Below are 57,671 nucleotides of genomic sequence, written 5' to 3' on the forward strand. Positions count from 1 at the left end.
GGCAAAAAATCTCAAGTGGGTTCGATCTAAGATACCGGAATCGCTATACAGCCAGCGTCCCTCATTTATCAAGAGCCCAAGCACCGACCAGTTCCTTACATTAGGTACACTCAAAAGAAGGTAACCGTCCGGTCGGAGGAACCGCTTTAGATATAGTAAGGTGTCCCAAGGGTTAAACAAATGCTCCAGCACCCCCAAAAGGATAAGGCAGTCAAAGTAGCCTACAGGGAAGTCGAAGGTCGCCTTCTCCACATCAGCCACGATTACATAATCCAGCCGCCGCATGGCAGCCGCAGCCGCCATGCGGTTGGCTTCTACCCCCACGACCTCCCTGGTAGGATCCTCCCTTTTAAGGAGGTGACCTAAAATTCCCTGACCACAACCTATCTCCAAGATCCTTTTGGCGCCAGGAGGTACCAGTTTAGCTACCTCCGGCGGGACAAACTGGTGGTATTTAATGGGCTTTATGAAAAGTCCAGGGGCGATCTCTTCCCGGTTTCTTGGGGTCCACTGAGCTAGACAAATCCCTGCTTCTTGAGATTTAGAAGGATCAAGGTACTTAAAGCTCTTTAAGCACAAATCCATTTTACGCCCCTTCCCTCCCAAAAGGTCTAAAGGTACAGGCTGGCCAGGGGCGGGAAATAGCTCCCACCGTGCTAAGGTAGGAAGGTAAAACAACCGTGGTTCCCAGGCATCGCCAAAGGCGCTGTCCTCACAGCGATAAAGTTCGGGATCTGCCCAGAAATAAAGGAGGCGGAGGTAAAAAAAGGTATAAATAGGATCGCGAGGATCCAGCCGGGATATCTCCTGATGGATGGTATCTGCCGCCCCTTCCTCCAGCACTTCGCAGCTTTCCAAAAGGAGGAGCCAATCCGCCTCCCTTTCCCTGGCCCATCGAACAGCCAGATCAGTTGCCTTCTCCTCTCCCCCTTCGGATATACCTTGAAGAAGCTGGTAGTTCACCCCAGGGAAGGAAGGGGAGACTTGGGGATCCCAGCCGGTAGAAGTTCTGTCTAAAACCAGAATATCCGGCGTTACCCGAACGACCTCCCGCAGGCAAGGAGCTAGCCATCGTCCATGATCTCGTACAAGGATTGCGCAGGCGATCTTGTAATCAGGCAAATCTACTTGGCCTCCTTTTTATTGGATACCAATATTGAACATCTCCCCCTGGGCCACTCCTTCTAGCAACGCAGAGATTTTATCCCAAACTGTCTTTAAGGCCGGAGAAAAACCGCCGCTTTTAAGACCCTGGATACAACACTGGCCGGCCAATCCTAGCTGGAGGCCAGCGAGCTTAAGGAATAGGGATTTTAGAGGAGACTGCTCGAGGAACTCTTTGGCTTTCTGAAGAAAGATTTGACCTAGGTCTGGCCTATCCAGACGATAAAAGACTTCAGCTAAGAGCAGGCTTTCTCGGAAGCAAGAAGGTAAAGAAAGGCTATACAACCTGAACAGGCAACTTACCGTATCATACCTTTGTACCAGCAGGCGGCAAAAAGGCAACAGCAGCGTGGAAAGGCCTTGTCTTTTCTTTAGGAAAGCCTCTAATAACTCCTCGGCTTCCTCTAGCCATCCCATTTTTTCTAGCCCTTCAGCCAGGGCAGCGGCCGTACGGAAACTGCCGATCCCATAGGGAAAGGTATAGCGATACCAAGGGGGATCTCCCATTTGCAGGGCCTTCTCCCAGGCTTGCCTAGCTCCTGGCCAGTTACCAAGATGAAATTCTAGCATCCCTTCTAAGTACCACAGACTAGTAAAGTCGGGGAAAGCTTCTTGCCCCTGCCGAACTATCTTGAGCCCCTGCTGGAATTCCTTAAGCTCTAGGCAGCAAACAGCCATCTTAAAATAGAGATCAGCAAGGATACCGCTCCCCTTTAACGCAGTAAAAGCTTTATAAAACTCTTCCAAAGCACCCCGGAAATCACTTTGCTGGAATAGTTCTACTCCCAGGGCATAGCGAGCATAACCATCACCAGGTTGGAAGTTAAGCCAGGAAGTAAGAAGAGCAGTGTTCCTATAACTTTTCTTTTGTAGCCCAGCCCTTTTAAGGTAACCCCAGTGGTCGATATGGATCTCTACCGGGGCTAGGCTACTAGGTCCACTGTAGCTAATTATGGACTGGCTTATTTCTTCATGTAGGGTTCCCGAAAAGTTAAACTCCGGTTTGTTTCTAAACAGCCTACAGATGGCATCTACCACGAAGTCCTCTGGATCCCCCCATCCGAAATAATTGACCACTTTAAGATAAAAGCCCTGTAGCTCCCCGGCAGTAGCTATTAACTGGCGTAGGCGTTTATGCTCTTCAGTACGCAAGGTCTCGTCCGCATCCAGGACCAAAATCCACTCATACCTGGCTAACCTCAAAGCGAAATTGCGGGCTAGAGCAAAATCGTTCATCCAGGGAAAGGTATAAACTTGAGCGCCATAGCTCTGAGCGATCTCCCGGGTCCTGTCCTCTGAACCTGTATCCACTACCACAATCTCATCTACTACCTGGGCTGCGCTATCTAAGCACCTGGCTAAATTTCTTTCTTCGTCCCGCACGATCATACACAAGCTTATCCCTGGTAAAAGGTGGTGGCATAGCCTTTCCCGCTCTAGAAGGGCTAAAGCTTCCCGAACTCCGACTTCGGCTTTAAAGGTTCCCACCCCTTTCTCGGAAACGTATTGATAAGGAGCCTCTCCCAAGGCCAAGCAAGCCCGGTACAACTCTAAGGCTTCCGTAAAGCGCCCCAGGGAGTAAAAGAGAGTAGCTTTAAGGAAAACCAGGTCCGTATAATCTGGGTATAGCTTGAGGTAGCGATCTATGGTCTCCAATGCTTCCTGGTATTGGTTTAAAAGCATCAAGGTTTGGATCTTTTTCTTGCCCAGGAGGGGTGCGAAGCTTAACGCTGGCGAAGTTAACCTTTCAGCCTCATTAAAGTATCTTAAGGCCTGAGGGAACTCTCCACTTCGTAAGTATTCGGTGGCTAGATTAAAAAGGAGAAAACCGGTCTTGGGCCCCCGCTCATATTCTGCCTTAAGGATAGCTAGATTGCGTTTAGTTTTTTCTTTCTGGGCCACCATTTTGCCCTGGTAACCGAAATGTTTAATCTTTATATCTAGGACACCGAATTTAGCCTGGGGATTCTGCTCCAGGATGGAATCTATAATCTGCTCATGAATGGCTCCTTTAAACCGGTGGCGGGGATGGTTCCGGAATAGCCGTAAAGAGGGCTGTTTTATACAGTTGCCCTGGTCATCGAAGTTCAAAATATGGAGGAAAAATCCATCCATATCTGTATGGGCTAGGTAAGCCAAGCAGGATAGGTTCTCATGCAAAACTTCCTCGTCGGCATCCAAAAAGAGTATCCATTCACCCCGAGCGCGCTCCAAGCCCGCATTACGCGCCAGGCTAAAATCATCCCGCCAAGGTTCCTCCAAAACTAAAGCGCCATATTCTTTAGCGATTTCCCTAGTCCGGTCCTGGGAGCCGGTATCCACAATAATTATCTCGTCCACCCAGTCCTTGATGCTTTCTAGACATTTGGGAAGGTTAGCTTCTTCATCCTTGACGATCATACATAGGCTGATGGTGGCTTTCTTCAACCGGAACCCCCCTTCTGGCTCTAAGTTGAAGTTGGCAATCCTTAACCCGGGTTAGGATATCTTTTACCTCGGGGCTATCGGGGAAATGGGCAAGAGTTTCCTTAAGAGTTTGGCAGGTTTGCTTAAGGAGTACTTCTACTAGCTCTTCATAATACTCCTTTTTCTCCGGGTTTAAACGAATGGCCTGGTGTAAAAGTTGCTCGGCTTCCCACAGCGCCTGGCGCTGGGCACAGATAAACCCTAACATATAAAAGAGATCATCCCGGGATAGGCCGGCCTCCAGGGCTCGTAAAAGCTCGTCGGCCGCCTCTAAGTAAAACTTATGGTTAAAAAGAGCCCGGCCCAAGAGGTAACATAACTCGGCCTCCTGTTCGGTACCCCCTTCCGTCGAAGTTTCCTTCGGCGCTGAGCTCGCTTCCGTACTTGCTTCCTTAAAAGAGGTTTCAGCTCTAGTCTGGGGCAGGATCAGGGTCGCAGCCATCCTGGCGAGATCCCAGTTGTTCACCTGTACCAGCTTGACTATCAGGCCCTCTAGGGTGACAACATCCAATTCATCAGCCGGTTCTTCACCCCACATTATTTTCCTGTTAAGAACTTCCAAAATGGAATAAAGCTTATCATCCCGGCCCCGAAGTTTGGTGATCCAGGGCAAGGAATTCTTTCGGGGCCTGGTGGACCAATTGCAAATGCAAATGTATAAGAGGGCGTCAAGGTAATAAGGGCTTTCCGGTCCGATCTCTACGCACTGGTATTTCGCCTCCTCCCATCGGTTTAGTTGCATCAAAGCTTTGGCCTTAAGTAGGCGGATCTCATCTGTCTTGGTACCCGTGCGGAGAAGATATTCGTTGAGATAGAGCAAGCATCCATAGTAATCTCCACTGGAATAAAGAAGGTCCACTACCTGGAGCAATTGTGGGAAGCTTGTTATTTTAATGTGGTCCTGGATATAGGCCCTCACTTGTAACGGCTCGTGTAACACCCTTTTCAAAACCCTGCCCAGGCTGGAAAGGAGCCCTGGGAGCTCGGGCTGGAGGTGAAAAGCTTTTTGATAGTAATTAATAGCTAATTCATAGTAGCCACATTTTTCCATTAATTCTCCTAACTTATATAGGGCGAGGTAGCTTCCTACACCTATACTAGTAACGTACCGGGCAGGAGCCTCCCCTAACTCTAGACAACGTAGGAATGCATCTTGGGACTGGGTATAGCGTTCCAACTGTTCCAGAGCCTGGCCCCGAAGGTAATGGAGATCAGTATAATCTGGAAAATAACTTAGCCCTCTCTCTGCTACTTCCAGGGCGCGTAAGGGTTGGTTATCTTTTAATAATGCTATAGCATAATTACGGAAAAAGGTTGGGGCATATCCAGCCCTTATATCTATCTTCTGCTCTACATTTTCCCATTCCCGCAGCGCACCAGCTAAATCGCCAGCCTCATATAGGGCCACGCCCAGATTGTAACGTAGATAGCTATCTTGGGGAGCTTTTTCCATTTGCTTTTGTAAAATATCCAGGTTACGGGAGACTTTATTTCGTGAGCCTACCACCTCCTGTTTGTAACCATGGTGGTAAATGTAAAGGCCAGAATCCCAGAGCTGGGCAGAGGGATTAGTGGCCAATATAGATGGTACTATCTGCTCATGTAGAGCACCCTGGAACCTGTACCCAGGTCGGTTGCGAAAAAGCCGCAAGCTAAGGTGGCGTAACCCTTGATCCCCGGTTTCGCCTGCCGTAGGGCTTATGATACGGAAATAGTATCCCTCCACTTTAGGATCTTTAAGTAGCTGCAAGAAGGCTTCCTTATCCACCTCTACCAACTCTTCATCGGCATCTAGATACAAAATCCAGTCTCCAGTGGCCTGCTCAAGGGATAAGTTTCTAGCCGCGCTAAAGTCCTGACCCCATTCGAAGGTTATTACTTTCGCACCGTATTGCCTGGCTATATCTATAGTGCGATCAGTGGAACCTGTATCCACCACGATTATCTCATCCACCACATTCCTTGCGCTGCTCAGACACTTTTCCAAGTAAGCCTCTTCATTTTTTACGATCATACACAAGCTTACAGTGGGCTCCTTTTTCAAACTTGGTCACTCCTTAATTCATGGGCGGGCTGCTGGCCCAAGAAAGTGCCAACAGCCCCAGATCAATAGATTATTAGCTATATTAAATAGATTTAGCTCGCCTGCTTCTGGAAGAAGACATCCAGAGTAGTAGGTTGGCCAGCGGTAGTAGATTTATAAGCTAAGCGGGTGTAGCGCAAAAAGGTTTTGGCTACAAAGGTATCGGTAGCACCGCTAGCAATGGTACGGGCTGCTACATCTGTAAAGAAAGTGATCTGGTCCGGGCTCACATCTAACCTGACATCGGCTGAGTTAGGCCCTTTATTGTATACATAAAAGGTATACATAGTTTGGGTGGAAGTATCTACATAGCTTAAGCCGGTAAAGGTGTCTCCGGTAATTACATTAAGGAAATTCGTTTCGCTAAAGGTGGGTGTGGTATTAACATTCCCGCTGACAGTTACAGAGTCCGAAATGCTCCTTATTTCTAACCTGCCTGCGGCATCAGTGCGGATGGCCTGATTAGTAGTACCGTCGAAGCCGTAAATGGCGATGGAGTCTGTGGCCTGGCTTAAGGCCCGGATATCTAAATCGGTAGCCGCCACAGTTACTATATCTGAGATGCCCCGGATCTGCAAGTTGCCAGCAGCATCTGTACGGATGGGTCGATTGGTTGTACCATCAAAGCCGTAAATAGCTATAGAATCGGTGGCATTGGTTAGGTCGCGGATGTCGAGGTCAGTAGCCGTTATGGTGATGGTATCCGAAATCCCCCGAATCTGCAGGTTACCGTCGGCATCGGTACGTATGGGTACGTCCTGGGAACCGAAGATTCTTGTACGTAAAGTTGCGGGATCGTAGTTGAATACTACATTGTTGGGCACGGTGTCTCACTCCCTTTTTATGGTTTAAGCTTTCACCTCCTAGTCCCTTAAGAATTGTTCGCATGTATGTAAAATTATCATTTAGCTCTATCCCATATATATGACATCAAGGAAAAAGTTGTTAACGGATTATCTAGATCCCAAAAGCTCCCGCAGGCGAGCCAGGGCCTGGCGCTCTATACGCGAGATCTGTACCTGGGAGAGGCCTAGCCTTTCCGCTACCTCAGTCTGGGTTTTGTCCTGGAAAAAGCGCATAACTATTACCTTCCGGTGTTTTTCCGGCAGTTTGAGCAGTACCTCCTTTAGAGCTATCTTGTCCAGCCAGACGGGCTCCTGCTCGTTCTCATCTTGGAGCTGATCTAAGACGTAGATGGGATCTCCATCATCCTGATAGATGGTCTCATGGATAGAGCCCGGTGATTGGATGGCTTCCAAGGCAGCCACGATTTCCTCCCGGGAAAGATCTAGAGCTTGGGCGATTTCATTTATGCCAGGTTCCCGCCCCAGTTTTTTGGCTAACTCTTCCCGGGTACGATTGACCTTGAAAGCCGTCTCCTTTAGAGAGCGGCTTACCTTTACCGAATTATCATCCCGGAGGAAACGTTTTATTTCCCCCAAGATCATGGGTACCGCGTAGGTAGAGAATTTAACTTGGTAGCTTAAATCGAACTTATCGATGGCTTTAATTAACCCTATGGTACCAATCTGGAAGAGATCTTCTAGTTCGTAGCCCCGGTTTTCAAAACGCTGGACTATGTTAAACACAAGCTTTAAATTACAGTTGATCAAGCGCTCCCTGGCCTCTTGGTCCCCCTCCTTGGCGCGGCGTAAAAGCTCTAATGTCTCTTCCTCTGATAACAGAGGAAACCGGGGCAGGTTCATCTCTGATAAGCGCAATTTTCCCGCCCCCTACCCCTTAGGCGGTAGTAACCGACGGGTTCAACTTTTTCCTCATGACTACCCGGGTGCCCCGTCCCTCTTCTGAAGTAACTTCTAGCTCGTCCATGAAAGATTGCATAAAGGCAAAGCCCAGACCCATCCTTTCGGGATCGGTAGAATAGGCTGGTTGCATAGCCTGGGCAATATCCGGTATCCCTTTACCATCATCCTCTACAATGATCTCTAATCCATCCTGTAGCCGGTTAACAGTTACACGTACCCATCCTCGCGGTTCCCCACCGTAACCGTGGATGATGGCGTTAGCTACTGCTTCCGAAACGGCTACTTTTATTTCTTCCATCTCGTTTAAAGTTATATCAGCCTGGGCGGCAAGGGCTGCTACAGCCACCCGGGCCAGGCCCACGTTTTCCGGCAGGCTTAAAAATTCTAAGCGCATGGTATTTAATACTTCTCCATTCCCTCGAGTCATACTTCCATCCCTCCCCCTACTATTCTAGATTTGCCTATACTCCTTTCTGGATTAATGGGTATCGTGTTACCCCCTCCCGCCCTTTTGGAGATATTCCTCCGGTTCTTCTCCTACTATATCTATGATTTTACTTAAGCCTGAAAGATCCAAAAGGCGACGCACCTGAGGCTGAGGTCGGCATATCACCACCTTACCCCCTTTTTGGCTTAGACGCCGATAGCGCCCTAGGATCACCCCCAGGCCCGAGCTATCCATAAAGGAAACTCCCTCCAGATCCAGGTAAAGTAGGTGGGCTCTGGCATGATCCAGGCTAGCCTCTAGTTCCTGCCGTAGCCTCTCTGCTGTGCTTAGGTCCACCTCACCTTTAATCCTAGCTATAAGGACTGGGCCCTCTTGGCTAAAAAATACCTGCAAAATAAAAACCCCCCCGAATAGATTTACGGGGAGGTATTTTTCGCCATAAGCCATCTTTTTTCCTGCAAAAATATGGTAAATTAGGGGTGAAAAGTGAACACTGCTCGTATAACCCGCTGGATCTCTTGTTTTAAGGTAGCCCGGGATACAGCCTGGCTAGCTAAAAGATCTACACGGTTTATTTCCTGGCCATCTTCCAAGACTACTACCTCACCCAGTTTCTGCCCTTCCTTTACCGGCGCCCTTATAAACCCCGGCAGTTCCAACCGGGTAGTGATGCGATCTTCTTGCTTGCCTACCCTGGGTACTACTGCTCCTACTTTGCTAGAAGCCACGACCGGGATCCTTTCTATGCGTCCCTTATCTACACCTATTTCAGCCACCGTTTCTCCAGGGTTGTAAATTTTATGCCATTTCCACTGGCGAAAGGCCCAGTTATACAACTTCATGGATTCCGTAAAGTGACCACGGGGCGTCTCCACACCCATGACTACAGCAATAAGTCTTAATCCTTCCCTTTCCACCGTAGAAACCAAGTTAAGGCCGGCTGCCTCAGTATATCCTGTTTTAAAACCGTCGGTCCCCGGGTACCAGTATAACATTTTGTTGGTAGTATCTAAGATGGTTAACGGATCCTGGCGGAAGGTGTAACGCTTTATAGAGGTCCATTCTAATATCTTAGGGTATTTTAAGGCGTACCGGGCAATCAAAGCCATATCATAAGGAGTTGTATAATGGTTAGGATCGTGGAGGCCGTGGCAATTGGTAAAGTGGGTATTTTTAAGACCCAACTCTTTAGCCTTCTTATTCATTAACTCTACAAAGGCTTCCTCCGAGCCAGCAATATGCTCAGCTACCGCTACACTAGCATCGTTGGCTGAAGCTACTGCGATAGCTATGAGGAGTTTCTCCAAAGGGAAGACTTCGCCCTCGGCCAGGAACACCTCCGCACCTCCAAAACTTTCGGCCCTCTCACTAGTCCGTACAGGGTCATCCAGGCTGACCTGGCCACTAGCTACAGCGTCCATGGCCACCACCATGGTCATAAGCTTGGTCATACTGGCAGGATAGCCCTTAAAATGGGCGTTTTGTTCCCATAAGACCTTACCCGTCTGGGGGTCCATAAGAATAGCACCCTTGGCATTAAGCTTTAGGGTGGGAGCTCCCTGGGGTGTTACAGCAGCCGGAGAGGAGGTATCTACTTTAGAGGTATCAAGGGAGCTTTCCGCAGACGAGGACGCAGAGCTCGTAGGTGAGTTTACCCTACCAGCCTCCGTCTCACCTACTGCTTGCCAGGATAATGCTCCCAGGCTAAAGAAAAAAGTTAACGCCAGGGCAAAAGCCACCAACCTCCGCAACTCTTCTCCCCCCTATTTCTCTAAAAATACATATTCAAGACCGGGGGTGGGTATGATTGTAAACTTCTCTAATTTTTTTCTGAGTCAAGTGGGTATATATTTGGGTGGTACTTATATCAGCATGGCCTAACAGTTCTTGGACCGCGCGTAGGTCAGCACCGTTTTCCAGGAGGTGGGTGGCAAAGGAGTGGCGTAAGGTATGTGGAGTAATATTAGAGGAAAGACCCGCTGCCTTGGCATAGGCTTTGATGATTTTCCAGCAGCCCTGGCGGGAAAGCCTTTTGCCCTGATGGTTTAAAAATAAAGCCTTCTCGCGCTTATCTTTAAGGAGCCTACCTCGGCCGTGCTGGAGATAATTCTGCAAATGAAAACAGGCGATGGAACCTATGGGGATAACCCTTTCCCGGGACCCCTTACCCATACAACGCACGTATTTTTCTTTTAGGTTTACTTGGTCTACATTTAGGGCTACCAGCTCTGAAACCCGGAGCCCACTAGCGTAGAGGAGCTCTAACATGGCCTTATCCCGGAGGCCGGAGGGAGTTTTAGGCTGGGGCTGACAGAGAAGAAGTTCTACTTCTTGTACGCTTAAAACTTGAGGTAGCCTTTTAACCTGGCGAGGGGATTCTAGGGTGGCGGTAGGATCAGCCCCCAAGATACCTTCCCGAAGTAAAAACTGGTAAAAAGATCGGATGGCGGCCAGGTGCTGGCTGACAGTGGCCGGGGAACGCCCTTGTTTTTTTAGATGCATTAAATAAGCTACAATGAGACCGCGATTGGAATCCTTAAGGGAAGTTACCCCAGCTTTAGATAGGTAATTAAGGAATTGCTCCAAGTCGCTATGGTAAGAGGCTAATGTATTTTCGGCCAGCCCCCGCTCTATAGCCAAGTAATACAAGAAATCGTCCAAAAGTTCCCGCACAACCCTTCACCGTTCCCTATAGTTTACCATTTTATTTCCACATCTCCTGGTAAACTCCTCCATCACTACGCAAAAAAATAACCCCGCTCACGGGAAATTGGAGTTTTAAGGGGTCTGGCGGGGCTGTTGACCTTGATAATATTCTTTAAGCTTAACTAATAAGCCTTCCCAAAAACTAGATCTCTCCTGGCCCTGACTAGTAAATACCTTCTCTTTAGTACTTACAGGCGGGAGGTTATCCCGCGCAGCTTGTCGGGAAAAAATCTCGCCTAAAAAAATTACAGAGATAACTAGTAATCCTGCTAATACCCATACGAGTTTGCGCCGCCAGTTAGTGATAGTTACTACTAGCACTCCCCTTCCCCCTCCCTAAAGATTTAAGACAACCCTTATTACCGGAGGTATTAAGTAGGCTTCCACGAGCCCACCAAGGGTGGACATTATAGCCAGAGCAACCATGGCTAAAGAGTACGCAATTAATTGCCGGGCAAAACTACTACCAGAGGCGCGTCCTTTCCAAAGACCCAGGGAAAAGGATAAAGATAAAATCCCAGACCAAAATAAGGCGGGCAACCGCAAAAGATTGGGGGGCAAGACAGATACTAGGGCGAGGATCACACCTGCTAACGCTTTTTCCTGGACCAAAAAGGCTACCGTAAAACCTAATATAAACCCCTTGCTAAAGATAGTCACTAGCACAAAGGGTGCTCCTATAACCGTCAAACCTAAAAAATAAAGGAAGCCAATCTCTTTTAGGCCCTGCCAGGTCGCTTGGTACAGGAGGGAACCCGGTGCAGGAATGGCCGTGGCAATTTGGCTAAGCAGGTTATCCACATAGGCTATAAGCTTAAGCTCTTGCCCCTGGCCCATGACCAAAACTGCACCGGCACCCACCACAGTACCGACCAGGAGGCTTAGGCCCACTAGCATATACATACCAAAATTTTCCTCCAGGTGCCTGACCAGGGCCTCCTCCACTATTCTGGTCCTCCTTAACAAGGTTTTTCCCCTATAATGGATATGCTTAGCTGGTAAATTTATACCTGACCACCAGCAAACCTAAGATGGTTTTAGCATCCGCGATCTCACCCTTGCGGACCTTCTCCAAGGCCTCCTCCAAGGGAAGGGCTACTATCTGTAAAAATTCGTCCTGGTCAGGGGCAGCCTCCCTCGGAGATAGTTCTGTGGCTAAAAAAAGATGCATAATTTCATTAGAAAATCCAGGCGTGGTATAAAACGTAAGAAGGGGTTCCCACCGCTTTGCCTCTATCCCTGCCTCTTCCTTAAGCTCCCGTCGTGCACAATCCAAGGGGTCCTCCCCTTCTTCCAGCTTACCAGCAGGTATTTCTAGGGTTATTTGACCTATGGGATAACGGTACTGCCTTACAAGATAAACACGGCCATCCCCCTCCAAGGCAACTACACCAATAGCACCAGAATGTTCCACTACCTCCCGGCTGGCTTGTTGTCCATTCGGTAGTTCTACAATATCGCGCCGCAAGTTTAAAATTTTGCCGCTATAGATCCGCTCGGATTTAAGACATTTTTCTTCTAGTAGCAAGCCAAATCTTACCCCTTTCTGTTTTTCCTTCTTATCCCTTAGTTTATTTTAGCTCCGATGCGGAGTTTATCGGCTACCATGGCTATAAACTCTGAATTAGTAGGTTTCCCTCTTTCCATGTTGATGGTGTATCCGAAAAACTTGGTCATCATCTCCACATTACCCCGGTCCCAGGCGAGCTCAATAGCATGTCGGATAGCCCTTTCCACCCGGCTAGGGGTGGTCATATATTTACGCGCTATCATGGGATAAAGCTCCTTAGTTACTGCACCTAATAGGTTCATATCCTCTATGACTAGGAGGATGGCCTCCCGGAGATACTGATATCCCTTGATATGGGCCGGAATACCCATTTGATGGAGAATCTTAGTAACTTCCACGTCCATATTACGATTGCGCACCACCGGAGAGGAGGTGGAAAAGGACTGGCCGTTAGCTAGCTGACGCAAGCGATTACCTAAAACCTCCAAATCAAAGGGTTTGAGTATGTAATAATCAGCACCCAACTCTAAAGTCCGTATAGTCATGGCTTCTTGCCCCAAAGTAGTAAGAACTACAATCTTGGGACGGTGTTCCCATTCAGCTAAACGTTCAAGCACCCCAATGCCGTCGAGATGGGGCATAATAATATCCAACACTACGATGTCCGGCTCGTGTTCCCGGATAAGCTGCAGTGTCTCATGTCCATTGTGGGCTATGCCCGTCAAAATCAAATCCGGCTGTTCATTAAAAAATTCCTCCAGTACCTCACAAAATTCACGATTATCGTCTGCAATTAAAACTTTTATAGGCTGGCCCATTAAATGCACCCCGCCTTCTAGCATTTTCCTGTTAACCGGGCAATAGATTTCGACGTGAGATAGGGATAATCCTTCCAATCGCAATAAAACCAAAAACTTTTGCTTCTCCGGCAAAAAACGCGTAAAAGTATAAGCCAGGCTACCAGGAAGCTTTACCAAAAATATCCTGATAGCCTGGCGAGAAGAAATTTCTTCCCAAAGCCCAGCTTCTTTAACCATCCATTCGGCCAGTACTCCATAGCCTCTAGCTGGATCATTTACAAAAACATGGGTTATAGCTCCTACCAACCGGCCATCTTGGATAATGGGGCTCCCGCTCATTCCCTGGATGATCCCGCCTGTCAAGGTTAATAACCGGGGATCTGTTATGCGAATAATTAAGCCTTTACCATGGGGGTATTGCTGGGGTAACACCTTCTCAATATAAGCCTTAAACCTTTCTACTTGTTCTCCCGAGATTACAGTTAATATTTCTGCTTCTCCAGGATGAACCTGCGAAACTAGGGCTACAGGGATGGGCTCAGGATATGGCCCCGGAGCAGGCCTTCCCTCTAATATACCAAAGATACCGAATTCAGTATTTTTTTGTATTATACCGCTAAATTCTCCCTTGTCCAGAAATACCCCCACCTTTTCCCCTGGGTACCCCCGGCGACCTTGGTGAATACCCTGGACCAAAGCAGCCACTATACGCCCTCCAGTGATACTTATCTCCCTCTGGCTTCCTTCCGGAACCACTTTATGACCTAGGGCCCCGTAGATGCCCCGTACCGGATCGTAAAAGGTTAAAGTACCTACCCCTGCTGTGCTATCCCGGACATAAAGCCCAAGGCGATAACGTCTCGTCTTGGGGCAGTATTCAGGTTTTACTTTAGCCGTAAAGGTATGCTGTCCCCGGCGTACTAAGAGTTCAGCTTCACGGCCGGCTCTCCCAGCAGCATCTATTAACTGAGCTAAAGCTTCTTCGCTAGTGACTTCTTGCCCATCCACAGCTAAAATGGTATCGCCCACCGCCAAGCCGGCTAGTCGTCCCGGGTATTTTGTCTTTCCAGGAGCCGTTTCCACCCCAGCTTCTCCCACTACCACTACACCTTGGGTACGCAGAAGGATACCGATAGAGTGACCCCCAGGGATTACAGATACTGGCTTTATTACTTGAACTTTAATGTTTTTCAAAGGAATAAGACCAAAAAGCTTTAATTCTAGGTGTAAATCTCCAGCAGCCCAAGTCTTAATTTTTCCGTTTGCGCAAAAGATGCGGTCAACATCTTGGCCGTCATATAGGAACCAGCTTAAGCCTTTCTCTAAGAAAGAAGGTAATTCCCAATTAAGGTTAATATTTTCTCCTAATGCAACCTGTTGTTCTTCCGGTAGAGCGAAAAAACCACGCACCGGTGGGGAAAGATATCCTAAGAATAGAATAAAGGCTAATATTACACCTAAAAGTTGGCGTTTTAGGTTTTTCAAGACCTCACCTCGCTTTTTTCTTTTTTAGTGGTCTAAAAATAAAATGCCCCGCTTAGCCGCTTTTATGCTGTAAAAAACGGGCTACTAGCGAGGCTTAGCTTACCAGAGGGTGAAATAACGGGATATTTTGTTTTAATTTCGTTTAATTGCTTTAGCTTGGTCTAAAAGTTCTGCTGCATGTTTTAGGGCTGTTGGGCTAGCTTCTCCCGACAACAAACGGGCAAGCTCTAGCAGTCTCTCCTCTCCCGTTAGCTCTTTTACTAGAGTATAAGTGCGGTTACCTTGAACCACTTTGTTCACGTTAAAATGATGATCAGCAAGGCTGGCCAATTGGGCAGAATGGGTGACACACAGGACCTGACGTTTTCTGCCGATATGTGCTAGGCGAAGGGCTACGCTCCGAGCAGCTTGACCACCCACACCAGCATCGATTTCATCAAAGATCAGGGTGGGAATCTCATCTACACCAGCTAAAATGCTTTTTAGAGCCAACATTACCCTAGCCATTTCGCCTCCTGAAGCTATTTGGGCTAAGGGATACGTTCCCTCCCCAGGATTAGGTTGGAAATAAAATTCAATTTCATCTTTACCTACAGGTCCTGGGTCTTCCCGGCAGCGTAAGGCAATAGTCACCTTTGCCGCTGGCATGGCTAGCTCCCGTAAGACCACTTGAATTTCCTTTTCTAATTCCTTTGCTGCTTTAAGACGTAAATGGTGGAGTTTAGCAGCTTTTTCTTCATAAACGGAAAGTAAATTTTCACTTTCTTTTTCTAAGCGGGAAGCTAACTCCTCGCTTTGCTCTAAACGGGCCAGGGTGGCGGCTGCTTCTTCGCGGAAACGTAAGATGTCTTCCAAGGTACGGCCGTATTTTCTATGCAAGCGCCGCAAAGTTTCTAGCCTATCTTCTATTTCCTGCAATCGCTTAGGATCGAACTCAAGGGCCTCCCTATAAGAGCGCAGGGCCTTAGCTACCTCTTCCACTTGTAAGCTGGCCTCTTCTAACATGGTCACCCATTTCTTTAATCCGGGATCTAAGTTAGCCATGGAGATAAGAATTTCCCCCGCTTGGGCTAGAAGATCATAAGCCGAGGCTTGTCTCACCCCTCCTCCGAAGAGATGGGTATAAACCATCTCTGCGCCCCTGGCCAGCTCTTCCGCGGAAGTTAGTATCTTAAGCTCTTGCTTAAGTTCTTCTTCTTCACCCAGCTTGGGAGCCGCTCGATCTATTTCCTCTATCTGGAACCGTAATAAGTCTTTCTGCCTTTCCCGCTCACTAGGATCACCATACAATTCTTCTAGCTCATGCTTAACTGCCCGCCAACGGCTATATATCTCTGTTATTTCCTTACGCAAAGTTGTAAGGCCTGCAAAACTGTCTAATAGCTGTAGCTGGTAGGTAGGACGCAGGAGGGATTGGTAAGCGTGCTGGCCGTGGATGTCTACTAGATGCTGGCCTATTTTTTGATACATAGACAAGGTAACCGGGCGACCATTGATCCGGCAAGAATGGCGGCCGCTCCGGCTCAATTCCCGCGTTAAAAGAAGGCTTCCATCTTCTTCCGGTTTAAAACCTAGCTCTTTTAAGATTCCTTCTACGCCTTTTAAATCCTGGCAATAAAAAAGCCCACTAACACATCCCCGCTCGGCTCCCTCGCGTAGGTATTCCCCAGATGCCCGAGCTCCTACTAGCAAACCTATGGCATCTATGATTATAGATTTCCCTGCCCCTGTTTCTCCAGTAACTACGTTTAGCCCAGGCCCTAAATTTAGCTTCAGTTTTTCAATTAAAGCAAAATTTTCTATTTGAAGTTCGGCAAGCATACTCCTTTACCTCCTGTGGTGCAGGAGAGCGTGGAAACGTTCTAAGATTCCTGGTACGGCTTCCTTAGGTCTTACAATAACCAAGATGGTATCATCTCCCGCTACAGTCCCTATAATCTCTGGCCACTCCACCTGGTCAATACAGGAGGCTACAGCATGGGCAGTACCTGGAAGGGTTCGAATAACGACTAGATTCTCACTAAAGTCTACTTTAAGAACTGAGTCTTGGAAAAGCCTTTCTAAACGGAGGTAAGGATTGGAACGCCTATCTTCTGGGGGAAGGGCATAGCGGTACCTGTTCTCACCAAAAGGAACTTTTATAAGTCCTAGCTCTTTGATGTCCCGCGATACAGTAGCCTGGGTAACCTTTAAACCCCTTTTCTTAAGTTCTTGGGTTAACTGCCACTGGGTAGCCACAGGTTTTTCAGTAATGATGCCCAGGATAAGCCGCTGGCGAGCAGCCTTATCCATCCTTACCCCCCTTCCCTAAACTTCTCCCGGAGAAGACTATAGAAGGACCGGTCCCGGAGCCTTATTAACCGCGCCGGAAAGGAAGCTCGGGTGGTTACTATTTCATCTTTGTGGATTAAATTTATTCCCTGCTGGCCATCCACGGTAAGCATCACTTCGGCGCTAGCAGTATAAACCCTCACCCGGATCTCTTGTTCTGCTGGTACCACCAGCGGCCGGGCATAAAGGGTATGGGGGCATATGGGGGTTAGGATCATTACCTGTAGTTGGGGCGAAACTAAAGGACCTCCCGCAGATAGGGAGTAAGCCGTGGACCCGGTTGGGGAGGAAATGATGAGACCATCCGCGCGGTAGGTATCGAGGTAATAGGGACCTATGTAAACTTCCAACCTTAGCATACGGGAGAAAGCTCCTTTAGTAATGACCACATCATTTAAAGCCCAAAATTGTTTTTGAGATCCCTGGCGTTCTAAATAACTTGCTAGCATCATGCGCTCTTCGATGCGGAAACGTCCTAAAAGGAGCTGTTCTACGGCTGGAAAGAGTTCCTTCACTTCAATTTCAGTAAGGAAACCTAAATGGCCTAAGTTTACTCCTAAAATAGGGGTACCCCAGGGAGCCATGATGCGTGCAGCTCGAAGAAGGGTCCCATCACCTCCCAAGGATAACACACAATTAGCGGTGGCCAGGGTTTCGGGTTCAGCCCCCCACCAGGGGCAACCTAATTTTACAGCATTGCTCTTTAGGATTAGGGGCTCAACCCCTCGCTGTTCCAGCCACCTAGCTAGTTCTAACGTTACCTCACCCACTCCTAATTTATCCAAGTTAGCAATAAACCCTATTTTCTGCAACCCCGTCCCTCATTTCCAGGAAACATAACCTAAATTATTCTTAAGTTCAATTATACCATAAGATATCTAATGCACTTGGGCATGGGCCTTATCCACAACTAGGGGGATTAGACTTTTAAGCTCTTCTTCTCCAAGACCTGGGGCATCTAAGATAAGCCAAAGGAAAAACTCCCGGTTCCCTTCCGGTCCTAGGAGGGGAGAAAAGGTAAGACCCCGGACACCAAAACCCTGGGAGCGGGCACCGAAAGCTACTTCTCGTAATACTTGGCGGTGAACCTCGGGGTCCCGTACCACCCCCCGTTTACCTACCTTTTCCGGTCCAGCTTCAAATTGGGGTTTAACTAAGGCTAAAACCTGGCCTTCAGGTTTTAAACAGCGCGCTACGGCATCCCATACTTTATTAAGCGATATAAAAGATAGATCTAAGGTCGCCAGGTCCACTCGTTCGCCCAAAATCTCCGGTGTTAAGTATCTTAAGTTTATACGTTCATGGACCACCACCCGGGGATCTTGCCGGAGCCTCCAGTCTAATTGACCATAACCCACATCTACAGCATGAACCCTTATAGCTCCATGTTTCAAAAGGCAATCCGTAAACCCTCCGGTGGAAGCCCCTGCATCCAAAGCCACCTTGCCTTTAGGGTCCACCGGGAAAACTTCCAAGGCATGTTGTAATTTTAGCCCACCCCGGCTTACATAAGGGCAGGGAGAGCCTATTACTTTTAATTGAGCATTAACTGGTATCATGGTCCCTGGCTTGGTCACCTTCTGCCCCTCTACTAGGACCTCGCCAGCCATGATGGCTACTCGCGCCCTTTCCCGGCTAGGAAACAACCCCCTTTCTACTAGCAGCAAATCCAACCTCTTCTTAGGACTCACCTAAATCTTCCTCCTAAGGCTTACCCTTTAATTCAAAAATAAAGTCTCCACAGCTTGAGCAATGGCCGGGGCGGTAAGGCCTAGTTTCTCCCTCAACATATCAGGTTTCCCGTGCTCCACAAAAATATCCCTGCTGATACCTAAGGTTTTAACTTTTACACCCGTACATCCAGCCTCAGCCAAGGCCTCCAAAACTGCGCTTCCAAACCCTCCAGCCACCACATGTTCCTCTAAAGTCACAAGGTGTCCCGTTTTTTGGGCCCATTCCACGATCAGGTCTTTATCTAAAGGTTTAATGAAACGAGCATTGATAACAGCTACTTCGAGCCCCTGGGTGGCCAGCCTTTCAGCCGCTTCCAAGGCCGCATACACTAAGGGGCCAATGGCTACAATGACCGCTTGCCGACCATCCCGCAAAATTTCTCCTTTGCCTACAGGTAATGGACGTGCTGGATCTTCCAGGGGCACTCCCACCCCCGGACCTCGCGGATAACGCAAGGCCACAGGTCCCTCAATTTGAAGAGCGGTTACCAACATATCTTTAAGCTCTTGCTCATCCTTAGGCGCCATAAGGACCATCCCCGGAATACACCGCAAAAGGGCTATATCAAATATGCCCTGGTGCGTCTCCCCATCTTCTCCTACCAGTCCTGCCCGGTCCAGCACTAGGGTAACCGGAAGATGCATCAGGGCCACATCATGGATCACTTGGTCCACGGCTCGCTGGAGGAAAGTTGAGTAAATCGCTACCACAGGACGGAAACCCATGGTGGCCAGGCCGGCTGCCAGGGTCACCGCATGCTGCTCTGCAATACCTACATCGAAAAAGCGTGCTGGGAACCGCCGGGCAAAGGGCATGAGGCCTGTCCCTTCCGGCATAGCCGCTGTAATAGCCACTATCCGTTCATCTTTCTCTGCTTGGCGGACAAGTTCGGCACCGAACACAGAAGTAAAGGTAGCCGGTCCAGAAGAAGGTAACACCTTCCCAGTATGGGGATCAAAAGGGCCTACTCCATGGAATACCTCCGGCCGGGCTTCCGCTGGAGGATAACCTTTACCCTTTTGGGTTACGACATGCACTAGGACCGGCCCCGGGGTCCGGCGAGCCTGCTTAAGCACTTCTTTAAGCTGGGATAGATTGTGACCATCGATGGGTCCTAAATAGGTAAACCCTAGCTCCTCAAAAAGCATACCTGGGATAACTAAATATTTAAGGCTATCCTTTAAACGCTCTATCAATTTTAAAAAATGCGGTCCTACCCGGGGCAGGCGTCTCAAGATAAACTCTAGTTCCTCTTTACTCCGGAAATAGCGAGGATCTGTGCGCAACCGGGAAAGATAAGCAGCAAGCCCCCCTACCGGACCCGAAATTGACATTTCGTTATCGTTTAATACCACAATCAAATGGGTTTTGAGGTGACCAGCATGGTTCAAAGCCTCAAAGGCCATACCGCCAGTCAAGGCTCCATCGCCAATAACCGCCACGACCTCAAAATCTTCTCCTCTTAAATCCCGGGCCAGAGCTATCCCTAGGGCAGCAGATATGGAGGTGCTGCTATGCCCAGTATTAAAAACATCATGGGGGCTCTCTGACCTTTTAGGAAAACCGCTTAAGCCCCCGAACTGGCGCAAAGTAGCAAATCGATCCCTTCGCCCGGTAAGGATCTTATGGACATAACATTGATGCCCTACGTCCCAAATTATTTTATCCCTAGGTGAGTGGAATACAGTGTGTAAGGCCAGGGTAAGTTCCACCACCCCCAGATTAGGGGCCAGATGGCCACCTGTTCTAGCCACCACGGATATTAATTCTTCCCGTATTTCTTGGGCCAAGATTTCTAACTGCTTAAGGCTTAAGGATTTTAGATCTTCCGGCGAGTTGATCTTGTTTAGGAGCCTCATGAACTCCTACCTTTCCGTCTTGTATTGTTTATAGGTATTAGAGATCTCCCTGTTAACCTCTCTAGAAAGTATAGAATACGGCCTACCCAGAAAACTATTTCATTAGCCTCCCGCAAGGCAAAGCTTTTACCTAAAGCCTTGCCCCCCACGGTTAAGCCAGAAATAGTCGCCGTCATGGCCGTACTTATCCATATATCCTGGGCAGATCCTCCTACCAAGCGGAAAAGGATGCTCGCTCCTATAGCTCCGCTTAAGGTAGCGCATACATCGCCCACTACGTCATTGGCGAAGCTAGCTACCCGATCGGCGTTACGAAGGAGCCATAAAGCTTCTCTCGCACCCTCTACCTTTCTAGCAGCGCGAGCATGCAAAGGTGGTTCTAGGGCTGCCGCTACCGCTATACCTAGAATATCAAAGGCTATACCTATAAGAATAATTACTACTAGTAGAATAAAAGAGACCAGGAAGGAAGCTAAACGTCCAATGAAAGTCTGGGATAAGTAACCTAAGCTTAAGGCCAAAAAAAAAGTACCAATACCTGTAGTTAGTGCATTTCGCCACGGTTTTCGGTTTCGGTTTTTAGTACTACCCAAATAGCAGGACTCCCCTTAATTTACAAGGACTATTCTCCCTTACCGCTACAGTGGGTGGCGACCTGCCAGGTAAACGTTGTGGCTTAGGTCCAGCAGGTTTTCCCGGCAACCTACCGCCCGTCGCCGCAAGCGGCGGTTCCCCTTTAAAGGTTGCCCTGTAACGTCGCCGTATACAGAGCTGGATCACCACTTAGCACACACTTTAATCCCTGGCAGGCCTTACCAGCAAAGCGGTAAACAGCCTAGGAGTTTTCCTCCACAGCACCCACCCTTCCCTAGCCTCTTTTGCAGTTGTGGTTTCAACAGCCAGTTTCCACCACAACCACTCAAGGCAGGCTACGCTGCAGCCAGCACCCTTTGTACCGACTGCAGGTTTATACCCCAAGCCATAGTACTCATCCCTAGTGTAGACTTTCCCACGCACTTGGGTCTCCGCGGAAGGAGGGTCAACGCCTACATGCCTTTGTAGATCGCCCCCCTTCCTTAACTCCCAGCACCAGCCCCCGACTGGGCGTCGGCAGCCAGCACCAGGAACTTCATCGCTGTGCCCTTGACGGATTTTTAGGCCCGTCTTCAGGAAGGGCAGCACTGACTAGGATACTGCGCCACCCACTAAACTGGTAGGCCTAAGCCCTGGTAGCATGTATTATAAGGTATAAAAGAACCCCCCAGCAAGGTGAATGAATAAGAACTATCGCTAGCCACAGCTCGCCATGAGGGTTAGAGGAAAAGAAATCTTATAAGACTTTATGTACTTTACTATAGCTTGCTTTTGCAAGCCCTTACTTTACTTTAGACCCCATCACACCTTAAAAGCCATCTAAGTGCAGACAAAGTAAACCTCGGCTGCGGAAGGTCCCCCTAACCCTTACGCTCCACTATATAACGGGCTATGGCCTTTAAGGGCCATGCAGCTTCCCCTAGCTCTGCTGCTATAATGGCCGCCCGGGTGGCGAGTTCCTGGGCTCTTTGCCTCGATTCTTCTATACCGAAGCAGGCTGGATAAGTGAGCTTTTGTTTTTTGCTGTCGCTCCCCGCTACCTTCCCGGTATAATAGAATTCCCCTTCTATATCTAGCAAATCATCTACAATTTGAAAAGCAAGCCCGATATCTTCACCGTAACGGGTTAACTTATCCAGCTGCTCCGTGGTCGCTCCCCCTAGGAGGCCGCCGATGCGGACGCAAGCCCGGATAAGGCTACCCGTCTTATGGCGGTGAATATATTCCACAAGCTGAGCTTCTGGTGGCTGGCCTTCGGAGAGAAGATCCACTACCTGACCCCCGACTAGTCCCTGGCTACCTGCAGCTTGAGCTAGCTCACGGACAGCAGCCAGGGTGGCTTCTGGGCTGCTCCCAACTTCCACCTGAGCTGCCAGGACACCGAAAGCCGCGGTAAGCAAGGCATCCCCGGCCAGGATAGCTATGGCTTCCCCATAAACTTTATGACAAGTCAAGCGCCCCCGCCGGTAATCATCATTATCCATGGCAGGGAGGTCATCATGGATAAGGGAATAAGTATGAAGGAGCTCTACTGCGCAAGCCGCAGGCAAAAGCCTTTGGGGAGGGCATCCTACTGCTTCCCCTGCCGCTAAAACCAATATAGGGCGGAGCCTTTTCCCCCCGGCAAAAAGGCTATAGCGCATGGCTTCATGTATGAGGGGGGGGAAAGATCTGGCTGGGGGAAGAACGTGCTCTAGCGCCTCTTCCACGAGCTTGCGACGGTTAGCAAGATAATCTGCCAAGTCCATGGCCCTATACCTCCGGCAGTTCCAATTCCCGGATAACCAGTTCTCCATCCTCCTGGGCCATCAAGATCTGGAGCTTATGTTCAAACTTATTAAGCTGCTCCCGGCAAAAACGAACTAGCCGTATACCCTCCTGGTAATAGTCCAGGGCCTCTTCTAATTTAAGATTTCCACCCTCCAGGGCTTGGACAACAGCCTCTAACTTACCTAAGGCCTCTTCAAAGGTTAATTTCCTTTCTCTTTCTCCTGCCAACTCCGTTCCCCCTCTACTTTATCTACCAAGCATTGGAGGGCGCCCGCCCGTAAAATAACCTCCACTCTATCCCCTGGGTTTACCTCGTTGCTGCAGCGTACTACGCGGCCGTCTGGGTAGGTTCGGCAGACCGCATATCCCCGCCGTAAAACAGTCAAAGGGCTAGCTGCCTCCAACCGGGTGATTAAAAGCTCAAGTTTTTTAGCCCTCTCTTGCCATAACAGGGACCACGCAGCTTCTAGCCGCTGCTCCAAAACATCCAGATACTGCTGCCGAGAATATATTTCTTGTTCGGGCCGAGCAAGCCCCCGGCTTTGTACCAGCCGCTCTAGCCTCTCCTTCATAAACTGTAATCTATAAAGAACACTACGGTCCAGCCGTTCTTTAAGTTTCAATACCTCTCGTTCTAGTTCAGCCCGTACAGGGACAGCCATTTCAGCTGCTGCAGAAGGAGTAGGGGCACGGCGGTCAGCTACCAGATCGGCTATAGTGTAATCCGTCTCATGGCCTACAGCAGTTATAACTGGTATCCGCGAGGCATAAATGGCCCGGGCCACTTCCTCGGTGTTGAAGGCCGAAAGCTCTTCCGTTGACCCTCCCCCGCGACCCACAATTATTACATCTACCTTTCCCCAGCGGTTTAAGTTTTCTATAGCAGCCACTATTTCCTCTACAGCTGTCTCTCCCTGTACAGAAGCAGGGGCCAGGACGATACCCATACCCGGGTACCTTCGCCGGACAACGGTAAAGACATCTCGCCAAGCCGCACCATCTAAGGAAGTAACCAAGCCTATTCTCTGGGGAAGCTTAGGAAGAGGTCGTTTGCGTGTGGGATCAAAGAGGCCTTCCTTTTCTAGCCGCTTCTTTAACTCCTGCAGGGCCGCCTCTATCAGACCCATTCCCGCCGGGTAAAGATCCTGTACATAAAGCTGGTACAGGCCATCCCGCTCGTATACGCTAATATACCCTCGAGCGATAACCTGTTTTCCGTTCTCCGGCCTAAACCCAAGGTTGCGGCAGCGGCCCTGGAACATAACGCAGCGCAGGGCCGCTACCTTATCCTTTAGGCTAAAATACAGGTGTCCGGAGGAATGCCACTTTAGATTAGATATTTCACCCTTCACCCAAAGGTTACTAAGGCGGATATCCTTATCCAATAAGGCCTTAATGTAAAAGGTGACCTCACTTATAGTTAGGATGCGCTGCCGGTTTAACACGCCCGCCGGGCAGCCTCCACCGTGTTCTTAAGGAGCATAGCAATGGTCATGGGACCTACCCCACCAGGGACCGGGGTGATCCAGGAAGCTTTTGAGCTTACACTCTCAAAGTGCACATCACCCACCAGCCTCCCGTCCGGCAGGCGGTTAATACCTACGTCTATAACTACTGCACCTTCTTTAACCATATCGCCAGTTATAAGTTCGGGTTTCCCCACAGCCGCTACTAATATATCCGCTTGACGACATTCAGCCGCAAGATCAGCCGTACGGGAATGGCAAATGGTCACCGTGGCATGGCGAGCTAAAAGCATCATAGCCATAGGCTTGCCCACAATATTACTGCGCCCTACCACTACCGCTTTTTTCCCCTTAGGATCTATACCAGCCCGTTCCAATAAGACCATGCACCCGTGGGGTGTACAGGGATAGAAACATTTGTCCCCTATCACCAGATTACCTACATTAGAAGGGCTAAAGCCGTCCACATCTTTATCTAAAGCTATACTATCGATCACCTTTTTCTCGTCAATATGGTCGGGCAGAGGTAGCTGGACCAGGATTCCGTGGATACGGGGATCATGGTTAAGCTGATCAATAAGCTGTAGGACCTCTTCCTGGGTAGTACTGGCAGCCAACCTATGCACCTCGGAATATATTCCTACTTCTTCACAGGCTCGATGTTTATTGCGCACGTAAACCTGGGAGGCGGGGTCATCTCCCACCAGGATAACCGCCAGCCCAGGGGTGATACCGCGCGCTTTCAATTCCTCTACTTCCCTTTTAACTTCTTCCCGTACTTCGGCCGCAATTTTTTTACCATCTAATATATTAGCCATTGCTCCTACTCCCCTTTCCTCGAAGATAAGCATCGATGGCCCGGGCAGCCTTTTTACCAGCACCCATGGCCAGGATAACCGTAGCTGCACCAGTTACAATATCCCCGCCAGCGAAGACACCCGGCCGGGAGGTGGCCCCTGTTTCCTCATCAGCAGCGATAGTCCCTTTCTTGGTGAGCTCTAAGCCAGGGGTGGTACGGAGCACGAGGGGATTAGGTCCCTGGCCGATGGCTATGACTACAGTATCTACTTCCATATAGTATTCTGAACCAGGGATAGGTACGGGTCGACGCCGACCGCTAGCATCCGGTTCGCCCAGTTCATACCGGATGCAAGTCATGCCCTTAACCCATCCGGCCTCATCACCGTGGATCTCTACCGGGCTGGTTAAAAAGTGAAATTCTACACCTTCTTCCTCAGCATTTTCCACTTCTTCTTTACGAGCGGGCATTTCTTCTGCTGAACGCCGGTAAACGATCATAGATTTTTTAGCTCCTAACCGCAGGGCTGTACGGGCAGCATCCATGGCCACATTGCCTGCCCCGATCACAGCTACCCGTTCACCCACTTTAATGGGGGTAAGATACTCGGGAAAAAGGTAAGCTTTCATTAAATTGGTGCGGGTGAGGAACTCATTGGCCGAATATACTCCCAGGAAATTTTCCCCCGGTATACCCATAAAGTGAGGAAGCCCAGCACCGGTACCGATAAATACAGCATCATAACCGTTCTCCAAAAGTTCGTCCACCGTTACCATTTTCCCTACTACAGAGTTAGTCCGTATCTCTACACCTAAGCGCCGGATATAGCCCACTTCGGCCTGCACGATCCTTTTAGGCAGGCGGAATTCGGGTATGCCGTACATCAGGACACCGCCTGGAACATGAAGGGCTTCAAAAATGGTAACTTTATGCCCCATACGGGCTAGATCCGCAGCCGCCGTAAGACCAGCCGGGCCTGAACCGATGACTGCCACTTTAAACCCAGTAGGAGGTGGTAAAGTGGGCACCTCACTGCCTCCCTGGCTCAGTTGATAGTCGGCAGCGAAGCGCTCTAGCCTTCCAATAGCCACCGGCTCCCCTTTTTTGGACAAAGTGCAATACTTCTCGCATTGGTTCTCCTGGGGACAGACCCGGCCGCAGATGGCGGGGAGATTGTTTTTTTCTTTAATCTTTTTAATAGCCCCTTCAAAATCTCCTTGCTTGATAAAATTAATAAAGCTCGGGATATCTATCTCCACTGGGCAACCCTGACGGCAGGGGGCTTTCTTGCATTGCAGGCACCTTTCCGCTTCAAGCCTTGCCTGTTCTTCCGTGTAGCCCAAGGCCACTTCTTGGAAATTACGGATACGTTCTTTTGCCGGCTGGCAAGGCATGGGAGTTTTCTTAGGGGTTACTGGCATCGACAACTCCCCCCTTCGCCCGTATGATAAGCCAAGGCCCGGGCCTCTTCCTCACGGTACATATTTAGCCTCCGCAAAGCTAGCTCCCAATCCACAAGATGGGCATCGAACTCTGGGCCATCTACACAAGCAAATTTAGTTTCCCCGCCTACACTTACCCGGCAGGCACCGCACATACCCGTACCATCGACCATGATAGGATTCATACTTACAATGGTGGGTACCCCGAACGGCCTAGTTGTCTCTGCCACAGCCCGCATCATTACCACCGGGCCGATCCCCCAAACCCTGTCTACTCGCCCGTCGCGGCGTAAGACTTCAGCCAAAAGGTCGGTAACGAATCCTTTATGGCCGTAGGTTCCATCATCTGTAGCCACTAAGAGCTCGTCGGAAATAGCTCGCATCTCTTCTTCTAAGATAAGGAGTTCCCGCGTACGGGCTCCTATAATAGATATCACCTCATTACCAGCTTCCTTTAAAGCCCTAGCTATGGGGTAAACGGGAGCCACTCCCACTCCTCCGCCTACGCATACCACCCGCCCATATTTTTCAATTTCGGAAGGCTGCCCTAAAGGGCCCACAAAGTCAGCGAGGTAATCCCCTTCCTTTAACTCACCTAGTTTGCGGGTGGTGTACCCCACTTCCTGAAAAATCATGGTAATAGTGCCCTGTTCCCGATTAAAATCAGCAATGGTAAGAGGGATACGCTCCCCTGGCTCATCTATACGCAAAATGACAAACTGCCCAGCTGCTGCTTTAGCAGCAACCATGGGAGCCTCCACTTCTAGTAGCTTAATATTCTTAGCCAATTCTTTTTTCTTGACTATGCGATACACTTAACTTAATGCACCTCCCCTTCTCCCTTTAATGTTCTCTAACAGGACGCATGTCCGTTTAATATTTCGGCTTAAAAAACCATATTCCTGCTTAAGACCAACAAGAAAAAACACCAGAAATCCACCACCCGAGCATTTAGGAAGCCTAGCGGGCCATTCTGGCCCTTGACCCGCCTATAAATTAGGGTTTAATATCTTTAAAGATATGGAGGTACCTGCATGAACCAAAACAAGCGTTTTCTCTATCTTTTAAGCCTCGGACATTTCCTTACCGATCTTAACCAAGGGCTGTTGCCTATTTTTTTATCCATCTATAAGGAACAATTTAGCCTTTCGTATACTGCCGCCAGCCTGGTAGCGCTTATTTCTAACTTAAGCTCTTCAGTTATCCAACCTCTTTTCGGATTCTGGTCTGATCGTCGCGGAAGCCGCTGGATGCTTCCTGCTGGATGTTTTCTAGCCACCTTAGGTATGGCCCTAGCTGGCTGGGCCCCCAATTATTTAACCCTCATTTTGGCTGTATTCTTAAGCGGCCTAGGAGTTGCAAGTTACCATCCGGAAGCTTCCAAAACAGCCCATTATCTAAGCGAGGAGCAACAAGCTAGCTCGATGGCTATCTTCTCAGTAGGTGGAAACTTAGGTTTCGGCCTTGGACCCTTGGTGGCTGCTTTTCTCCTCGCCCATGGAGGGACTAGGTCTTCACCCTTTCTACTCTTCCCAGCAGGTCTCCTCTCGGTATACCTATGGTATTCCTTGCCGCTCCTGGGGCGGATACTAGCCAATGTGTCTTCGTCTTCCCCAAAACCATCACCAAGATATAAAGAAGAAGGAAATCAGGTCCTTCGCGCTGGGAATACCAAAGCCTTACTACTTCTTTTGGCTATAGTAATACTCCGTTCCTGGCTCCATGCTGGTATGACCTTTTATATCCCTTTCTATTTTATTAATTACCTAGGTGGAGATCCTACATTTTCAAGTAGTCTCCTCGGGATATTCTTGGTAGCCGGTGCCCTAGGAACCCTGGTTGGAGGGCATTTGGCTGACCGTTGGGGAGCGCGTCGCCTTATTCTTCTTTCCATGGCACTCATGATACCGTTGGCACTTTCCTTACCCCATGTTCGCCCACCCTGGCTTTACCTTCTGGTAGGTGTCTCTGGATTTATCTTGATTTCTAGTTTCGCCCCTTCCATTGTCTTAGCCCAGAATCTCCTACCTGGGCACGTGGGTATCGCCTCCGGGTTAATGATTGGGTTTGCTGTAGGCACAGGAGGGCTAGGGTTAACTATATTAGGAGGGATAGCCGATACAATAGGAGTCCCGCAAACCCTTTCCCTAATGAGCCTGTTACCCATTCTGGCCCTGGGGTTAGGCCTCTTTCTCCCCGATGTGCGCCGGGCTCTATCGGTTTAACCTCATCACTTTAAGATACCCCTTCTAGTCCTAAGAGGGCTACTCCTATGGCATTGTCTGTACTATGCTGGGGTTCAGCAAAATATAGCTTCCCGCCTACGGCTCGGTGTTCTAGCCGATGGCGCAAGCGTTCACGCAAGAAAAGATTAGCTGCCACCCCGCCCACGAGAAGTATTTCCCGGTATCCGGTTTCTTCCATCAAGGGCCGTAAAACCTTCTCTAGGGTATTAGCAATACACCTTTCTACTGCTCGGGCTACGGCAGCAGGCGGAGCACCTTGCTGGATAAGGCGTTCAGCGTGGGAGGCTGGCCCGGAAAAGCTGAAATTATAGCCGCGTACGGCGGAAGGGAGGGTTACCTCTTCTGCGTCTGATCCTGCTTCCCGGGCCAGCTGTTCCAGGTGTGGCCCAGCGGGAAAAGGTAAGCCCAGAAGAACGCCGATACGATCAATTAATTGCCCGGCGTTAAGGTCTGTACTGCCGCCCACTTTCTTTAGTTTAAGGCTCCCTTTTTCATGCTCCACTAGCAATATTTCTGAAGTTCCCCCGGAAAGATGAACAGCTATAAAGGGCTTCCTGGGAACAAACCCCGCTGACCATAGGCCGGCCCGCAGGTGACCCTCTTGATGGGTGGTGGACCAAAAAGGTACTCTCAAGGCAGCAGAGAGAATACGGCCTTGGTGAGCGGAAACAGTAAAAACAGGCATATAAGAACCGGGAACCGGTCTTGGCTTAATGGAAGCTGCCACGGCCCGGAGTTCCCGGGGAGAAACCAATTCAAAGGCGCGAAGTAGGAGCTCGGGAAGGTTTCCTATATGCTGAAAAACCGCCATAGATTGCTGCAGCCCGTATTCTCCCTCAGGTACCCGCAGCAACCGGCGGTCCTCAAAAAGAAGCTTTCCTTGAGTATCTACTATGGCTATGGCCGTAGTATAACAGCTAGTATCGATCCCCAGGACAGCCACCTTTAAACCTTACCCTACCTTCCCCGAAATCGCCTTCTATAACATCCTAATTGCCTGGTTATCTCTCTTTTTATGTACTTACCTTACCTTCCTCGAAATCCCGCCGTATAGTATCTAAAATCCCGTTTATAAAAGCGGAAGCCTCTTCGGTACTAAAGATCTTGGCCAATTCCACAGCCTCGTTTATGGCCACCGTAGAGGGGATTTCCTCTCGTAAAAACAGGAGTTCATAAAGACCTAGGCGTAAAATGTTACGGTCCACCACTGGCATACGCTCTACCGGCCAACCTATAGCGTACTTATCCAACAGCTCATCTAACTTCTCCCGCTTTTCCCCCACCCCTCGGACTAACTGGCGGGCAAAGGAGGCCTCCTCTGGATCTAAGCTTTTCCCTTCCAGTACCTGCTCTAAGGCAGCCTCACCCGGTATACGCCCGATATCGGCGGCAAACAAAGCTTGCAATGCTCTACGCCTAGCCTTTCTCCGGCTCAAAACTTAAGCTTCGCCCCTTTCTACCAGCGCCTGCGGGAGATATGTTTCCACCATTCTGACCAACCCTGGCCGCTATCCAGGTGACGACCTATAAAGTAACCTATGAGCATACAAAAAGCAATAAAGAGCGTCTTCCCCAACCCCAGGGCAGCTACAGCCAGCCCAAAGAGCAATCCTAACGCAAGGCCACATATCTTACCCTTATGCTCACGCCATATTTTAAGTAATTCGTCTTTATCCAACCCTGCTTCACCCCTAGTCCACACGCCTTAAGGTCTCATAAGCGATACCATTGATCAAGACCCGCACCTCTAAAATATCAAGACCTGCTGTACCAGTTACATACCGGCGCACGTTTTCCTGGAGCTCTTGGGCTAGGGTGGGTAAATTTTGGTCCGGGCTTGCGGTTACCTCTAGGGATAGGGCTACTCCCTCTGGTAAAAGTTTAAGCTTAGGCCTAATCTCCCGGAGGCCTTTAACCTGGCGAGCGCCCCGTATAACTAGCTGTTCTAAAGCGGTAGAAGTGATGGTAACTTCTCCTCCCTCTCCTCGATAAATACTCACCTGTTCCACTTTGCTACGAGGTACCCTTAGGCTAACCCAGAAAAACCGCCAAGATACTAAAAACAGAACTGCTGCTATTATAGCTCCTACTACCCGATAGTCGGTTCTGGTGAGGGTGTACTCGTAAAGATCGAGAAGGAGGGTCCACCCAGCACTGGTAAGAAGGAAACTCAAACTTAAAGCAGCTATTAATAATGAATAAAGGGCGAGGACCGCCCGTTCAAAAAAAGCCACTTACCAACCCGCCTCCCCTAGCGTACCCGGCTCATTTCTTCTTCAGGTGCCTTCTCTTGGGGGAAAGCTACTCCCTGTACGTGAACATTTACTTCTACCACCCTAAGGCCGGTCATGCTTTCAATAGATCTCTTCACGCGCTCCTGGATTTTGATGGCTACATCCGGTATCCGCACTCCGTAGTCTACAATAACAAAGAGATCTACTGCTGCTTCCTTTTCTCCTACTTCCACCTTTACTCCTTTAGAAAGGTTTTTCCTCCCCAGCATTTCAGCAATACCGCCAGCAATACCGCCGCTCATACCAGCTACGCCTTCTACCTCTGTAGCAGCAAGACCAGCTATGATGGCTACCACTTCATCAGCGATCCTAATGGAGCCCAATTCAGTAGATACCTCAGGGGGGGATACGGTTTTAGTGGGTTCCACTGGATAAGCACCTGCCTTTCCCAGATTTCTCCTCCATTATACCAGACCTACCCCGTTCTTACAACGTTTTAAAATCTAATCCGCCAAGCGGCGTTGGATAAAGTTAGTATATACTTCTCCCCGGCGGAAAAAGGCATTGTCCAGGATTTTAAGGTGGAAGGGGATGGTGGTGGGTATACCCTCGATGACCATCTCTTGCAAGGCACTCCGCATCCTGGCTATAGCCTCTTCCCGGGTAGGGGCCCAAGCGATAACTTTGGCCACCAGGGAATCGTAGTAAGGAGGTATCTCATACCCTGGATAGAGGGCACTGTCCACCCGGATGCCGAAACCTCCCGGTGCATGGTATTTTTCTACGCGGCCTGGTGAGGGCCGGAAATTCTGGGCCGGATCTTCAGCATTGATCCTGCACTCTAAGGCGTGACCCCGTATCTCAATGTCCTCTTGCCGGTAAGGGAGTTTCTCCCCCGCCGCAATAAGGAGCTGGGCTTTGACGAGGTCTATTCCTGTAACCGCCTCTGTAACCGGATGTTCTACTTGAATGCGGGTGTTCATCTCAATAAAGTAATACCGTCCGTGTTTATCTAATAAAAACTCTACTGTTCCTGCGCCATAGTATCCCACAGCTGCTGCAGCCTTTACGGCAACGGCCCCCATCTCTTGGCGCAGCTCCGGTGTTAAAGCAGTAGAAGGAGCTTCTTCTAACACTTTTTGGTGCCGGCGTTGGATGGAACAATCCCTTTCTCCCAAGTGGATAAGATGGCCATGGGTATCTCCTAAAACTTGAAACTCAATATGTCGCGGTTCTTCTATATACTTTTCTAGATAAATATGGCCATTACCGAAAGCTGCCTCGGCTTCCTGCTGGGCTACTTGAACCGCTCGCCGCAATTCAGCAGGATTCTGAGCCACCCGCATCCCGCGGCCCCCGCCTCCTGCTGCTGCCTTAACAATTACTGGATATCCAATTTCTTCAGCCAAGGCTAGAGCCCGCTCTACTTCCGTAACTACACCTTCCGAGCCTGGCACCACAGGTACACCAGCTGCTTTCATGGTCGCCCGGGCTTGGGCTTTATCCCCCATTAGCTGGATAGCCCGGGCTGGGGGGCCTATAAAGGTTAACCCAGAGGTAGAGCACATCTCAGCAAAATAGGCATTCTCGGCTAAAAAACCATAACCGGGATGGATAGCCTCTACTCCCGTCACCTGGGCTGCAGCAATAATACTAGGGATATTTAAGTAACTCCGTGTAGCTGGTGGAGGACCTATACAGATGGCCTCATCAGCCAGTTTAACGTGTAAAGAGTTACGATCCGCCTCCGAATAAACTGCCACAGTCCTGATACCTAGTTCACGGCAAGCGCGTATAATGCGGACAGCTATCTCTCCACGGTTGGCGATAAGTACCTTCTTAAACACGAGCTTCCCTACTCCTTTTCCAGGCGGAAAAGAACCTGGCCATATTCTACTGGCTGACCGTTTTCCACCAGGATTTCTACTACTCGCCCATGTATGTCAGCGGTGATCTCATTCATCAACTTCATGGCTTCAATAATACATAGAGTCTGTCCAGGCTTAACTCGGCTACCGATTTCTACAAAGGGCGGGGCATCTGGAGCCGGCGCCCGGTAAAAGGTCCCTACCAGAGGGGCTTTTACCTCTACTATCTCAGTAGCCGGAGAAGGCTCTTCCTTAACCGGAGGAGGAACTAGCTGTTCATAAGCCTGTACAGGTCCAGAGGCAGGCGAAGGTACTGCACTAGTACTACCTCGTCTAATGCTGACTTTGACGCCTTCACTTTCTAGGTTAAGTTCCGTCACCCCTGTCTCTTCCAGAGCTTTTATAAGCTCTACAATATCTTTCAGATTCACTTCCCCTTTCACCTCCCCACCTTCTACTTCCTTTCTTACACCGGCTTTCACTTCTTTCTTTTCTTCCCTGCGTCCAGGGTTTAATCTGCCAGCCCTTCTATCCTCTAGGAACTTCCGGGCCACTTGGGGAAATAGAGCGTAAGAAATTATATCTTCTTCACTTTCAGCCAGATCCCCTATCTCCTGCCTAGCCTCTTCCAACCTAGGTGAGAGGTAGTCGGCTGGCCGACCGGTTATAGGTTCTTCATCACCGATTATCTTTCGCTTTATCTCCTCATCTAAGGGAGCTGGGGGCCGGCCATAAAATCCCCGTACGTAATTTTTAACCTCTTCTGGTACCACTTTATACCTCTCACCTAATAATACATTAAGCACAGCTTGGGTTCCTACAATCTGGCTGGTAGGGGTGACCAGAGGTGGATAACCCAGCTCAGCCCTTACCCGCGGTATTTCCTTTAAAACCTCATTTATGCGGTGGGCAGCTTTTTGTTCCTTAAGCTGGTTCACAAGATTAGAAATCATGCCCCCAGGAACCTGATGTTGGAAGACCGCCATATCAGTAATACGAGTGACTCCGCGTTCATAACCTAACTTCCGCCGCAGTTCATCGAAGTACTCAGCTATTTCAAAAAGCAGTTCTAAATCGAGCCCAGTATCGTAAGGCGTACCAGCTAAGGCCCGCACCACCGTTTCTACCGGGGGCTGTGAAGCTCCAAAGGCCAAGGGGCAGGAAGCTGTATCTACTACGTCCACGCCGGCCCGGACCGCCTCTAGGTAGCTCCCCAAGGCCAGGCCACCGATATAATGGCTGTGCAACTGTACAGGTACCTTTAAATTTTCCTTAAAAAGCTTTACCAACTCATAGGCCACAGGGGGAGCAAGCAGCCCAGCCATATCCTTTATACAGATAGAATCTACTCCCATCTCCTCGAGATTCTGGGCTACATCCAGGAAGTGTTCTATGGTATGCACAGGGCTTATAGTATATACTACGGCCCCCTGGACATGGGCCCCTTCTTTTTTGGCCACTTTTATAGGAAATTCCATATTGCGTAGATCGTTTAAAGCATCGAAGATACGGATAATATCGATACCATTGGAAACCGCCCGGCCTATAAAGGCAGCTACCACGTCATCCGGGTAATGTTGATACCCTACTAAAGACTGGCCCCGCAAAAGCATCTGGAGGGGAGTACGCTTAACATATTTTTTTATAGTACGCAGGCGCTCCCAAGGATCCTCATCTAAATAGCGCAAACAAACATCGAAGGTAGCACCGCCCCATACCTCTAAGGAATGGTAACCCACACTATCTAGCTTCTCCAATATAGGGATCATATCCTTAGTGGCCATACGCGTGGCCCATAGACTCTGATGGCCGTCGCGCAGAGTAGTATCCGTTATTCTAACACCCAAGGAAAGTAAACCTCCTTAAATACTTCGTATCCTTTACCAGATGGGAAGCTTGTTGCCTCTGGTTCTTTCGCACCTTGCCCTATTATATAGGAGGTTTATTACATGGTGCAATATATAGAAACCAAGTATACATTATATTTGCGGTTTAATCGCTCGCTTTTAAGCCCAAGCAGGTACCTAAAACAAATGTGAGCGGGCTTAAAAGCCCGCTTTATCACTGTCCAGTTATAATTACCCTGTAGCCTAAAGTAAGGCTGTAGCGAAACTCTTACTTCTGAGGGATAATGCTTATCTGTTCGCGGGGGCGCCCAGTAGAACGGGAGACTAGATCTCCGATCTTGTTGGCATCTTCCTCGGTAATCTTTTCCGCCATCACTACTACGTTTACAGCCTGGGGTTGGATAAATACTGCTGCCTCTTTATATCCCTTGGCTACAATAAGTTTTTCTAGCTGAAGTTCCAAATCCATCTGCCTGGTTAGATCCATTAAGCGCTTCTGGGCTTCCTGCTTACTATCGCTTGTTGCGTTAGGATTGTCTATAATTTGCTTCAACATATCTATCTGCTGGCTACGCCGCCGATCCCTTTCTAATCGGTACTCTACAAAAAAGGCTGTGCCACCTTGCCCGGCCTTGTCTGCTGCGCTTTTTAAAATATCCTCAGCCTTTATATCTGTCTTGGAACCCTGGGAGGTAGGGGCTGTTATTTTGCTAACTTGGCGTGCCGGGCCTTCCGCTGGTGTGTCTCCTGTGGAGCTTTTAATATCCTGCCGGTCTCCTTGGATAAGATAAGCCAGGACTCCAAAGGTCAACACCAGAGCGAGCAATACTCTCATTTTATCGTTAATTTTTATCATAGTCTCCACCCCTTTTAAAGCTTTTTAGCCCTCACAAAACCTAAAGCCTTCACTTGCGCATAGGTAAAACCTGAACTTGGTGGGGAGCAAGCCCCCACAAAGTTTGCACCGCTTCGGTAAGCCGGGAACGTACCAAAGGATCATTACCCCCTTCTGCCACCACTATTACACCCTGGATTTGAGGCTTAGATTCCCTCACCACTACTGGTTCTTCCCCCTGGATGGCACTGGTACGAGCCAGTACTAGCTGGCCGTCTTCATTTGTTTCCGTGGTTACCCTGGTCGCTCCTCCTTTATCTTTTTCTTCTGTACTACGTTTGGTCGCTCTAGTATTGGTAGCGTATTGCTTAAGGGGTGTAGAAGACAAAGAGACGCTAACCTTAACCTTCCCAGCACCTTCCACTTGCTCTAGAATCGCCTGGAGCTCTACTTCCAAAGCCCGGGCAAAGGTAAAAAGCTCGCTTTCCCGGTTCTGTCCCTCCAACACTTGATTGGAAGCATGTGGTACCTGGTTCCTGGACTTGGGCTCCAGCATGTGGCCCAGGCTTAAAAAAACACTACCCAACACCAGCAATCCAATAGCTACCCACAGGTACCAGGGTGGCTTGCCCGGCAGACGCCATCCTTTAAGCCGCTCATCTAGGGCCACTGCTTCACCCCCCTTCTTGCCTGTTTTACTCTTTGGGCAGTTTATAAATATCCACTGCCCCAGGTTCTACCCCATAAAAGTAAGCTAAGGTCTGCCTTATCCTGGTTTCCACCTCTTCCGGACGGGTTTCCCTACCTAAAACTGCGGTCACATGTACCCGCCGGATTTTCGTATTACGCGGGTTCCCTGGCTCCATCTCTACCTGGACCTGTGTATCTTCTACTCCTGGTATCAGGGCTAGTAGCGCCCGCATCTGACTAGAAAGCCTCTTCCGGAAAATTTCCAGGGCAGTCTCCTCTTCGATCCTGGTAAGGGCCCCTTGAGACACCTTAAAACCCTCCTCCCGGGTATCGGGCCGCAGGTCCCAGGAGATAACTTCCAGGGTTTTACCCCGACTGAAGCTCGCTGCTAAAGGCGAAAGGATAGCCACGATTACAAATAAACCCAGGACTAAACGAACATATTTACTTAAAGCCTGTTGGGGAAGCAACATTTCCATAAGGCCGGCTAAAAGGGCGATGAGGGCTACCTGGTGAACTATTTCTCCTATTACTTCCAGCAAGATCTTAACCCTCCTCCTTACCCCCTCAGGGCCACCAGTAAATTGCCTAAAAGTACAATCACACCTATAGTTAGGTAAAACATTAGGGTCACACCGATCAAGCATGCGAAAAGAAGGAGCAAAGCCCCGCCCATTCCTTCCAAAGCATCGGAAAGCTGGTGTTCACCAAAGGGCTGTACCAGTGCAGCTGCTACCCGATAAACGAGGGCTAAGGAAACGATCTTTAAAAGAGGGAAGGCCACAAGGAAAAATATTATCACCACTCCCGTAACACCTACCGCAGTCTTTAGTAGAAGTGTAGTACCAGCTACAGTAGTCACGGCATCGGAGAGGATTTTTCCCACTACAGGTACGAAGGAGGCTGTAGCGAATTCAGCCGCCCTTAGGCTTAATCCATCGGCTACAGAACCCCCAATCCCATAGACTGAAAGAACCCCTGTGAAAAGAGTAAGCATAAGTCCTAAAAGGGCAAGGGAGAACTGGCGCAAAAGTCCAGCCAACCGGCTTATCTGGAAGCGGTCGGAAATATGGCTGACCACGCCTAAAATGGCTCCTAAATAAATTAACGGGAATATGGTACCCCGGGTAACAGTACCAGCGATAGTCAGGCTATAAGTGAGTACAGGTTGAAGTAAGGTGGAAGTAGTTAAACCTCCAGTAGCGGCTAGCAGCGTAACCAGCATAGGTAGTAAAGATTGGAAGAAGCTCACCATACGGTCGATGGCTTGGCTGGCCGCCTGTAGGGCTAGGGTAAAGGGCGTCAAAGCCAATCCAACCAAGGCCAAAAATACTACCCCATGGGCCACTTTAGCCGCTGTGCCCTCACTTAAAGATGCTTGCAAGTTTTGAAGCACAGCTCCTGCCACGGCTAAAATCACCAACTGGCTTAAAAGTTTTGTCCCTGCCCATAACTCCCGTAAGAAATACCTGGCTAACCCTCTAGCTACTTCTTCTGGCTTAACTGGTAACTCCCCTCGCCGGAGCCTCTCCCATATGTCCCGCCAGCCTAAAGGAGGAAGATACATTCCCACTTCCCGTTCTAGCTCTCGGAGATACCGATCCAGCCCCTCGAGGTTTAACTCACGGATCTGGTTTTCCAGGTGCTTGTCCAAAAGGGAAGCGACCTCATTCTCCTCTTTAAGTACGGGGAGAATTTCCCTTGCCTCCAGGGGAAAAGGTAAAAGAAGAAGGAGGAGGTTTAATATTAAAAAAACGTTAATGAAAAGGGCTCTATTTTTCACTCCGCCACCTTCTTTTAGTATTAAGGCAATAATTTTACAATACTTTCTAGGATAGCTACGATAATGGGAATAGCTAGGACCATGATTAAAACCTTAGTGGCCAGCTCCACTTTGCTGGCTATAGCATTTTCCCCAGCATCCCGGCATACTTGGGCTCCAAATTCACCAACATAAGCAATACCTATTATTTTTAAGACAGTGGTAAGGTAAAACCGGTTAATACCAGCTCGGTCGGAAAGGTTAGAAAGGACTTGTACCACCGCGCCAATACGATCTACCAAAAGAAGGAAAATCAAAGCGCCTGTCACCAAACTAATGAGCAGGGCCATCTCTTTAGCTTGAGCTTGCCGCACCACCACAATTATAAGGGTAGTCATTAGAGCAAGACCTACAACCTGGAAAATCTCCATAGGGGTTCTCCTTCTCTAATACAGTTGGAACACTGCCCTTACGGCATTAAAGAGCTCCATAATAACTGGGATGATCCATAGCAGGGCGATGGCCAAACCGGCCAAAACAGTCATATAAGCATACTCGTCCCTACCAGCCTGTTTAAGGAAGGTATAAAATATGGTGATCATAATAGCCAGGGCTGCCAGGCGAAAAATCAAGCTCACATCTACTCCTAACATCCTCTGTCCTCTCCCTTCAATACATAAGCAAGACCAAGGTTATACCTAAAAGAAACCCTAGAGTCCGCCACATCTTCCCCTGGCGCTGGGCAGCCTCTTCAGCCAGCACGAGCTGGCGTTTCAAATGTTCCCGGGCTAGCTCCAGGTTTTTTACTTGATCTTCCCGGCCGGAGGCCCCCAGCCCCTGGCCCAAAGTCTTAAGTATATCGAGATCTTCTAAATGAAGAGCGCTTTGCTCTTTAAGTTTTTCCAACCCTTCTCCCCAGGCCTCTACTGCAGGCAGGCCTGGTTCCTCCCTTAAAAGAGCGGCAGCCTCCAGAAATAAGAGCCCTGCTACTCCCCCCAACTGTTCCCCTGTCCTCGCTAGGGCTTGGGGTAACGGAGTAGAAGCATACACAATTTCTGTCTCGAGTAACTTTAAACCGCTGATCAAGGCCTTAAGCTGAACAGGACGGGCCTGGTAAAGATGTGAAAGAATTAAACCGAAAAAACCGCAACTTAAAACCACTAAACCTGCACCTGTCAATTTTAACAAAGCCTTTAGCCTCCCCAGGGAAATCTAGCTTAAGAGCTTCCGGGGCCCAGCCAAAAGAACCCTACCTTCCCCACCTTCCATAACTGCCTCCACAGTACCTGGGCCTAGCCTCCGGCTCAAAAGGATAAGCCGCTGCCATACTCCTTGCCTAAGTAGAGGCTCCCACCCCGGCCGGCTTTTTAGTTCTCCTGGTGTCGAAGCATGTACACTAGCCAGTAAGGTAACCCCGCTATAGAGGGCTTCTTGGAGAGCCTCTAGCTCTTTAAGCTTACCCACTTCATCCGTAGCCACTACTTCCGGACCCATAGCCCTTACTAGCATAAGAAGGCCTTCTCCCTTAGGGCAACGATCCAGCACGTCAGTACGGGGGCCCACATCTAACTGGGGAATACCTTGATAACAGCCAGCGATCTCAGAGCGCTCGTCCACTACACCCACATTCAAACCTCGGACTCCTAGTTCTGGAATTCCAAGACTGAAGGAGCGTATAAGGTCTCTTAGTAAAGTGGTTTTCCCGCACCGGGGTGGAGAAAGAACCAGTATATGATAGGGTCGACCTGCGGGATCGACTAAGTATGGTAAAAGAGGCCGGGCACAGCCGGGAAGACTCCGGGCCAGACGGATATTTAAGCTGCTAATGTTCTTTAAAGTACGTATACTACCCCTTTCTACTATAGTTTCCCCGGCAAGACCTACCCGGTGGCCTCCCTTTACAGTTATGTAACCTGCGCGGAGTTCCTCTTCTAAAGCATAAAGGGAATTTTGGGTTAGAGCTTGTACCGTATGCTGAATATCCTTTTCCTCCACCCGATAAGTATCTTCGAGCTGAGCGGTCAAATGGCCTTCGACGGTAATCCAGGATTCTCCTTCAGCCCACTGGAGGTGTAGGGGTTGGTGGCAGCGTAGGCGAATTTCTTCTAAGCCTTCTTTAATTTTTACAGGAAGTTTAGCTATTATTTCTCTTAAAGCTGGGGGAAGAAGGCGCATAATTTCTTCCACCTGCTCTAACCCCATGGTAAACTTCCCCTCCCTGCAATAATGCTTATTACCTCCTTGCCAATTTTATGCAAAAAAATAACCCGGCCTTAAAAGGCCGGGAAACCTTATACCGCCCAAACAATACCACTCTAGCCTTAAATATCTTCTGTATCTTTTTCTATCTCCTGATTTGTTTTCTCCTGGCTAGGAGGAACTAAGCTACTCTCTCCCTCTTCATTAACAAAAACTACAGTGTTACAATTAGGACAGGTAACTTCCACTACATCTTCATCATCTAGGATATCAGCGTCAAAGCAGACGATCTCGTGGCACTTAGGGCATTCGACTTCTATATAGTCACCCTCTTCTTCGTATTCTTCTTCATCTTCGAGATCCTCTTCCTCGTCTTCTAGATCTTCATCTTCTTCCTCATCTTCATCCTCACCGGTAGAGTAAACCTCATCTTCTAGATCGTAGAGATCTTCATCAATATCTTCGAGATACTCCTCTAGCTCTTCATATTCCTCGTAAAGATCGTGGATGGCTTCCGCCATATCATCTAATATGGAAACTATTTCTTTGAGTATCTTCCCCTCTTTATCCTCTTCTAGTTGAAGCCCTTCCATCAAACCTTGGAGGTAAGCCACTCGCTGGCGTAAGTCTCGCACAGTAAAGCACCCCTTCTTAAAGCTTTTGTTGATTTTAGCACGTGTTCTCCATTAATTTACCTTTCCCTATACTCTTTCAATGTATGCTCCTGTTCGGGTATCGATGCGGATTACATCACCTACTTCCACAAAGAGAGGAACCTGCACCACAGCCCCTGTCTCTACTACCGCTGTTTTGGAACCCCCTGCCGCCGTATCGCCCTTAATTCCAGGCTCTGTCTCGATGACTTTAAGCTCCACAAAATTAGGAAGCTCAATCCCAATAGTTTCTCCTTGGTAAAAAAGCATATCAATAATCATATTATCCGTTAAATACTTGGTGGCCTCGTCTAATTTTTCCCGCGGTAGGGCAAATTGCTCGAAGGTTTCCGAATCCATGAAGTAATAGGTATCACCATCATTATAAAGATATTGCATCTTACGCCTATCTATGTGAGCCCGATTGACCTTTTCGCCCGCCCGGAAAGTCCGCTCGATAACAGCTCCTGTACGACGGTTCTTAAGCTTAGTCCGTACAAAGGCCGCGCCCTTACCAGGTTTTACATGCATAAATTCTAAAACAGTATATACCTCACCATCTACCTCTATGGTAAGACCTGTACGGAAGTCATTAGTAGAAATCAAGCCTTTCTCGCCCCCTATCCCTCATAGTTTTATCTTAGCCAAAAAGATGTAAGCTTCTCTAGAGCTCTAGAAATTCTCTACTCGCTTTAGAGAGCAACCGACAACCTCCTTCCTCTACTAAAGCCATATCTTCTATACGTATACCCCCCCATCCGGGGATGTAGACACCAGGCTCCACAGTAACTACCGCTTGAGGAGGAAGAGGGGCTTCCTCGCGCCAGCTTAAGGTAGGGCTTTCATGGACGCTCAAACCCACCCCATGGCCCAGGCCATGATTGAAGTAACTCCCTAGACCCTCTTCTTCTATATAACTTCTAGCTAAAGCATCCACTTCCCGGCCGGAAATCCCGGACTTAAGGGCCTCCAAAGCTTTTTCCTGGGCAGTTAAAACCGTTCTATAAATCTTGTGCTGTTCGTCCGTGGCCGGGGCTATGACCACCGTACGGGTAAGGTCTGAGCAATAACCCTGATAAACTGCTCCAAAATCTAAAACTACCAGATCGCCAGGTTTAAGCTTTCGATCCCCAGCTTTACCATGGGGCCAGGCTGATCGAGGGCCAGAAGCCACAATTATGGGGAAGGCTGCTGCAGTTGCCCCTTTCTTGCGCATAAAATATTCTAACTCCAGGGCTATATCCTTCTCGCGAATGCCAGGTTTAAGGTATTCTTGGATATGTTTCCACGCCGCCTCGGCTACTTCTATTGCTTGCTGGATATTTTTTACCTCTTCGGGCTCTTTTATAGCCCTTAACCTCTCCACCACTTTGGAAGCTGGTTTAAGGATGGGCTTTCGCGGCCAATTCTCTATGGCTTCCTCCAGGCGGCGGTACGCGGCAAAGGTGAGATCTTCTTCCTCAAAATAGAGATCCTCTAGCCCCGCCTGGGCAACTACCTCCCCTAATTTTTTAAGGGGTTCCTTGCCCAGGTCTACCACTTCAAACCCTGGGGCTTCTTCGCGAGCCTGCTCTATAAACCGGCCATCAGTTAAAAGCCAGTTTTCTTGGGGTGTTAAGAGGAGATATCCGCTTTCACCTGTAAAACCGCTTAAGTAAAGGCGGTTAGTTGGATTGCTTACCAGGAAGCCAAGGCTATCTTGCTTATAGCAGCCCATCTCCTCTAAAGAAGCCCACAAGCGCTCAAGACGTTTTAGCATAAGTTTTTACCTTTCCTTCCCCCGGGCAAGCTCCAAGGCAGCCAGGAATCCTAATCGGTAGCTTAAAGGGCCAAACCCGCTGATCTGCCCCTTGACTACCGGTGCAGTCACCGTATACCGCCTAAATTCTTCCCGGCTATATATGTTAGAAAGATGCACCTCCACTACAGGATAATCCACCGCTGCCACAGCATCACGCAGCGCGTAGCTATAATGGCCTAGGGCACCCGGATTGAGGACAGCCGCATCGACCTTGCCGCAGGCCTGGTGCAACCGGTCAATAATAGCGCCCTCATGATTGGACTGGAAAAATTCCACCTCCGCTCCAGCCTGAAGGGCCAACTCCTTAAGCTCCCTATTTATTTCCTCCAGGGTAACCCGGCCATAAACGTCTGGCTCCCGGCGACCTAAAAGATTAAGGTTGGGTCCATGGATCACCAAAATCTTCATGGCCGCATTGTATCATACTCCTTAAAATTTGACTAGGGGGACAAGCCAATACCACGAGGGAACAATATGTCTCGCCATCCGTGATAAACCCGCTAGTTCTACGTACCGCTGATGGTCATACTGCTTATGCGCACTGTAGGGGCACCGGTGGCCCCGAAGAAGGTTAAATCATTACCCACGGCCTCGATGGAGTTAAGGAGGTTTATAAGATTTCCAGCTATGGCCACGCCCCGGACCGGGGCCTTAAACTCACCTTGCTCGATCCACATCCCCATCACGCCTACAGAGAAATCCCCTGATATAGGATTGGCCGTATGCATCCCTAGGACATCCGTCACGTAAAGACCGCGAGATACCTCCCTTATAAGCTCTTCTGGGGAACTTTCGCCTGCTACAAGGTAGAAGTTAGTAGTACCTACTTCAGGTGTAGCCTTGAAAGAGCCACGGGCCCCGTTTCCTGTGGAGCGTACCCCTTCCTTAGTCGCTGTGTAGGTATTATGGAGAAAGCCGCGCAAAATCCCTCCTTCTATTAGAACGGTCCTTTCCGTAGGTACGCCCTCACCATCAAAGGGAGCAGAGGCGATACCCCCAGGCATCCGCCCATCATCAATAATATGTACAACTGGTGAAGCCACCCTTTGCCCTACTTTGCCTCGGAACAGTGACTTCCCCTTTTGTACAGAATCAGCGGCTAGAGCTGGAGCGATAACTCCCAGGAAACTGGCCATCACATAAGGATCGAAAACAATTTGAGCCCTCTGGGTGGCCACCCTCCTGGCTCCCAGTAGGCGTACCGCCCTGGTAGCTCCCTCTCGGCCTATTTTACCCGGGTCCAACTCAGCTAATTTCAAAGAAGTAGCCAAGCCAAATCCGGTCTGGCTCTCCTCTCCATCCACAGCCACCACAAAGATACTGGCTCCGCAGTGGGCACCTTGATAGGTAGCAGCCACTCCTTGGGAATTGGCCAGGATAATTATATAGCGCCGGTCAGAGTAGGAACAGCTCTCCGTAATCTTCACCCGCGGATCGGCAGCCCGGGCTTGGCGTTCAATCTCTTTAGCCAGCTCTACTTTATATGTCAATGGACGGGATTCAATCTCGGGGTCGAAGAGATCTAGATGGGGATATTCCTGGGGATTAGGTAAGCAGTTATAATCATCAGGGGTAGCCTTCCGGGCGTTGGCCAAAGCCCGCTCTACAGTCTCATTGAGGGCGGAAGGGCTAAAATCTGTAGTGTAGGCAAAACCTACCCGACCATCTAGCAATACCCGGAGTCCTAGGCCCCGTTCCTGGGCTAAAGTTAAAACCTCTACCTCCTGATCGCGTACCTCTATATTCAAGTTTTCCCCTGCACTGATAAAGGCTTCGGCCAAGGCCCCTTTACGCGTAGCCTTTTCTACCACCTGCTGGGCCAAATTTAAGTATTGGCGTGCCAAGCCTTCGTAGTCCATTAGTTCTGTTCCTCCTCGTCCAGGATACCACCTACTACCATTTCTGGGATTCTAATAGTAGGTTGGGCGTCTCCTACAGGTACCCCTTGCCCGTCCTTACCGCAAGTGCCTAGGCTAAAACCCAGATCGTTTCCTACCCGGTCCACCATCTTAAGCACCTCCGGCCCGTTACCGGTCAAAGTAGCCCCTCTGACCAGGGGACCGATCTCCCCGTTTTCAATCAAATACCCTTCCGCTACGTCAAAGACAAAGTCCCCATTAGTGGTGTTGACCTGTCCGCCACCCATACGCTTAACCAATAAACCCTTTGATGTCTCCCGGATAATGGCCTGGGGGTCGTCTTTGCCGGGCGCGATAAAAGTATTGGTCATACGAGGAATGGGCCGATCCTGGTAAGATTCCCGCCGGCCATTGCCCGTAGACTTGCGCCCTTCCTTACGGGCCGTCAGGTAGTCGTACATATAGTCCTGCAAAATCCCGTCTTTGATGAGTACCGTCCTCTGCCCGGGCTGGCCCTCATCGTCAAACCTGAAGGAGCCGTATTTCCCTGGCAAGGTTGCATCATCTATCACGGTAATTAAGGGCGAAGCCACCTGCTGGCCTTTCTTGCCCGCATACACCGAAAGCTTTTTCTGCACCAGGTCCGCTTCTAGGCCGTGGCCGCAGGCCTCATGGATCATGGTTCCGCCCGCCTCCCCAGCCATGACCACCGTCATCCTTCCGGCTGGAGCGGGCCTAGCTTCCAGCATGCGCACCGCCCTCTCTGCAGCTTTCCGGGCCAGTTCTACCGGGTCATTTTCTTCAAAGAGTTCAAAACCCATAAGTCCCCCAATGGATTCATAACCTGTCTGGATAATCTTGCCGTCGCTGGCCACAGCATTCACCATAAAACGGCAGCGCACCCGCTCATCTTCCACCAGTATACCTTCGCTATTAGCGATAGTTACCTCCTGGATAATATCACCGTAGGCCACACTTACCTGGACAATCCGTTTATCCACCGCCCGGGCTGCTTCGTTGGCCCGCTGGACCAGGGCCACCTTCTCTTCCACGGGTACTTCATCTGGGCGCATCTTAATTTGGAAATCCCAGTTGGGCTTAGGCCTTTGCCACTTAATCTCCGGTTTGTGGGGCCCCTTACCGCCAGCAGCCTTTCCTACCGTCCGCGCCAATTCCAAAAGGCTATCTCTGGAGAGCTCATTGGTGTAACCGTAAATCGTATTCTCTCCTTTTAGGACCCGTATCCCGGCACCCTGATCCAGCCCCGAATGTACCCTCTCAATCTTGTTATCCTCGCACCCTATACCTGTCGTCCGTCGTCTTTCCAGAAAAATCTCGGCAAAATCGCCACCCTCCTCCAAGGCGGCCTCCAGTATAGCTTTCAAATCCTCAGGTGCTAGTAACATCACTCCACCCCTTACTTCTTCAAAGCCTTAAAGATCAGTAAAAGTATACCAGAGTATTCCCTAGTATAATTCAAGATGTGGCCAAATATTCCTCTAAGTAGTCGATAAAAACATATCAGCCAGGGCTGCTTTAAGGTCACTATAGTCGCCGGGACCAGCCTCTTTCCATTCCACCTGTATCGTTAGCCGATTTACTCCCGTAACGTTTATCTCTACATACTGGGGATACCCGCCCGGCTTTAAAGGTGGGCTGGTAAAAAGTTCCCGTTCATCACCAATTATACGCAAGATAAAGCTGCCGCTGCTGTTCCTCGTTCCGTCCTCTACACCGATAAAGCCCCGAAGTTTTAAATACCCGGCCTGCAAGTCCAGTACCGCCTCTGCCTTAAGTCTACTTTTTCCTAGGTCCACCACTATACCGTGTTCAAATTGCCGCCCTCCTATAGCTATGGCCCGGTCAGCCGGGTAATAAAAAGGGCCTACATTCCGCAAAACCCTTATTCCCTCTAGCCAGGGCGCTCCTGCCCTGCTGCGGCCGTGGCCGCGGGCTGGAAAAGTATATTCCAGTGTTTCGCTTTGGTCCTTATCTTCCTTTCCCTTATTTTCTAGTCTTGTCCCTTCTCCAGTACCTCCAGAGCTTGAAACTACAGGAGAGGGGGTAGAAGAAGGTTTAGAAGAAGAGAAAAAATTATGGGAGCTCGGCTTATTAAAGTCGGCTGGAGGTAAAAAGATATCCGACCGGCCCAACGGTAAGAGGGTTACAGCCTTCCCTTCATTAGCAACCTTCTCCCCCAGCTCGTAAAAATCCAAGATAAAGCTCGCCTCTACCTCGCCATGGCTCCCTGGCTTGGCCGTTAATTTAAGATCCCTAATCTGGATTAAAGCCGGTAAATTTTCCAACTGCTGTAGATAATTCTCTACTTGAGGATAGACTCCTTCAGCCGAAACCTGAAAGGGTTGCACATTAAAACCCCCCCGCTTTTCAGCTTCCAGAGGCCGGAACAACAAAATCCTCACTCCTTCGTTTTTCGGTTGAGCTGCGGCTAGAAAAGACTCTTTATCCCGCAGGGTCAAGCCCAGCCGGGCTTTAGCCATAGACATTTCAGCCTCGGCCTGGGCCAGTTCTTCTTTCAGCAAGGGTAACTTTAAAGCAGCCTCCTGGACGGCCGCAAGTCTTGCGCTCTCGGCCGTAAGCTCTTTTTTAACCTGCAAATAATGTGGCAGCTGATATCTCAAAACCACTCGATGAACAAAGGACAACCCTGCCACCACAAGAAGAAGGAGAAGCAAAAATTTTTCCCGGGTACTTAACTCTCGATGTTTCCTCCATATCACTAACGTAACTTCCCCCTATTTAATGTGTATAGGGCTGCTTAAGTAACGCTTTTATGTTGAATTCTAGGAGCATTTTGTCCTCGGCAGCTGCCTGTACAGATTGCAGTTTTACGTCTTGCAAGAAGGCTAGGCTCTGCAAAGCCACCAGACAATCGCCCACTGCGGCCAAGTTATAAGCCCTGCCCGTAAGAATTATTTCCCTGTTCGGGGTAACCTCTAGTTTAGTTATCCAAACTTCCCTGGGCAAGGCGGCACCTAAAGCCAGCAAAAATTCTGACCATTTTTGCCTACCCTGCATCAGCCTTTCCAGTTCCGCTTTTTGCTGGCGGAGGCTGTCTATCCTTTGTTGAACCTTTAAGGCCTCCTCTTCCTGAAGCTGATAAAAGTTTAGCTGAGCTCTCAAGGTTTCCAAGCGCTTAAGGATAAGCCAGGTATGCCCTAAAAGGAAAAAATATAAAAGCAAAAAAACTAATGCCAGGGATACGGCAACTACTAATTTGCGCTCCTTAAAGAAAAGGGAGGGGCGGTAAGGTTGTACCTCCGGAGGGAGCAAATTGATCTTTATCGTGTCTAGTTGTCTTCCCATTCTACCCCCTGCTCTCCCTTAGCGCCAGACCCACAGCCACAGCAAATTCAGGCCCTAGGCCGTAAGGCCTGCTTATTTCTACGGGCAGATCAAGTTCCATATGTAAGAAATCCCTTAACCCCTCTTGGTATGAGCCTCCTCCAGTAAGATATAGCTTGGAGGGGTTGAATTCCCTGCCCACCTGGGAGCGGTAGAACTCCAGAGAGCGCCGGACTTCCTGGGGCAGGTTAAACAGGGGATTAAAGCCCGGAGGAGTATTTCCCTGTTCTGGCATCAAAACACCTGTATTCATTCTCCGGCTGTAAAGGAGCTGGCCCCCTCTTACCAGCACTACCTGGCTGGAATTTGCTCCCAAATCCAAAATAATGGCTTCTTCTCCTGTTTCCACCGCCAAAGCCCGGCACAAGGCTGCCGGTACGATGTCCAGGGCGACCAAATCTAGGCCTGCCCCCTGAAATATACGATAATAGGAAAGGGCCAATTCCCGGGGAGCCGCGGCCAGCAAAACCAGCATTTGTCCCGTAAGGCCTGTGGGTTCAGGATCTAAAATGGCGCAGTCCAGTACCATATCCTGCGTACCTACAGGTAAATATCTCTCCGCCTCGTACTTAAGGCCTGAGCGCAATTCTTTTTCCGTCATGCGGGGAAGCCGCAGGTAACGTATGATCACCCGCTCGCCGTCTATAGCGCTCACCGCTCTTCTCCCCCTAAAGCCGCTTGCCTCTACAACCTCGGCTAGAGCAGCTGCCATTTCGATCTCATCACCCATCCCGGCAGGCGGTACTTTGTTTACCCCTTGGGCTAACAGCCGTTTGCCCTTTACGGCCACCGTTTTGATCAGCCCAGTACCCAGATCTACCCCCAGTAAGCTCTTGCCTCTACTCCCCAGCAGCCGGATCAACTCTACCTTGCCCCCTGTCAGTCTTTATGGTAAAGGCTATTCAGGCCGCTACTCAAAAAATTGGATAATTCTCTTTCCAAGATATTATTGTTAGCTGGGGCAACACTCCCGTAAGTAAATTGCTCTGGATGAGCTGGGGATTATATCTAATGGTGACACTCCCTCCGCCCCCCTGGCCTCTACCTGCCCCTCCGAAATTTAAACCCCGGGCAACCAGCGCTCCTTCCAGCTCCCCATTTCCCTTGGCGGATAAAGACCCTCCGGTTATTATAACAGCTTTTACCGTACTGTTCTCCATATCCACATTACCTAGGCAAATAATAGTAACTGCATCATAGGAAGAACCCGGCAAAAGGTCCCTGGGAATGGAGACGTCCCCTTCTACCACCAGGGTAGCCTGTCCAGAATAAGTGCCCGAAAGGGTAAGATTTCCTTTAACGTAATATATTCCGCTATAAATACGCGTTCCGTTCAAAGTAAGATCATGGGGATAATATTGACCGGCCCGCCTGGCTTCCGCCTCATAAAACTTAAGATCGATCTCTGGAAACTTAGAAAGGCCCCTGAAATGGGCGTACACCTGACCCTCTATCTTATCCCGGCCCTCCACACTTCCCGAAGCATATACATCAGCCTCCACATGGGCAGAACCTGAAAGCTTAAGATTCCCGTTAAGAAGCAACCTGCCCCAATTCTGTCCGACATTTTCTAGAGAAAAATTACCTGTTATATCCAAATCAAGGGGCGAATCAGGCAGGAGGCTTAAACCCCCCATAAGAGTTTGAGCGTTGACGTAGTACAATGTAGCCCGTAAGGTCTTTTGAGCGCTAATAAACTTGCCCACGGAAGTAAGCTCTATTTTCCACCCCATACCTTCAGCGGTTTTACGCAAGGTCACCTGGTTAATTTCGCCTCCGGCATAAGGCACTTCTAATTCCGAAATCCTTTCCTCCCGGCCCAAGGCAAATTTATCCAGCCAACTTGGATCCTCCCTTATTCTGGCTATGGCCCTTTCTATGCCCGCTTCGGCTATGTAATAAGCTTGGATCTGCTGCTTCTGGTACTGAACATTCCGGCGATAAATACCGATTATTTCTAGAGCCCCCGTGGCCAGCACCAAAATAAGAGAAGTCATAAGTACAACAAATAATAAAGCCTGGCCTTTTTCACCCCGGCAGTCCATATCATCACCTTACAAACACATTGGTAGTAAAGGTAGAGCCCTCCCCGTCCCCTTCTCCCGCTACCAGAGTAATTCTTACCAAAACGTCGTGTGAGGCGTCTGGGGGCTCCCTTTCAAAACGCAAATCCTTTATAAAACTTGCTACCGGATTAACCCCGCCATTCTTCTCCCGCATAAGCTGCTGCCGGGAGATGTCATGATAATAACGTACCTTTGAACCGTCATCTAAAGTAAAGGTTATAGAAGTTGCTTTCACCTCATCAATTTCCCGCGCACTCCTTAGCTCCCGCACCAGCCTATCTAGAGCGATGCGGGCGTTCTCCTGGATCTCCACCCCGCTCTCCTCACGCTTATACATCAGCGTTCCCTGGACGTAAAGGGCTAGAGCTGCACTTAAGACTATGAATAAGATAGTAACCGCTACAACCACTTCTACCAGGGTGAATCCGGCTACCTTAACCCTCAAAGTTTTTTACCTCCAGCCTTTATCCGCCGTCAAGCTCATTTCTCTGGGGCCGCTTACATCTTCGTAAAATACAGTTACAGTAACAGTTTTAAGATAACGGCCAGCCTCCTGGACGGAGACCCGATAACTAAAAGAGGGGTTCTCTATAAAGGTTATGGGTGGATCCTGGGGGTTGCCCGGTTCGTTCCGCACTTCTTCAAAGGGCTTCTTCTTAATTTCTTCTATTTTGCCTTGCGCTAGCATTAGAGCCGTTACGTCCTCCTGAGATGAAGCAGACCAACGTGTAGCCAAGACCAGATAATCTACTAGAGGCACTAGGGCCACCAGTAAAATGGCCACGCTTACCACCACTTCTAAAAGTGTAAACCCGCGCTCAAGTTTACTCATAAGACCGATTACCGCACCTCCCAGCTATCTGGCGGTGAGCTGCTCACCCGGACCCTGCCTGTAACAGAAGCCACAATAACGTAAAGAAACCGGCCAGAAACCATATCCTGTAAGGTGACCGTGCCTCCTGTAGGATAAGGCGTACCTTTGGCCGTGAAACTGAGGTAGTTATTATTAAAAGTGGTGGCCACGATCTGCACGGTGGGTGGTAATACCACCCGTTTTATAACCCTGGGGGAAACCCCCTCAGCTTTCCGCACTTCGTAATAGTTGCCACCTGCGGCAAAAAACACGCCGTAGTAACTGCTCTCCTCATTAAGGGCCGTTTGCTGGGCTTCGCGTAGATCCTGGGCTAGCTGTTCGGCAGCTACCTTAAGGCGGTAATAAGCCAGGGGCTTGCTAAGAGAAGGAAGGCTTATGCTTAGCACTATGCCCATCAGGGCCACAACTAAAGCTATTTCCACTAGAGTAAAGCCTTCGCTCGCCTTTTTGGTCAAGATAGCTGCCCCTGCCTTTCTAGTACCCTAAGAATACTGCCGTTCAGCCGATCCAAAAGCGGCTTAAATACCAGTACAGGATGGAAGGACCCCCAAAAAAGGCTATGCAAGCGCCTGCACTTAAAAAAGGGGCTAAGGGCAAAGGATCTTTGCGCCCCTTTATCCGGGCTGCCAGCAAGAAAAATCCGACGGTCCCAGCCAGAAATAGTCCCAAAAGAACAGCCAAAAACCCCAGAGGCCAACCCAGAAACAGCCCCAGCACCGCGGCCAGCTTTATATCACCACCACCCACATTGCCCCTGCTGACTATGTTTAGGAGTAACAACAGGCCGCCTGCCGAAAGGGCCCCCAGGAGCCCTGACCCAATTGTTATTTCAATATTCGACAGCAAGAATCCTCCTCCGATAACCAGGGCAGTAAAAATAAGGCGATTGGGTATCAAATAATACTCCGTGTCGATAAAAGAGGCAGCGATCAGTATAGAGGCCAGGCAAAGGTATTTGAACAATACTAGGCTAAACCCCAGGCGGAAAAAGAGCGCGGCAAAAACCGCGCCCGTCAAAAACTCCACCAGAGGATATCTTAAAGAGATTCTCTCACGACAGTAGCGGCAGCGACCTCGTAGAATTACGTAGCTAAATAAAGGTATTAAATCGTACCAGGCCAGGACCGTTTTACATTTTGGACAGTATGAGCGACCGAAAACTACTGTTTCTCCTCTTGGCAAGCGATGTATCACAACATTGAGGAAGCTGCCGATGAGGAGACCTGAAAAAAATCCCAGTACAAGCACTTTTTAGCTCCTCTTGAAACTTTATCGGGTTCTCTTATTCGATTACCCTAGGTACACCCAAATTAACTTTATTGTGGTGGTAGGCTGTCATAAGAAGTATACCCAGTCGTAACATAAGTCCCCACAGACGGAGCAGAACTTTCCGTTACAAATATGTCATCATTAGTTCCTGCATTCCCATCAGGCCCATTGCTAGCAAGTATGAACTTTTTCTTGCCCGATGTATCAACATAATAACTATAAGCGTTACCCCACGGATCGCTCAGGTTAGTCCACTGAATTCCGCCGGCGTTAAGAGCAGCCTGCAGCTGAGCTTGAGTGTACGGATATTTAGCCTTGCCATTCTTATCATCCATAGCCCATGTTTCAATTAGAGTCTTCATTGCCTGTAGTTCAGCTTGCGCTCTACTTGTCCTTGCTCTATCAGTTTGTTTCATAAACTGGGGCAAAACAATAGCCACTAAAATACCGATTATCACTACAACGACCATTAACTCAACTAAGGTGAAACCTTTTTCACTCTTTAAAGACTTTCTCAACCTACTTAGCATACGATCGTATCCTCCTCCCCTTCTTTTTTAAGCTAATCCATTTAGCGGGGGTCTATAAACCCTAATTATTTTGTTTTCCCCCATCACCTCACGCTTCCTACCACCTGGAATACCGGCAGTAGGACGGATATTACAATCAACCCCACCACAGCGCCCAGGCCAATAATTAAGAAGGGCTCGATAAGGGAAGAAAGACGGCTGGCCATCTCGCCTACTTCGCGGTCGTAGAAAGCGGCAAGCCTTGCCAGCAGGGCGTCTAGAGTACCTGTTTCTTCGCCTACGGTAACCATCTCTACTACCATAGGCGGGAAAACACCGCTTTCCGCCAGGGGCGAGGCTATACTCTTCCCATCCCTTACCTGCTCCTGGGCCAGGGCTAAAGCCTCAGCTACTATGCGATTCCCTACTGTCCGCTCTACCACCTCCAAAGCCTCTAAGATAGGTACTCCGCTGTACAGCAGGGTTCCCAGGGTACGGCTAAACTGGGAAAGTAAAGCTTGGTGTTTTAAGCGTCCGAATACTGGAAGGCGCAATATAACTTTATCCAGGGCGTAGCGCACTTTCTCCCTTTTAGCCCACCACCAGATTAGATAGCCTAAAGCTATTCCTACTACCACAAACATAAACCACCAACGTCTTAAAAATTGGCTTAATCCTAATACCATTCTGGTGGGCCAGGGTAGGGGTACGCCCAGGTTACCGATTATATTGCTAAACATAGGCAAGACAAAAGTGAGCATAAAAGCTATGGAAGCTAAAGAAACCATAAAGACAATAAAGGGATAGGTCATAGCTGATTTAATCTTTTCTGCTATTTCGTGTTCCCGCTCAAAATGCTCGGCTAATCGTATTAGTGTTTCATCGAGGGCGCCGCTGATCTCTCCTGCCTCTACGGAGTAGACCATTATAGCTGGAAATACCTTGGGTGACTTGCTTAAAGCCTGGTGCAACATCTCCCCTTGCTGTAAATCTTCCAGTACCTTATCTATACTTTCTTTTAAAAAGCGGTTATCCGCCTGCCTGCTTAAGGTTCTTAAAGCATTGATAATGGGGATACCCGCCGACAGCATAGTGCCCAGCTGGCGGCAAAACAGGGCCAAATCCCTACGGCTAACTCGTTTTAGAAGGAAAAATCTCAAATAATCTAACCCTAAGTTGATCTCCAGCTCGCTTCTTACAGGCCGTAGTTCGGTTATAAAAAGACCCTGATTCCTTAACTGGCGGCCGGCCAGCTGCTCGCTCTCCGCTTCAATGATGCCTTTGATAAGGTTTCCGCTAGTATCCCTGGCTTTGTACCTGAACCTCATAATAAAAAGTGCCGGCACTCCAGGAAAAGCTTAACTCTCCCGGCAGCCCGGCGACCATAGGCTTCTTACCACCCTTAGGCCCGTAGCTTTGCGCCCCCGGCTTTCGCCGGGTTTGCCCTTAAACAGGGATATTCTTCTAATTCGCCAAAATCACCCAAAATCCTGCTGATTTATATAATCAGGGCTAATTATTCCTCTGGCGGCCAGGTTCCTTAAAGCCATTTCCATGGTCTGCATACCGAAACGACCGCCTGTTTGCATCACGGAAATAATCTGGTGGGTCTTACCTTCGCGGATGAGATTGCGCACTGCAGGAGTAGCTATAAGTATTTCTACTGCTACTACCCGTCCCTGGCCATCAGCCCGGGGCAAAAGTTGTTGGGTAATAACACCTACTAAGGTATCGGCTAGCTGGATCCTGATCTGACCCTGCTGATGGGGCGGGAAGACATCTATAATGCGGTCGATACTCTGGACCGCGCTACTGGTATGTAGGGTAGCCAGAACCAAGTGCCCTGTCTCTGCGGCTGTAATAGCCGTAGCCACTGTCTCCAAATCCCGCATCTCACCTACCAAAATAACATCCGGGTCCTGGCGCAGGGCAGCCCTTAAGGCGCTGGCAAAGGAAGGGGAATCGCTCCCTATCTCGCGCTGGTTCACTATGCTTTTCTTGTGCTGATGCAAATATTCTATAGGATCTTCTAAAGTAATGATATGACAACTCCGGCGCTGGTTTATACGATCGATCATGGCCGCCAGGGTAGTGCTCTTACCGCTCCCGGTAGGCCCGGTAACTAGGACTAATCCGTGGAGTTGGTCAGCTAGCTCCCCTACCACTGGAGGCAAGCCTAGCTCTTCTAAAGTGGGAATAATAGTATTCACCAACCGGATAGCGGCCCCTACACTTCCCCGCTGGTAGAATACGTTGACTCGAAAGCGGCCCAGGCCAGGGAGCGAATAAGCCAAATCCAACTCCTTACGATTCTGGAATTCCTCCCACCTGGGCCCCAAAATTTGTTTAGCCAGCGCCTCTAAAACAGAAGCCGTAAGTATGGGCCATTGTTTCTGGGGTTCCAGCCTCCCTATCCGCCGGAACACAGGAGGTAGCCCCACTGTAAGATGTACGTCTGAGGCGCCCCTTTGGACTGCCTCTTTTAAAATTTCTTCTAGCTTCACCAGAATCACCTGGCTCATCTTAAAATCCACCTAGGGAAACGCGGATAACTTCCTCTACCGTGGTCAAACCCTGGCTGGCTTTAAGGAGACCGTCTTCGCGTAAGGTGACCATGCCTCCAGCAACGGCCGCTTTCTTAATCTCTGTAGCTGGCGCCTTGGCGGCCACAAGGGTGCGTATCTCCTCGTTCATCACCAGGACCTCCTGGATGGCGGTCCGTCCCTGGTAACCTGTATAGTTGCAATCCTGGCACCCACGCCCGCGGTAAAAAATGCGGCCCTCCCCTTCCTCTCCCAGAAAAGCATAAAGACTTGTGCTCTGTTCCGGCGCGTAAGGTTCCTTGCACCGTGGGCAAATGAGGCGTACTAACCGCTGGGCCACCACCCCTATCAAGGAAGAATTCACAAGGAAGGGTTCAATACCCATATCTAATAGCCGTGTGACCGCACCAGCAGCATCATTAGTATGTAAAGTACTTAAGACTAAGTGACCGGTGGTGGCTGCCCGTACAGCTATATCAGCTGTCTCCTGATCCCGAATTTCCCCCACCATAATCACATCGGGATCCTGCCTGAGGATAGCCCTTAAACCGGAAGCAAAATCGAGACCGGCTTTGGGATTGACCCCCACCTGGTTGATACCCGGAAGAAGATATTCCACTGGATCTTCAATAGTAACGATATTTTTCTCGGGGGAGCTTAAAGCGTTAAGGGTGGCATATAGGGTGGTGGTCTTGCCGCTTCCCGTAGGGCCAGTAATAAGGATCATGCCGTAAGCGCTACGTATTAGGCTTTCGTAGCGTTCTCTAGTGCTGGGAAGGAATCCGAGGGCATCCAGGGGAAGGAGCATAGTAGCCTTATCCAGGATCCGAAGGACCACCTTTTCTCCATAAACAGTAGGCATACTAGAAACCCGCAGGTCTATGCTACGCTTTTCTAAGGTTACCTGGAAGCGGCCATCTTGGGGGAGGCGTTTTTCAGCTATATCCATACCCCCCATGATTTTGATGCGGGAGATCAAGCTGCTTAAGACTCCCAAAGGCAAGCGTAGCACCTCCCGCAGAAGGCCATCGATCCGGAAACGTACCCGCACATATCCTTCCTGGGGTTCGATATGGATGTCGCTCGCCCGGGAGCGTACAGCTTGGGCTATAAGTTTATTGACCAACTGGACAGCAGGAGCGCCTTCCATACCCGCCCGGGCCATCTCATCCAGGTCAAAGGATTCCCTAGTCCTTACCGCTCCTGCCGCTGCCACCTCTTCTAACCCTGCAATGTTAGGGGGTTCCAGGGATGGCTGCCAGAAACGGGATAAGGTGGCCTCTATCTCTGCCTCGGAAGCTATAGCAGGCATAATTTCTAACCCCGTGGCCAGACGGAGGTCATCCAGGGCAGTGAGATTCAAGGGATCGGCCATGGCTACTAATAATCTTTTGCCATCCTTACGTACTGGTACAGCTAGATGGCGGCGGGCCAGGCCTTCAGGTATAAGCTTCACCACCTCAGGATCCAACCGATAATCGGCCAGGACCACTTTGGGTATCCCCAGCTGGAATTCTAGCACCTCTAGAATATCCTTTTCGCTAACCAAACCGAGGCGCGCCAGTACCTTACCTAGCCGCTCTCCTGTGCGTTTCTGCTCTTTTAAAGCTTGCTCCAATTGTTCTGGGGTGAGCAAACCTGCTTCTACCAACAAGTCTCCCAGGCGCCTTCTGCCATCCATTTGGTTAACCGCCTTCCTTACCCCTAGGTACTCCATCTCTGCCTACTTCACAGACCTGCTGCCTCCATTATTTCCTGGGTATCTACTTCCATTATCTCTACCTGCCCTAAGCTTACTGGTAGTACCATCCTTACCCTGCCCTCCCGCACCTTCTTATCCCTTATCAAGGCCTCCAAGAAAGTATAGCGTTCCACATTAGGCATTTCTACAGGAAGGGAAGCTCGCCGAAGTAACTTTTCTAGCCTTTCTATGATTTCAGGGCTGATAAGGCCGCGGCTCAAAGCGATCCTGGTAGCTACCATCATCCCTATGGCCACCGCTTCGCCATGGCGGTAAACATGGAATTTAGTCACCGCCTCTAGGGCATGGCCCACTGTGTGGCCAAAATTGAGGATAGCCCTTAAATCCCTCTCTCGCTCATCCTGGGCCACTATCTGGGCTTTGATTTCGCATGAGCGAAGGACTATTCTTTCTAAAATCTCCTCTTCCCCAGCCAAAGCCTCTTCCAAGTGTTGCTCGAGGTACGTAAAAAAGAGAGCATCATAGATCATCCCATACTTGATAACTTCGGCCAGGCCCGAACATAATTCCCTTTTAGGGAGGCTTTTAAGGGTAGAAAGATCTGCTACTACAAGGCAGGGTTGGTAAAAGGCGCCAATTAAGTTTTTGCCCCGCGGGTGATTAACGGCTACTTTACCACCCACACTAGAATCTACCTGGGCCAGCAGAGTGGTCGGAAGCTGTATTAAAGGTACCCCCCGTAAAAGGGTAGCTGCCACAAAGCCGGCTAGGTCCCCTATAGTTCCCCCACCCAAGGCTAGTACTGGACAGCGTCGCTCCCAACCAGCCTCCAGAGCCATATCATAAAGCTCGGCAGCTACACTTAAGGATTTGGCTTCCTCGCCCGGAGGCACTTGCTTAACAAGGGGAAGGAAGCCTGCAGCTT

The 57,671-nt window shown here is 49.5% G+C and carries 60 protein-coding genes, 1 pseudogene and 1 riboswitch (2 of these 62 cut by a window edge); of the genes and pseudogenes, 1 reads left to right on the plus strand and 60 read right to left on the minus strand.

Translation table 11 applies throughout. The features are described 5' to 3' along the window. From B9A14_RS12075 to B9A14_RS12205, 26 genes and pseudogenes are all read right to left on the minus strand, one after another. Positions 1–1,122 carry the 5' portion of a class I SAM-dependent methyltransferase gene (locus B9A14_RS12075; RefSeq protein WP_084665928.1) on the minus strand. The gene continues 216 nt to the left of window position 1, outside the view, so only the first 1,122 of its 1,338 coding nucleotides appear in the window; it begins with the start codon at positions 1,120–1,122; the stop codon falls past the left edge of the window. Positions 1,123–1,140: 18 nt separating this feature from the next. Continuing rightward, the gene (locus B9A14_RS12080; RefSeq protein ID WP_084665929.1) at positions 1,141–3,591 is read right to left on the minus strand and encodes a glycosyltransferase; all 2,451 of its coding nucleotides are present in this window, start codon (positions 3,589–3,591) and stop codon (positions 1,141–1,143) included. Then, positions 3,548–5,674, minus strand: a complete 2,127-nt coding sequence (locus B9A14_RS12085; protein WP_084665930.1) for a glycosyltransferase — start codon at positions 5,672–5,674, stop codon at positions 3,548–3,550. Before B9A14_RS12085 ends, B9A14_RS12080 begins: the two co-directional genes overlap by 44 nt. A 92-nt stretch (positions 5,675–5,766) precedes the next feature. After that, complete coding sequence (locus B9A14_RS12090; protein WP_084665931.1) at positions 5,767–6,537, minus strand: DUF6385 domain-containing protein; 771 nt, start codon at positions 6,535–6,537, stop codon at positions 5,767–5,769. A 129-nt stretch (positions 6,538–6,666) separates the two neighbouring features. Continuing rightward, on the minus strand, positions 6,667–7,419 hold the full coding sequence (gene sigF, locus B9A14_RS12095) for an RNA polymerase sporulation sigma factor SigF (RefSeq protein ID WP_084667134.1): 753 nt from the start codon (positions 7,417–7,419) through the stop codon (positions 6,667–6,669). A 34-nt stretch (positions 7,420–7,453) separates the two neighbouring features. Beyond that, the gene (gene spoIIAB, locus B9A14_RS12100; protein ID WP_084665932.1) at positions 7,454–7,906 is read right to left on the minus strand and encodes an anti-sigma F factor; all 453 of its coding nucleotides are present in this window, start codon (positions 7,904–7,906) and stop codon (positions 7,454–7,456) included. A 66-nt stretch (positions 7,907–7,972) separates the two neighbouring features. After that, positions 7,973–8,320, minus strand: a complete 348-nt coding sequence (gene spoIIAA, locus B9A14_RS12105) for an anti-sigma F factor antagonist (protein ID WP_157109951.1) — start codon at positions 8,318–8,320, stop codon at positions 7,973–7,975. 80 nt (positions 8,321–8,400) lie between these two features. Continuing rightward, positions 8,401–9,678: a D-alanyl-D-alanine carboxypeptidase family protein gene (locus B9A14_RS12110; protein ID WP_084665934.1), complete on the minus strand. Its 1,278-nt coding sequence runs from the start codon at positions 9,676–9,678 to the stop codon at positions 8,401–8,403. A 34-nt stretch (positions 9,679–9,712) separates the two neighbouring features. Then, positions 9,713–10,600 (minus strand): site-specific tyrosine recombinase XerD, encoded by an 888-nt coding sequence (xerD, locus tag B9A14_RS12115; protein WP_084665935.1) that lies wholly within the window; start codon positions 10,598–10,600, stop codon positions 9,713–9,715. 105 nt (positions 10,601–10,705) lie between these two features. Continuing rightward, entirely contained in the window at positions 10,706–10,954 is a 249-nt protein-coding gene (locus B9A14_RS12120) for a hypothetical protein (protein ID WP_084665936.1), read from the minus strand. 15 nt (positions 10,955–10,969) lie between these two features. After that, on the minus strand, positions 10,970–11,578 hold the full coding sequence (gene spoIIM, locus B9A14_RS12125; RefSeq protein WP_084665937.1) for a stage II sporulation protein M: 609 nt from the start codon (positions 11,576–11,578) through the stop codon (positions 10,970–10,972). Between the two features lie 46 nt (positions 11,579–11,624). Continuing rightward, complete coding sequence (locus B9A14_RS12130; protein ID WP_084665938.1) at positions 11,625–12,161, minus strand: NUDIX domain-containing protein; 537 nt, start codon at positions 12,159–12,161, stop codon at positions 11,625–11,627. Between the two features lie 38 nt (positions 12,162–12,199). Beyond that, positions 12,200–12,961 carry a sporulation transcription factor Spo0A gene (gene spo0A, locus B9A14_RS18315; protein ID WP_231968018.1) on the minus strand — a complete coding sequence of 254 codons (762 nt, stop codon included), beginning with the start codon at positions 12,959–12,961 and terminating at the stop codon, positions 12,200–12,202. 213 nt (positions 12,962–13,174) lie between these two features. Continuing rightward, positions 13,175–14,428 (minus strand): annotated as a pseudogene (gene spoIVB, locus B9A14_RS18320) (SpoIVB peptidase); the annotation flags it as partial. A 132-nt stretch (positions 14,429–14,560) separates the two neighbouring features. Then, the gene (gene recN / locus B9A14_RS12145; protein ID WP_084665939.1) at positions 14,561–16,249 is read right to left on the minus strand and encodes a DNA repair protein RecN; all 1,689 of its coding nucleotides are present in this window, start codon (positions 16,247–16,249) and stop codon (positions 14,561–14,563) included. A 6-nt stretch (positions 16,250–16,255) separates the two neighbouring features. Beyond that, positions 16,256–16,720 carry an arginine repressor gene (gene argR, locus B9A14_RS12150; protein WP_084665940.1) on the minus strand — a complete coding sequence of 155 codons (465 nt, stop codon included), beginning with the start codon at positions 16,718–16,720 and terminating at the stop codon, positions 16,256–16,258. 2 nt (positions 16,721–16,722) lie between these two features. Beyond that, positions 16,723–17,571: an NAD(+)/NADH kinase gene (locus B9A14_RS12155; protein WP_231967734.1), complete on the minus strand. Its 849-nt coding sequence runs from the start codon at positions 17,569–17,571 to the stop codon at positions 16,723–16,725. Between the two features lie 66 nt (positions 17,572–17,637). Continuing rightward, positions 17,638–18,450 (minus strand): TlyA family RNA methyltransferase, encoded by an 813-nt coding sequence (locus B9A14_RS12160; protein ID WP_084665941.1) that lies wholly within the window; start codon positions 18,448–18,450, stop codon positions 17,638–17,640. 27 nt (positions 18,451–18,477) lie between these two features. Continuing rightward, the gene (gene dxs, locus B9A14_RS12165; RefSeq protein ID WP_084665942.1) at positions 18,478–20,352 is read right to left on the minus strand and encodes a 1-deoxy-D-xylulose-5-phosphate synthase; all 1,875 of its coding nucleotides are present in this window, start codon (positions 20,350–20,352) and stop codon (positions 18,478–18,480) included. Further along, a complete protein-coding gene (locus tag B9A14_RS12170) occupies positions 20,349–20,945 on the minus strand; it encodes a CNNM domain-containing protein (protein WP_084665943.1) in 597 nt (198 codons plus the stop codon). Before B9A14_RS12170 ends, dxs begins: the two co-directional genes overlap by 4 nt. Positions 20,946–21,806: 861 nt before the next feature. Further along, the gene (locus B9A14_RS12180) at positions 21,807–22,694 is read right to left on the minus strand and encodes a polyprenyl synthetase family protein (RefSeq protein WP_084665945.1); all 888 of its coding nucleotides are present in this window, start codon (positions 22,692–22,694) and stop codon (positions 21,807–21,809) included. Positions 22,695–22,698: 4 nt separating this feature from the next. Next, complete coding sequence (gene xseB, locus B9A14_RS12185; RefSeq protein ID WP_084665946.1) at positions 22,699–22,944, minus strand: exodeoxyribonuclease VII small subunit; 246 nt, start codon at positions 22,942–22,944, stop codon at positions 22,699–22,701. Continuing rightward, a complete protein-coding gene (gene xseA / locus B9A14_RS12190; RefSeq protein WP_084665947.1) occupies positions 22,917–24,161 on the minus strand; it encodes an exodeoxyribonuclease VII large subunit in 1,245 nt (414 codons plus the stop codon). The genes xseB and xseA overlap by 28 nt, the downstream gene beginning before the upstream one ends. Further along, complete coding sequence (gene folD, locus B9A14_RS12195; RefSeq protein WP_084665948.1) at positions 24,155–25,000, minus strand: bifunctional methylenetetrahydrofolate dehydrogenase/methenyltetrahydrofolate cyclohydrolase FolD; 846 nt, start codon at positions 24,998–25,000, stop codon at positions 24,155–24,157. The genes xseA and folD overlap by 7 nt, the downstream gene beginning before the upstream one ends. After that, a complete protein-coding gene (gene gltA, locus B9A14_RS12200) occupies positions 24,993–26,402 on the minus strand; it encodes an NADPH-dependent glutamate synthase (protein WP_084665949.1) in 1,410 nt (469 codons plus the stop codon). Before gltA ends, folD begins: the two co-directional genes overlap by 8 nt. Then, a complete protein-coding gene (locus B9A14_RS12205; RefSeq protein WP_084665950.1) occupies positions 26,393–27,238 on the minus strand; it encodes a sulfide/dihydroorotate dehydrogenase-like FAD/NAD-binding protein in 846 nt (281 codons plus the stop codon). The genes gltA and B9A14_RS12205 overlap by 10 nt, the downstream gene beginning before the upstream one ends. A 219-nt stretch (positions 27,239–27,457) precedes the next feature. On the opposite strand from B9A14_RS12205, the gene B9A14_RS12210 reads away from it, so the two are divergent. Beyond that, entirely contained in the window at positions 27,458–28,648 is a 1,191-nt protein-coding gene (locus tag B9A14_RS12210) for an MFS transporter (RefSeq protein ID WP_084665951.1), read from the plus strand. Positions 28,649–28,658: 10 nt separating this feature from the next. On the opposite strand, the gene B9A14_RS12215 is transcribed toward B9A14_RS12210, so the two are convergent. From B9A14_RS12215 to aroB, 34 genes are all read right to left on the minus strand, one after another. Beyond that, complete coding sequence (locus B9A14_RS12215) at positions 28,659–29,612, minus strand: Kae1-like domain-containing protein (protein ID WP_084665952.1); 954 nt, start codon at positions 29,610–29,612, stop codon at positions 28,659–28,661. Between the two features lie 70 nt (positions 29,613–29,682). Beyond that, positions 29,683–30,105 carry a transcription antitermination factor NusB gene (gene nusB / locus B9A14_RS12220; protein WP_084665953.1) on the minus strand — a complete coding sequence of 141 codons (423 nt, stop codon included), beginning with the start codon at positions 30,103–30,105 and terminating at the stop codon, positions 29,683–29,685. A gap of 20 nt (positions 30,106–30,125) precedes the next feature. After that, positions 30,126–30,347, minus strand: coding sequence for a DUF2273 domain-containing protein (locus B9A14_RS12225; protein WP_172839151.1), 222 nt, complete (start codon positions 30,345–30,347; stop codon positions 30,126–30,128). A gap of 13 nt (positions 30,348–30,360) precedes the next feature. Then, positions 30,361–30,903 carry an alkaline shock response membrane anchor protein AmaP gene (gene amaP, locus B9A14_RS12230; protein WP_084665955.1) on the minus strand — a complete coding sequence of 181 codons (543 nt, stop codon included), beginning with the start codon at positions 30,901–30,903 and terminating at the stop codon, positions 30,361–30,363. Between the two features lie 17 nt (positions 30,904–30,920). Next, complete coding sequence (locus B9A14_RS12235) at positions 30,921–31,331, minus strand: Asp23/Gls24 family envelope stress response protein (RefSeq protein ID WP_084665956.1); 411 nt, start codon at positions 31,329–31,331, stop codon at positions 30,921–30,923. A gap of 75 nt (positions 31,332–31,406) precedes the next feature. Next, entirely contained in the window at positions 31,407–32,750 is a 1,344-nt protein-coding gene (gene accC, locus B9A14_RS12240) for an acetyl-CoA carboxylase biotin carboxylase subunit (protein WP_084665957.1), read from the minus strand. Positions 32,751–32,758: 8 nt separating this feature from the next. Further along, positions 32,759–34,555 (minus strand): acetyl-CoA carboxylase biotin carboxyl carrier protein, encoded by a 1,797-nt coding sequence (accB, locus tag B9A14_RS12245; RefSeq protein WP_422938477.1) that lies wholly within the window; start codon positions 34,553–34,555, stop codon positions 32,759–32,761. 331 nt (positions 34,556–34,886) lie between these two features. Continuing rightward, a complete protein-coding gene (locus B9A14_RS12250) occupies positions 34,887–35,474 on the minus strand; it encodes a SpoIIIAH-like family protein (protein ID WP_084665959.1) in 588 nt (195 codons plus the stop codon). Between the two features lie 49 nt (positions 35,475–35,523). After that, positions 35,524–36,123: a hypothetical protein gene (locus tag B9A14_RS12255; RefSeq protein ID WP_084665960.1), complete on the minus strand. Its 600-nt coding sequence runs from the start codon at positions 36,121–36,123 to the stop codon at positions 35,524–35,526. A gap of 25 nt (positions 36,124–36,148) precedes the next feature. Beyond that, positions 36,149–36,685: a stage III sporulation protein AF gene (locus tag B9A14_RS12260; protein WP_172839152.1), complete on the minus strand. Its 537-nt coding sequence runs from the start codon at positions 36,683–36,685 to the stop codon at positions 36,149–36,151. A gap of 17 nt (positions 36,686–36,702) precedes the next feature. Then, positions 36,703–37,926, minus strand: coding sequence for a stage III sporulation protein AE (gene spoIIIAE, locus B9A14_RS12265; protein WP_231967740.1), 1,224 nt, complete (start codon positions 37,924–37,926; stop codon positions 36,703–36,705). A gap of 20 nt (positions 37,927–37,946) precedes the next feature. Beyond that, complete coding sequence (spoIIIAD, locus tag B9A14_RS12270) at positions 37,947–38,336, minus strand: stage III sporulation protein AD (protein WP_084665964.1); 390 nt, start codon at positions 38,334–38,336, stop codon at positions 37,947–37,949. Positions 38,337–38,351: 15 nt separating this feature from the next. Continuing rightward, entirely contained in the window at positions 38,352–38,558 is a 207-nt protein-coding gene (spoIIIAC, locus tag B9A14_RS12275) for a stage III sporulation protein AC (RefSeq protein WP_084665966.1), read from the minus strand. Positions 38,559–38,574: 16 nt separating this feature from the next. After that, entirely contained in the window at positions 38,575–39,093 is a 519-nt protein-coding gene (gene spoIIIAB / locus B9A14_RS12280; protein WP_157109954.1) for a stage III sporulation protein SpoIIIAB, read from the minus strand. 24 nt (positions 39,094–39,117) lie between these two features. Next, complete coding sequence (gene spoIIIAA / locus B9A14_RS12285; RefSeq protein WP_084665970.1) at positions 39,118–40,107, minus strand: stage III sporulation protein AA; 990 nt, start codon at positions 40,105–40,107, stop codon at positions 39,118–39,120. Positions 40,108–40,226: 119 nt separating this feature from the next. Further along, the gene (locus B9A14_RS17295) at positions 40,227–40,739 is read right to left on the minus strand and encodes a CD1247 N-terminal domain-containing protein (RefSeq protein ID WP_157109955.1); all 513 of its coding nucleotides are present in this window, start codon (positions 40,737–40,739) and stop codon (positions 40,227–40,229) included. A gap of 66 nt (positions 40,740–40,805) precedes the next feature. Further along, positions 40,806–41,363 (minus strand): elongation factor P, encoded by a 558-nt coding sequence (gene efp / locus B9A14_RS12295; protein WP_084665972.1) that lies wholly within the window; start codon positions 41,361–41,363, stop codon positions 40,806–40,808. 58 nt (positions 41,364–41,421) lie between these two features. Next, on the minus strand, positions 41,422–42,516 hold the full coding sequence (locus B9A14_RS12300; protein WP_084665974.1) for a M24 family metallopeptidase: 1,095 nt from the start codon (positions 42,514–42,516) through the stop codon (positions 41,422–41,424). A 6-nt stretch (positions 42,517–42,522) separates the two neighbouring features. Then, positions 42,523–42,966: a type II 3-dehydroquinate dehydratase gene (gene aroQ, locus B9A14_RS12305; protein ID WP_084665976.1), complete on the minus strand. Its 444-nt coding sequence runs from the start codon at positions 42,964–42,966 to the stop codon at positions 42,523–42,525. A gap of 98 nt (positions 42,967–43,064) precedes the next feature. Beyond that, positions 43,065–44,417 (minus strand): TldD/PmbA family protein, encoded by a 1,353-nt coding sequence (locus B9A14_RS12310; protein ID WP_084665978.1) that lies wholly within the window; start codon positions 44,415–44,417, stop codon positions 43,065–43,067. Next, complete coding sequence (locus B9A14_RS12315) at positions 44,417–45,823, minus strand: TldD/PmbA family protein (protein WP_084665980.1); 1,407 nt, start codon at positions 45,821–45,823, stop codon at positions 44,417–44,419. Before B9A14_RS12315 ends, B9A14_RS12310 begins: the two co-directional genes overlap by 1 nt. A 93-nt stretch (positions 45,824–45,916) precedes the next feature. Continuing rightward, positions 45,917–47,158 carry an NPCBM/NEW2 domain-containing protein gene (locus B9A14_RS12320; protein WP_084665982.1) on the minus strand — a complete coding sequence of 414 codons (1,242 nt, stop codon included), beginning with the start codon at positions 47,156–47,158 and terminating at the stop codon, positions 45,917–45,919. Between the two features lie 19 nt (positions 47,159–47,177). Next, positions 47,178–47,744: a PilN domain-containing protein gene (locus tag B9A14_RS12325; protein WP_084665984.1), complete on the minus strand. Its 567-nt coding sequence runs from the start codon at positions 47,742–47,744 to the stop codon at positions 47,178–47,180. Between the two features lies 1 nt (position 47,745). Next, positions 47,746–48,645, minus strand: a complete 900-nt coding sequence (gene pilM / locus B9A14_RS12330) for a type IV pilus biogenesis protein PilM (RefSeq protein WP_084665986.1) — start codon at positions 48,643–48,645, stop codon at positions 47,746–47,748. 52 nt (positions 48,646–48,697) lie between these two features. Then, positions 48,698–49,780: a hypothetical protein gene (locus B9A14_RS12335; protein ID WP_157109956.1), complete on the minus strand. Its 1,083-nt coding sequence runs from the start codon at positions 49,778–49,780 to the stop codon at positions 48,698–48,700. Between the two features lie 52 nt (positions 49,781–49,832). Next, positions 49,833–50,294, minus strand: a complete 462-nt coding sequence (locus B9A14_RS12340) for a prepilin-type N-terminal cleavage/methylation domain-containing protein (protein WP_084665990.1) — start codon at positions 50,292–50,294, stop codon at positions 49,833–49,835. A 6-nt stretch (positions 50,295–50,300) separates the two neighbouring features. Beyond that, complete coding sequence (locus tag B9A14_RS12345; protein ID WP_084665992.1) at positions 50,301–50,681, minus strand: type IV pilus modification PilV family protein; 381 nt, start codon at positions 50,679–50,681, stop codon at positions 50,301–50,303. Between the two features lie 8 nt (positions 50,682–50,689). Further along, positions 50,690–51,178 (minus strand): GspH/FimT family pseudopilin, encoded by a 489-nt coding sequence (locus B9A14_RS12350; protein WP_084665994.1) that lies wholly within the window; start codon positions 51,176–51,178, stop codon positions 50,690–50,692. A 43-nt stretch (positions 51,179–51,221) separates the two neighbouring features. Beyond that, the gene (locus B9A14_RS12355; protein ID WP_084665996.1) at positions 51,222–51,971 is read right to left on the minus strand and encodes a prepilin peptidase; all 750 of its coding nucleotides are present in this window, start codon (positions 51,969–51,971) and stop codon (positions 51,222–51,224) included. Between the two features lie 68 nt (positions 51,972–52,039). Next, entirely contained in the window at positions 52,040–52,522 is a 483-nt protein-coding gene (locus B9A14_RS12360) for a type II secretion system protein GspG (protein WP_084665998.1), read from the minus strand. An 83-nt stretch (positions 52,523–52,605) separates the two neighbouring features. Further along, positions 52,606–53,829 carry a type II secretion system F family protein gene (locus tag B9A14_RS12365; RefSeq protein WP_084667136.1) on the minus strand — a complete coding sequence of 408 codons (1,224 nt, stop codon included), beginning with the start codon at positions 53,827–53,829 and terminating at the stop codon, positions 52,606–52,608. A gap of 38 nt (positions 53,830–53,867) precedes the next feature. Further along, positions 53,868–53,956, minus strand: a riboswitch (cyclic di-GMP riboswitch). A 23-nt stretch (positions 53,957–53,979) separates the two neighbouring features. Beyond that, a complete protein-coding gene (locus tag B9A14_RS12370; protein WP_084666000.1) occupies positions 53,980–55,023 on the minus strand; it encodes a type IV pilus twitching motility protein PilT in 1,044 nt (347 codons plus the stop codon). A 1-nt stretch (position 55,024) separates the two neighbouring features. Continuing rightward, positions 55,025–56,725, minus strand: coding sequence for a GspE/PulE family protein (locus B9A14_RS12375; protein WP_084667137.1), 1,701 nt, complete (start codon positions 56,723–56,725; stop codon positions 55,025–55,027). A gap of 47 nt (positions 56,726–56,772) precedes the next feature. Beyond that, a protein-coding gene (gene aroB / locus B9A14_RS12380) for a 3-dehydroquinate synthase (RefSeq protein ID WP_084666002.1) crosses the window boundary here: on the minus strand, positions 56,773–57,671 show its 3' portion. The gene runs 178 nt beyond the window's last position; 899 of the gene's 1,077 nt are visible here — the last part of the coding sequence; its start codon lies off the right edge, out of view — the gene reads right to left on this strand; it ends in the stop codon at positions 56,773–56,775.

The organism is Thermanaeromonas toyohensis ToBE, assembly GCF_900176005.1.
Classification (GTDB): Bacteria; Bacillota; DSM-521; order Neomoorellales; family Neomoorellaceae; genus Thermanaeromonas; species Thermanaeromonas toyohensis.

Coding starts and splice junctions, on each gene's coding strand:
- sigF (WP_084667134.1), bottom strand. CDS start 7,419: ATGAACCTGCCCCGGTTTCCTCTGTTATCAGAGGAAGAGACATTAGAG.
- B9A14_RS12325 (WP_084665984.1), bottom strand. CDS start 47,744: ATGGGAAGACAACTAGACACGATAAAGATCAATTTGCTCCCTCCGGAG.
- B9A14_RS12335 (WP_157109956.1), bottom strand. CDS start 49,780: ATGACTTCTCTTATTTTGGTGCTGGCCACGGGGGCTCTAGAAATAATC.
- spo0A (WP_231968018.1), bottom strand. CDS start 12,961: ATGGGCCAGCCTATAAAAGTTTTAATTGCAGACGATAATCGTGAATTT.
- B9A14_RS12210 (WP_084665951.1), top strand. CDS start 27,458: ATGAACCAAAACAAGCGTTTTCTCTATCTTTTAAGCCTCGGACATTTC.
- B9A14_RS12310 (WP_084665978.1), bottom strand. CDS start 44,417: ATGGACTACGAAGGCTTGGCACGCCAATACTTAAATTTGGCCCAGCAG.
- B9A14_RS12370 (WP_084666000.1), bottom strand. CDS start 55,023: ATGAGCCAGGTGATTCTGGTGAAGCTAGAAGAAATTTTAAAAGAGGCA.
- folD (WP_084665948.1), bottom strand. CDS start 25,000: ATGGCTAATATATTAGATGGTAAAAAAATTGCGGCCGAAGTACGGGAA.
- B9A14_RS12315 (WP_084665980.1), bottom strand. CDS start 45,823: ATGTTACTAGCACCTGAGGATTTGAAAGCTATACTGGAGGCCGCCTTG.
- accB (WP_422938477.1), bottom strand. CDS start 34,555: ATGGCCACTAAGGATATGATCCCTATATTGGAGAAGCTAGATAGTGTG.
- spoIIIAA (WP_084665970.1), bottom strand. CDS start 40,107: ATGGGGTTAGAGCAGGTGGAAGAAATTATGCGCCTTCTTCCCCCAGCT.
- argR (WP_084665940.1), bottom strand. CDS start 16,720: ATGGATAAGGCTGCTCGCCAGCGGCTTATCCTGGGCATCATTACTGAA.
- spoIIIAD (WP_084665964.1), bottom strand. CDS start 38,336: ATGGAGATTTTCCAGGTTGTAGGTCTTGCTCTAATGACTACCCTTATA.
- B9A14_RS12375 (WP_084667137.1), bottom strand. CDS start 56,725: ATGGATGGCAGAAGGCGCCTGGGAGACTTGTTGGTAGAAGCAGGTTTG.
- B9A14_RS12180 (WP_084665945.1), bottom strand. CDS start 22,694: ATGGACTTGGCAGATTATCTTGCTAACCGTCGCAAGCTCGTGGAAGAG.
- B9A14_RS12365 (WP_084667136.1), bottom strand. CDS start 53,829: ATGAGGTTCAGGTACAAAGCCAGGGATACTAGCGGAAACCTTATCAAA.
- B9A14_RS12360 (WP_084665998.1), bottom strand. CDS start 52,522: ATGCTAAGTAGGTTGAGAAAGTCTTTAAAGAGTGAAAAAGGTTTCACC.
- B9A14_RS12300 (WP_084665974.1), bottom strand. CDS start 42,516: ATGCTAAAACGTCTTGAGCGCTTGTGGGCTTCTTTAGAGGAGATGGGC.
- recN (WP_084665939.1), bottom strand. CDS start 16,249: ATGCTTGCCGAACTTCAAATAGAAAATTTTGCTTTAATTGAAAAACTG.
- B9A14_RS12345 (WP_084665992.1), bottom strand. CDS start 50,681: ATGAGTAAACTTGAGCGCGGGTTTACACTTTTAGAAGTGGTGGTAAGC.
- aroQ (WP_084665976.1), bottom strand. CDS start 42,966: ATGAAGATTTTGGTGATCCATGGACCCAACCTTAATCTTTTAGGTCGC.
- spoIIIAC (WP_084665966.1), bottom strand. CDS start 38,558: ATGTTAGGAGTAGATGTGAGCTTGATTTTTCGCCTGGCAGCCCTGGCT.
- B9A14_RS12250 (WP_084665959.1), bottom strand. CDS start 35,474: ATGATAAAAATTAACGATAAAATGAGAGTATTGCTCGCTCTGGTGTTG.
- spoIIAB (WP_084665932.1), bottom strand. CDS start 7,906: ATGACTCGAGGGAATGGAGAAGTATTAAATACCATGCGCTTAGAATTT.
- gltA (WP_084665949.1), bottom strand. CDS start 26,402: ATGCCAGTAACCCCTAAGAAAACTCCCATGCCTTGCCAGCCGGCAAAA.
- dxs (WP_084665942.1), bottom strand. CDS start 20,352: ATGAGGCTCCTAAACAAGATCAACTCGCCGGAAGATCTAAAATCCTTA.